This window comes from Stenotrophomonas sp. STEN008 (assembly GCF_056760435.1).
Window position 1 is genome coordinate 1 of the sequence record NZ_JBRRET010000030.1, and the last position, 47,829, is coordinate 47,829.

The 47,829-nt window shown below is 68.2% G+C and carries 43 protein-coding genes; 22 read left to right on the top strand and 21 right to left on the bottom strand.

All coding sequences use genetic code 11. From position 1 onward, the window contains the following. The first annotated feature begins 147 nt into the window (after positions 1–147). Positions 148–546, top strand: a complete 399-nt coding sequence (locus ACVOME_RS13765) for a hypothetical protein (RefSeq protein ID WP_481505189.1) — start codon at positions 148–150, stop codon at positions 544–546. A gap of 47 nt (positions 547–593) precedes the next feature. On the opposite strand, the gene recD is transcribed toward ACVOME_RS13765, so the two are convergent. Genes recD through recC form a run of 3 tightly spaced genes read right to left on the bottom strand, consistent with a single transcriptional unit; the run spans position 594 to position 9,492 of the window. Continuing rightward, the gene (gene recD / locus ACVOME_RS13770; protein WP_065182150.1) at positions 594–2,474 is read right to left on the bottom strand and encodes an exodeoxyribonuclease V subunit alpha; all 1,881 of its coding nucleotides are present in this window, start codon (positions 2,472–2,474) and stop codon (positions 594–596) included. Next, positions 2,471–6,145 (bottom strand): exodeoxyribonuclease V subunit beta, encoded by a 3,675-nt coding sequence (gene recB / locus ACVOME_RS13775; RefSeq protein WP_476342974.1) that lies wholly within the window; start codon positions 6,143–6,145, stop codon positions 2,471–2,473. Before recB ends, recD begins: the two co-directional genes overlap by 4 nt. Further along, entirely contained in the window at positions 6,142–9,492 is a 3,351-nt protein-coding gene (gene recC / locus ACVOME_RS13780; protein ID WP_481505190.1) for an exodeoxyribonuclease V subunit gamma, read from the bottom strand. Before recC ends, recB begins: the two co-directional genes overlap by 4 nt. A 190-nt stretch (positions 9,493–9,682) precedes the next feature. Between recC and ACVOME_RS13785 the strand changes: the two genes are divergently transcribed. Genes ACVOME_RS13785 through ACVOME_RS13810 form a run of 6 tightly spaced genes read left to right on the top strand, consistent with a single transcriptional unit; the run spans position 9,683 to position 13,769 of the window. Beyond that, on the top strand, positions 9,683–10,471 hold the full coding sequence (locus ACVOME_RS13785) for an ABC transporter ATP-binding protein (RefSeq protein WP_065174056.1): 789 nt from the start codon (positions 9,683–9,685) through the stop codon (positions 10,469–10,471). Further along, positions 10,471–11,220, top strand: coding sequence for an MlaE family lipid ABC transporter permease subunit (locus tag ACVOME_RS13790; protein ID WP_053517248.1), 750 nt, complete (start codon positions 10,471–10,473; stop codon positions 11,218–11,220). Before ACVOME_RS13785 ends, ACVOME_RS13790 begins: the two co-directional genes overlap by 1 nt. A 58-nt stretch (positions 11,221–11,278) precedes the next feature. Continuing rightward, the gene (gene mlaD / locus ACVOME_RS13795; RefSeq protein ID WP_053517247.1) at positions 11,279–11,803 is read left to right on the top strand and encodes an outer membrane lipid asymmetry maintenance protein MlaD; all 525 of its coding nucleotides are present in this window, start codon (positions 11,279–11,281) and stop codon (positions 11,801–11,803) included. After that, a complete protein-coding gene (locus ACVOME_RS13800) occupies positions 11,800–12,462 on the top strand; it encodes an MlaC/ttg2D family ABC transporter substrate-binding protein (protein WP_065174058.1) in 663 nt (220 codons plus the stop codon). The genes mlaD and ACVOME_RS13800 overlap by 4 nt, the downstream gene beginning before the upstream one ends. Continuing rightward, on the top strand, positions 12,452–12,763 hold the full coding sequence (locus ACVOME_RS13805) for an STAS domain-containing protein (RefSeq protein ID WP_053517244.1): 312 nt from the start codon (positions 12,452–12,454) through the stop codon (positions 12,761–12,763). The genes ACVOME_RS13800 and ACVOME_RS13805 overlap by 11 nt, the downstream gene beginning before the upstream one ends. Before the next feature lies 1 nt (position 12,764). Further along, positions 12,765–13,769: an MlaA family lipoprotein gene (locus ACVOME_RS13810; protein ID WP_065174059.1), complete on the top strand. Its 1,005-nt coding sequence runs from the start codon at positions 12,765–12,767 to the stop codon at positions 13,767–13,769. Between the two features lie 57 nt (positions 13,770–13,826). Here the strand turns inward: ACVOME_RS13810 and ACVOME_RS13815 are convergent, their stop codons facing one another. The 3 genes from ACVOME_RS13815 to ACVOME_RS13825 all read right to left on the bottom strand — a co-directional run bounded on the left by ACVOME_RS13815 (position 13,827) and on the right by ACVOME_RS13825 (position 16,464). Further along, positions 13,827–14,372, bottom strand: coding sequence for a glutathione peroxidase (locus tag ACVOME_RS13815; protein WP_065174060.1), 546 nt, complete (start codon positions 14,370–14,372; stop codon positions 13,827–13,829). Positions 14,373–14,440: 68 nt separating this feature from the next. Next, positions 14,441–14,830: a hypothetical protein gene (locus ACVOME_RS13820; RefSeq protein ID WP_065174061.1), complete on the bottom strand. Its 390-nt coding sequence runs from the start codon at positions 14,828–14,830 to the stop codon at positions 14,441–14,443. Between the two features lie 71 nt (positions 14,831–14,901). Continuing rightward, positions 14,902–16,464 carry a DNA recombination protein RmuC gene (locus ACVOME_RS13825; protein WP_065174062.1) on the bottom strand — a complete coding sequence of 521 codons (1,563 nt, stop codon included), beginning with the start codon at positions 16,462–16,464 and terminating at the stop codon, positions 14,902–14,904. 50 nt (positions 16,465–16,514) lie between these two features. On the opposite strand from ACVOME_RS13825, the gene ACVOME_RS13830 reads away from it, so the two are divergent. Continuing rightward, positions 16,515–17,120 (top strand): glutathione S-transferase family protein, encoded by a 606-nt coding sequence (locus ACVOME_RS13830; RefSeq protein WP_065174063.1) that lies wholly within the window; start codon positions 16,515–16,517, stop codon positions 17,118–17,120. A gap of 72 nt (positions 17,121–17,192) precedes the next feature. On the opposite strand, the gene ACVOME_RS13835 is transcribed toward ACVOME_RS13830, so the two are convergent. Then, complete coding sequence (locus tag ACVOME_RS13835) at positions 17,193–18,200, bottom strand: zinc-binding alcohol dehydrogenase family protein (protein WP_065174064.1); 1,008 nt, start codon at positions 18,198–18,200, stop codon at positions 17,193–17,195. A 91-nt stretch (positions 18,201–18,291) separates the two neighbouring features. Between ACVOME_RS13835 and ACVOME_RS13840 the strand changes: the two genes are divergently transcribed. The 3 genes from ACVOME_RS13840 (at position 18,292) to ACVOME_RS13850 (ending at position 21,509) form a co-directional block, all read left to right on the top strand. After that, positions 18,292–19,263 carry a LysR family transcriptional regulator gene (locus ACVOME_RS13840; RefSeq protein ID WP_053517236.1) on the top strand — a complete coding sequence of 324 codons (972 nt, stop codon included), beginning with the start codon at positions 18,292–18,294 and terminating at the stop codon, positions 19,261–19,263. Between the two features lie 15 nt (positions 19,264–19,278). Beyond that, the gene (leuE, locus tag ACVOME_RS13845; protein ID WP_053517234.1) at positions 19,279–19,908 is read left to right on the top strand and encodes a leucine efflux protein LeuE; all 630 of its coding nucleotides are present in this window, start codon (positions 19,279–19,281) and stop codon (positions 19,906–19,908) included. A gap of 173 nt (positions 19,909–20,081) precedes the next feature. After that, complete coding sequence (locus ACVOME_RS13850; RefSeq protein ID WP_053517233.1) at positions 20,082–21,509, top strand: amino acid permease; 1,428 nt, start codon at positions 20,082–20,084, stop codon at positions 21,507–21,509. Positions 21,510–21,560: 51 nt separating this feature from the next. Here the strand turns inward: ACVOME_RS13850 and ACVOME_RS13855 are convergent, their stop codons facing one another. Both ACVOME_RS13855 and ACVOME_RS13860 read right to left on the bottom strand, forming a co-directional pair. Continuing rightward, a complete protein-coding gene (locus ACVOME_RS13855; protein WP_111187099.1) occupies positions 21,561–22,802 on the bottom strand; it encodes a dipeptidase in 1,242 nt (413 codons plus the stop codon). A gap of 128 nt (positions 22,803–22,930) precedes the next feature. After that, positions 22,931–24,100, bottom strand: a complete 1,170-nt coding sequence (locus tag ACVOME_RS13860; protein WP_053517230.1) for a class I SAM-dependent rRNA methyltransferase — start codon at positions 24,098–24,100, stop codon at positions 22,931–22,933. Between the two features lie 350 nt (positions 24,101–24,450). On the opposite strand from ACVOME_RS13860, the gene ACVOME_RS13865 reads away from it, so the two are divergent. The 3 genes from ACVOME_RS13865 to ACVOME_RS13875 all read left to right on the top strand — a co-directional run bounded on the left by ACVOME_RS13865 (position 24,451) and on the right by ACVOME_RS13875 (position 27,002). Beyond that, positions 24,451–25,413: a TerC family protein gene (locus ACVOME_RS13865; protein ID WP_053517229.1), complete on the top strand. Its 963-nt coding sequence runs from the start codon at positions 24,451–24,453 to the stop codon at positions 25,411–25,413. Positions 25,414–25,516: 103 nt separating this feature from the next. After that, positions 25,517–26,287 carry a rhomboid family intramembrane serine protease gene (locus ACVOME_RS13870; RefSeq protein WP_197600196.1) on the top strand — a complete coding sequence of 257 codons (771 nt, stop codon included), beginning with the start codon at positions 25,517–25,519 and terminating at the stop codon, positions 26,285–26,287. Between the two features lie 127 nt (positions 26,288–26,414). Beyond that, positions 26,415–27,002: an alpha-ketoglutarate-dependent dioxygenase AlkB family protein gene (locus tag ACVOME_RS13875; protein WP_481505191.1), complete on the top strand. Its 588-nt coding sequence runs from the start codon at positions 26,415–26,417 to the stop codon at positions 27,000–27,002. Between the two features lie 8 nt (positions 27,003–27,010). On the opposite strand, the gene ACVOME_RS13880 is transcribed toward ACVOME_RS13875, so the two are convergent. From ACVOME_RS13880 to ACVOME_RS13895, 4 genes are read right to left on the bottom strand one after another with little or no spacing between them, the layout of a single operon-like run. Next, positions 27,011–27,652: an ABC-type transport auxiliary lipoprotein family protein gene (locus ACVOME_RS13880; RefSeq protein ID WP_053516961.1), complete on the bottom strand. Its 642-nt coding sequence runs from the start codon at positions 27,650–27,652 to the stop codon at positions 27,011–27,013. Further along, on the bottom strand, positions 27,649–28,575 hold the full coding sequence (locus ACVOME_RS13885) for an MlaD family protein (RefSeq protein WP_053516959.1): 927 nt from the start codon (positions 28,573–28,575) through the stop codon (positions 27,649–27,651). Before ACVOME_RS13885 ends, ACVOME_RS13880 begins: the two co-directional genes overlap by 4 nt. Positions 28,576–28,578: 3 nt before the next feature. Further along, a complete protein-coding gene (locus ACVOME_RS13890) occupies positions 28,579–29,406 on the bottom strand; it encodes an ABC transporter ATP-binding protein (RefSeq protein WP_053516958.1) in 828 nt (275 codons plus the stop codon). Between the two features lies 1 nt (position 29,407). Continuing rightward, the gene (locus ACVOME_RS13895; RefSeq protein ID WP_053516957.1) at positions 29,408–30,529 is read right to left on the bottom strand and encodes an ABC transporter permease; all 1,122 of its coding nucleotides are present in this window, start codon (positions 30,527–30,529) and stop codon (positions 29,408–29,410) included. Positions 30,530–30,621: 92 nt separating this feature from the next. On the opposite strand from ACVOME_RS13895, the gene ACVOME_RS13900 reads away from it, so the two are divergent. Then, positions 30,622–31,881 carry a threonine/serine exporter family protein gene (locus tag ACVOME_RS13900; RefSeq protein WP_065182498.1) on the top strand — a complete coding sequence of 420 codons (1,260 nt, stop codon included), beginning with the start codon at positions 30,622–30,624 and terminating at the stop codon, positions 31,879–31,881. 54 nt (positions 31,882–31,935) lie between these two features. Here the strand turns inward: ACVOME_RS13900 and ACVOME_RS13905 are convergent, their stop codons facing one another. The 3 genes from ACVOME_RS13905 to ACVOME_RS13915 all read right to left on the bottom strand — a co-directional run bounded on the left by ACVOME_RS13905 (position 31,936) and on the right by ACVOME_RS13915 (position 35,203). Further along, the gene (locus ACVOME_RS13905) at positions 31,936–32,316 is read right to left on the bottom strand and encodes an H-NS histone family protein (RefSeq protein WP_053516955.1); all 381 of its coding nucleotides are present in this window, start codon (positions 32,314–32,316) and stop codon (positions 31,936–31,938) included. 222 nt (positions 32,317–32,538) lie between these two features. Next, the gene (locus tag ACVOME_RS13910; protein WP_053516953.1) at positions 32,539–34,230 is read right to left on the bottom strand and encodes a proline--tRNA ligase; all 1,692 of its coding nucleotides are present in this window, start codon (positions 34,228–34,230) and stop codon (positions 32,539–32,541) included. 595 nt (positions 34,231–34,825) lie between these two features. Next, a complete protein-coding gene (locus ACVOME_RS13915; RefSeq protein ID WP_481505192.1) occupies positions 34,826–35,203 on the bottom strand; it encodes a DUF4124 domain-containing protein in 378 nt (125 codons plus the stop codon). A gap of 80 nt (positions 35,204–35,283) precedes the next feature. On the opposite strand from ACVOME_RS13915, the gene pssA reads away from it, so the two are divergent. From pssA to rimI, 3 genes are read left to right on the top strand one after another with little or no spacing between them, the layout of a single operon-like run. Further along, positions 35,284–36,060, top strand: a complete 777-nt coding sequence (gene pssA, locus ACVOME_RS13920; RefSeq protein ID WP_053516952.1) for a CDP-diacylglycerol--serine O-phosphatidyltransferase — start codon at positions 35,284–35,286, stop codon at positions 36,058–36,060. Then, positions 36,057–36,554, top strand: a complete 498-nt coding sequence (locus tag ACVOME_RS13925) for a hypothetical protein (RefSeq protein ID WP_053516951.1) — start codon at positions 36,057–36,059, stop codon at positions 36,552–36,554. The genes pssA and ACVOME_RS13925 overlap by 4 nt, the downstream gene beginning before the upstream one ends. Beyond that, positions 36,551–37,048, top strand: a complete 498-nt coding sequence (gene rimI / locus ACVOME_RS13930; RefSeq protein ID WP_481505193.1) for a ribosomal protein S18-alanine N-acetyltransferase — start codon at positions 36,551–36,553, stop codon at positions 37,046–37,048. Before ACVOME_RS13925 ends, rimI begins: the two co-directional genes overlap by 4 nt. A 75-nt stretch (positions 37,049–37,123) precedes the next feature. Here rimI and ACVOME_RS13935 read toward each other — a convergent pair whose 3' ends face one another. The 4 genes from ACVOME_RS13935 to ACVOME_RS13950 form a co-directional block, all read right to left on the bottom strand. Continuing rightward, positions 37,124–37,945, bottom strand: coding sequence for an EamA family transporter (locus ACVOME_RS13935; protein ID WP_481505194.1), 822 nt, complete (start codon positions 37,943–37,945; stop codon positions 37,124–37,126). Between the two features lie 63 nt (positions 37,946–38,008). Then, on the bottom strand, positions 38,009–40,852 hold the full coding sequence (locus ACVOME_RS13940) for a valine--tRNA ligase (RefSeq protein WP_197600669.1): 2,844 nt from the start codon (positions 40,850–40,852) through the stop codon (positions 38,009–38,011). A 72-nt stretch (positions 40,853–40,924) separates the two neighbouring features. Further along, positions 40,925–41,350, bottom strand: a complete 426-nt coding sequence (locus tag ACVOME_RS13945) for a DNA polymerase III subunit chi (protein ID WP_004154132.1) — start codon at positions 41,348–41,350, stop codon at positions 40,925–40,927. 82 nt (positions 41,351–41,432) lie between these two features. Then, positions 41,433–42,911 carry a leucyl aminopeptidase gene (locus ACVOME_RS13950; RefSeq protein WP_053516946.1) on the bottom strand — a complete coding sequence of 493 codons (1,479 nt, stop codon included), beginning with the start codon at positions 42,909–42,911 and terminating at the stop codon, positions 41,433–41,435. A 104-nt stretch (positions 42,912–43,015) separates the two neighbouring features. Here ACVOME_RS13950 and lptF point away from each other — a divergent pair, with 104 nt between their 5' ends. Together lptF and lptG are read left to right on the top strand one after the other, a co-directional pair. Further along, entirely contained in the window at positions 43,016–44,098 is a 1,083-nt protein-coding gene (gene lptF, locus ACVOME_RS13955) for an LPS export ABC transporter permease LptF (RefSeq protein ID WP_053516945.1), read from the top strand. Continuing rightward, positions 44,095–45,201 (top strand): LPS export ABC transporter permease LptG, encoded by a 1,107-nt coding sequence (gene lptG / locus ACVOME_RS13960; protein WP_053516943.1) that lies wholly within the window; start codon positions 44,095–44,097, stop codon positions 45,199–45,201. Before lptF ends, lptG begins: the two co-directional genes overlap by 4 nt. Positions 45,202–45,242: 41 nt before the next feature. Here the strand turns inward: lptG and ACVOME_RS13965 are convergent, their stop codons facing one another. Continuing rightward, positions 45,243–45,734 carry an RDD family protein gene (locus ACVOME_RS13965; protein ID WP_065175339.1) on the bottom strand — a complete coding sequence of 164 codons (492 nt, stop codon included), beginning with the start codon at positions 45,732–45,734 and terminating at the stop codon, positions 45,243–45,245. Positions 45,735–45,790: 56 nt separating this feature from the next. On the opposite strand from ACVOME_RS13965, the gene xerD reads away from it, so the two are divergent. Further along, complete coding sequence (gene xerD / locus ACVOME_RS13970; RefSeq protein ID WP_053516940.1) at positions 45,791–46,768, top strand: site-specific tyrosine recombinase XerD; 978 nt, start codon at positions 45,791–45,793, stop codon at positions 46,766–46,768. 101 nt (positions 46,769–46,869) lie between these two features. Continuing rightward, a complete protein-coding gene (locus ACVOME_RS13975; RefSeq protein ID WP_481505195.1) occupies positions 46,870–47,661 on the top strand; it encodes a DsbC family protein in 792 nt (263 codons plus the stop codon). The last annotated feature ends 168 nt before the right edge of the window (positions 47,662–47,829 follow it).

Sequence of the window (47,829 nt, forward strand, 5' to 3'; positions counted from 1 at the left end):
GCTCGGGCTGGGGCTGCCTGTGCGCAGGTGCGTGCGTTTTTCCGTGTCGCGGCCGTCGGCTGCCCGATCGTGCGAAAATACCCCCCCCCCCCCCCGCGGGGGGGCCCCCCCCCGGGCGGCCTTTCGCCCCGACAACAGGACGGTTCAATGAGTTACGACATGATGGTGTTCGAGGCCAGCGTCGCCCCGCGTGAGGCGGCAGCGTTCATCGCCTGGTTCGAGAAGCAGACCGCCTGGGGCGAGAACCACGAGTACGACGATCCGGTGGTCAGCAGTCCGGCACTGCAGGGCTGGTTCGCCGCGATGGCACGGGAGTTCCCGCCCTTGAATGGTCCGCTGAGCAACGATGGGGACGATCGCGCCGAGGTCACCGACTACAGCATCGGCCGGCACGTCATCTACGGTGCGTTTGCCTACTCCGTGGCCGAGCGTGCGCACGGCCGGGTACAGGACCTTGCGGAGGAGCACGGGGTGGGCTTCTTTGATGTCAGCGCGGATGAAGCGGCCATCGTCTTCCCCGATGGCCTGGTGCTGATCGCGGAATGACGCCGGGGCGGATCCCGTTCCCGTTGGGAAGGGGGTCCGACCCCGGTTCAGAACAACTGGCCCTGCACCGTGGGCTGTTCCATGCGCGCTGGTTGTTCGGCCACCTCTTCTGCACCCAGCCGCCAGGCCAGGCCGCCGATTCGACTGGCATGGCGCTTGAGCGCGGCCTGCAGCACGTCGGCACTGGCCGCCACATGCAGGACCTGGCGGGCACGGGTCAGCCCGGTGTAGATCAGCTCGCGCGACAGCACGCGACTGTCCTGCCGTGGCAGTTGCAGCCAGACCTCATCGAACTCCGAGCCCTGTGCCTTGTGCACGGTCATTGCGAACGCGCTCTCGTGCGCCGGCAATGCGGCCGGATGGAAGGCGCGCGGCTGATCGGCGGTGTCGCCGGGGAACCACGCCACCATCGCGCCCGTGCTGTCGCGCAGGCAGATGCCGACATCGCCGTTGAACAAGCGATGCCGATAGCTGTTCTCGGTTACCAGCAGCAGGCGCCCCTGGAAGTAGCCCGGGGTGGTGCCGGCCAGCAGCTGTTCGATCCGCTCGTTGAGGCCACGGGCTCCCTGCGGCCCTTCACGCAGCGCGGTCAGCACGCGCAGGCGGCCGGCCTGCTGCAGTGCCAGGACCGGGTCCCGGATATCGGCCAATGCACGCCAGCGGCCCAGCAGATGCTCACGCTGGTCACGCAGCGGATCCGGCTCCCCTTCGTGGAAGCGGACTCCCGACAGTTCGCCACTGCGCAGCAGTCGCAGCGTGGTGACGCTGTCGCCATCGCGGACGGCACGCGCCAACGGTGCCAGATCCAATGCGTCGCTCTGCCGGTAACCGCGCTGCAGCTGCACCCGCCGACCGGTGAATGCATGGACCGGCGCCGGCGGCTGCAATGCCGGTGCCGCCAACACCCCCTGCAACGCCAGTGCATCATCGACGCGCGTGCCCATGCCATCACCGCTGGCTCGCAGGATCGCGCCCAGCACGTCGCCGGCTTCGACCGAGGGCAGCTGGTCAGGATCGCCGAGCAGGATCAGACGGGTGCCGCTGGCGATGGCATCGACCAGCTTGGCCATCATCGGCAGATCGATCATCGACGCTTCGTCGATCACCACCACATCCAGCGGCAGCGGATTATCGGCGTGGTGGCGGAAGCGGGGCGAGTCGGGAATGACGCCCAGCAGGCGATGCAGGGTGGTACCGGTGGTAGGCAGTGCGGCGCACAGCGCCGGGTCCAGGCCCTCCTCCTGCAACCGCTGCACGGCCAGACGCAGGCTTTCAGCCATCCGCTCTGCGGCGCGGCCGGTCGGTGCGGCCAAGGCCACCTTCGGCGGTGGCTGGCCGGCATGCGCTGCCTGCGCAGCCAGCAACAGCAGCAGGCGCGCGATGGTGGTGGTCTTGCCGGTGCCGGGTCCTCCGGTCACCAGCGCCAAGGGATGACGCAGGGTCACGCCTGCCGCGCGCGCCTGATGATCCTCGGCATCCCGGGCCTGCGGGAACAGCCGTGCGAACAGAGGCGCCAACGCGGGCAGATCCGGCGCCGGCAGCGGATGGCCGCCGATGCGCTGCAGGCCTGCCGCCAGCTGCCGCTCGTACTCGCGATAGCGGCGCAGGTACAGCAGGCCATTCTCCATCACCAGCGGGGCGTCATCTGCGACAGCATCGGCGCGCCCGGGGGTCGCGACCCAGGGCGAGGCGCGCAGCTGCTCGATCCAGGATTGCGGCGCCGGCCAGGCGGATACGCCTTCCAGCAGCCGGTGCGGCTGCGCCGGATCGAAACCGGCATGCCCCAGCGATACCGCCAGCGAGGCCAGGGCCGCCGCCAGGGCCACGTCCTCCGGGGTGTCCGTGCGCAGGCGCTGCAGGCCGGTCGCCAAGGCGTGGTCGATCGTCCGCAGCTGGCCATTGCGGTACAGATCCCTGAGCAGGCTCATGCGCTGGCTCCAAGCGCGCGTGCCGCCAGCTCGGCCTGGGCCTGCCTGCCTCCGGCGAACAACGCATCGAGCGCGTCCACCAGTTCGAGCGGGAAACGATCGGTGTAGACACCATTGCCAGTGCCATCCAGGCCGCGGCAGAACAGATAGCGGATGCCGCCCATGTCGCGTTCGTAGCGGTAGGCCGCCCCCAGCCGGAAGCGCAGCCAGCGATGCAGCGCGACGGTATAGATCAGGGCCTGCAGGTCGTACTCGCTGTGGCGCATGGCGATGGCCAGCAGGTCGGGGCTGTAGCCCGGCAGCCGGTTGGATTTGTAGTCGAGCACGTACCAGCGGCCATCGCGCACGTAGGTGAGGTCGATCATGCCGGTCATCAGCCCTTCCAGCCGGCGGCGCTGGCCGAAGCCCCGGCGCGCGCTGGCGATGCCGTGGGCATGCAGTACATCCAGCAGTGCCGGCACAGCGGTCGGCTCGATGGCGAAGTGGAAGTCGATCTCGGCGCGGCGATCCTGCGCGGGCACGCTGTACAGCGCGCCGCCCTCCGGCAGCTCCGCGATGAGGGTCTGTCCGACCAGTGGCACCAGCACCGCGATGCCGTCATCCAGGTCTGCATCTGCATAGCCCTCGTCGCGCAATGCCTTGCGCAGCACGGCGGCCTGGCCTTCCGGCGCTTCCTGGCCGGGCTGCCAGGCGCCCCATGCGGTGAAGTCGACGTTCTCCATCGCTTCGTGCAGCACGTTGCCGAAGCGGCTGCCCATGAAACGCGGGTCGACCGGCGCGGCCTCTTCGGTCGCGGCAGGATCCGGCAGCGCGGGCTCCAGGGGCAGCTCCGCGCCAACCGGTTCGTCGGCCGCCGGCGCCGGAAGTTCGGTGGCGGCCGCCTCGATGTCACTGCCACTGCCGGCATCGGCATGGGCCAGCTGGGTGAAGCTGTATACCCACCAGTCGTGGGGCACGCGACGCGCCTGCGTGCGCACTGCCGGAAGTTCGCCGTCCATTTCCACCGCCAGCTGCGGCAGCTGCGCCACCGGCTCGCTGTCGTCGACCTGCACATCGGCGCACCCGCGCAGGGCCTGCAGGTCGCCCAGCAATGGCGCCAGTGCGGTCCTGGCAAGACCGGCGAGGTCACCGATGGCGATCCACAGCGCGTGCTCGGCTCGGGTCATGCCGACGTACAGCAGGCGCGCGTCCTCTGCCTGCTGTTCGTGCCGCGCCTGGCGGCTGACTGCGTCCCACACCTCGTCCCTGTCCAGCTTCCAGTGCAGCTGGCGCTCGCCGTCCAGATGCACGGTGCAGTGTGCAGCGCTGTTGTTCGCGCCGCGCTCGATGCCCACGAACGGCAGGAACACCAAGGGGTATTCCAGGCCCTTGCTCTTGTGCAGGGTGATGATCTGCACACGGCGCGCGTCCGATTCCAGGCGCAGCAGCTGCTGCTCATCGTCCTGGTCGGCGCTGGCCATCCGGCCCTGCAGCCAGTCCAGCAGGCCATGCATGCCCAGCGCCTGTGCCGACGCCTCCTGCAGCAGCTCGCCGAGCTGGAGGTAATTGGTCAGCCGGCGCTCGCCATCGATCAGCGCCAGCAGGCGTTCGCCCTGTGCGGCGCAGACGTCGGCGATCACCGCGAACGGGCCGCCGCGCTGCCATCGTTCGCGCCAGTGCAGCAGCTGCGCCTGGAATCCCCGCTGTAGGTCGCCTTCGCGTTCCATCGCTGCGATCGCACTGGCAGGCTGGCCGAGCAGCACGGTGGCCAGCGCGGTACGCAGGCGGCCTTCGTCGGCCGGTTGCAGCAGGGCCAGCAGCAGCGCGCGCAGGTCGCGGGCTTCGCTGGTGGCGAACAGGCTCTGCCTGCCGGCTGCCACCGCGGGAATTCCAACAGCCGCCAGCGCACGCTGTACAAGCGTGGCCTCGCGATGCGAACGCACCAGCACGGCGATGTCAGCCGGCTGCACCGGGCGACCACGCAGCAGGGCCCTGCCGGCGCGCGCGTCCACCAGCACCTGGTGAATGGCGGCCACACAGGCCCGCGTCGCTGCCTCGCGGGAGGCATCGGCAGCCAGCGGCCTGTCACCGCCGCTGCGCAGCACGCGCAGGGTCAGGGCTGCGGCGGCATGGCCATCACGCTGGTAATCCGCATCTACACGTACGCCGCCCGGCCGCACCGGCTCGAAGCGGATGTCACGCTCGAGGAAGGCGTCCTCACCGCCGTTGTCGTACAGCATCTGCAGCACGCGCAGCAGCGCAGGCCGCGAGCGGAAATTCTGGTCCAGTGCCGGCGCAGGCTGCGCAACCTGCCTGGCCTTGAGGTAAGTATGGATGTCGCCGCCGCGGAAGCCATAGATCGCCTGCTTCGGATCGCCGATCAGGAACAGCGCTGGCGCCAGTCCCAGTTCGCGTACCTCCGGCGAATCGCCGAACAGGGTGTGGAAGATGCCCCATTGGCGGTCATCGGTGTCCTGGAACTCATCGACCAGGGCAATGCGGTACTGCGCGCGCAGCCGTTGCACCAGCGTCAGCCGTTGCGGCCCCTGCAGGGCAAGCGCCACGCCGTCGATCAGGTCATCGTAGGTCTGCACCCGTCGCGTCTGTTTCAACAGGGCCAGTCGCTGCGCGGCTTCGGCGCGCAGGGCGTGCAGGAAGCGGATCGCGCGCTGGCGAAGCCACGACATGACCACGTCGGCGGCATCCCACCAGGCCTGCAATGCGTCGAAGAGGGGTGCATCCGGGCATGCGCCCTGCTGATCGTCCCGGCAGAGCGCCTGCATCGAAGTGGGCAGCAGCTTCTCCAGATGGAGTTTTCCATCGCGTGACCAGTCCGCGCCGGCCTGCCCGGCGACCAGGGTGGAGAATGCCTTGTCGAAGCTCGGCCGCTTGGCACGACGTCCATCGAAGACCTTCTTCTCGAACGCCGTGGCGATCTGCCCACGGGCCGCATCAAGACCGGAGTCGATGGCGGACGCGAGGACCTGCGCGGCCTGCAGCATCCGCGGCCGCGGATCGTCCGGCAGCGTCGGCAATGGCAATGGATGCAGCGGCGGTGCGGCCAGCAGCGCGCGCAGGTCGCCTGCCAGTGCGTCCGGGCTCGACCACAACAAGGTCAGCGGCTCCAGTGTGGCCGGATCGTTGGCGTGCACGCGCCACAGGTCAGCCGCCAGTTCCTCCATCAGCTCGCGGTCGCTGGTCAGCAGCTCCGGAGGATCGAAGGTGTGGCCGCTCTCCAGTGCGTGCTCGCGCAGCACGCGGGTGCAGAAGCCGTGGATGGTGAAGATCGCGGCCAGATCGATTTCGTCGGCAGCGACCTGCAGGCGACGCTTCAGCGCCGCCGCGCTCTCATTGCCGGCATCGAGATGGCGCCGCAGGATCTGCCGGGTCAACCGCATGTCGGGTGCCTCGCCGTCGCCCGGAGGCAGGTCGACCATCCGCGCGGCCAGCGCCAGTCGCTCACGGATGCGCTTGCGCAGTTCCTGGGTCGCGGCATCGGTGAAGGTCACCGCCAGGATCTGGCCGATACGCAGGCCCTGCTCGACCACGAGCCGGGTGAACAGCGTGGCCAGGGTGAAGGTCTTGCCGGTGCCGGCACTGGCTTCGATCAGGCGGACGCCATCCAGGGGCAGTGCGAGATACGGGTCGATACCGGGATGTTCGATGGGGCTGCCTGCCACGGTAGCGTTCATCCGGTGACCTCTGTATGTGAACCGGCGCCGGGCACGCGGCCTTCGCGCAGCGCGCCGAACACCACCTGGCTGTTGTGCAGCAGCTCGGCATACCGGGCATCGTCTGCGAAGGGATCGGCACCGCGCATCAGCAACTGCCAGGCGTCACTGCGGGATTCGCCCCAGCTGCGGTCGCTGCCATGCCACTGCTTCCAGCCCTCGCTGCGCTGTTTCTCGCCGCTGGTCGTGTACAGCACCCAGCCGGTGTAGGGAGCGAACCACAACGGCTCACGCAGGCCACGCCGGCGCAGCTGCAGCAGCGCGCGCAGGGCGGCCCGCGCCGCGGGCACGGACAGTGCCGGCAGGACGTGCGGACCCTGACCGGCGTCACCGCCGTCGTGGAACTGGACCAGCGGCAACGCGTCGCCTGCCGCATTGGCCAGCAGCCAGTCCAGCCCCTGGCGGATCACCGCGTTGCCGTTGAGCGTGCCCGCGCGCAGCCGCACCAGACCACCGGGATGGCGATCGGCAACCCGGCCGTGCAGGCGCACGCCGTCGATCTGGACCTCATAGCGGCGGCTTTCCGGCTGTACGCCCTGCATCCAGCCCAGCATTGCGTCGGCATAGGGGCGGGTCTTCGATTGTTCCACCTCGAACTGCCGCTCGCCCAGCGCGCCGGATGGCACCAGCGCGCGTGCGCGCAGCCTCGGGTAGAGCGGGTCGTCATCGCCGGTGAGGGTGGCACGCACCACCGCGGCCTGCACACTGCGCGTGTCCGGCCCTCGCGCGGACAGCACCAGCGGCTCCAGATCGACGACGTCCTCGACCTCATCGGCCAGTCGAAGGCCCAGAGACTGCGACAGGAACTGCCCAGCCGGATCGCACAGAAAACGGCGCAGGCTTTCCAGAGACAGCTCCTCTTCCACCGCAGCTTCGACCGGCGGCGGCAGCGCCGCCGCGTCGAACCACGGCGACAGCCCGCCACGCTGCCCGGCCAGGCGACCGGCTGCGGGATGCCATTGCCGGCGGTAGCTGAAGCGACGCGGGTCGCCATCGCCGAACGCGGCGGGGGAGAACGGCTGCAGCGCGTGGCGGACCGTGAATGCCGCGGCGGCGGCGGCTGGATCGAGGTGGTAGGCCGCCACGGCGTCGATCAGCTCGCTGACCAGCACCGACGGTTCCCGCACGCTGCCATCGCGCGGATCGGCGCCGAGATAACTGAGGTAGAACACGTCCTGTGCGGCGGCGAACAGCTGCAGGAACAGGAAGCGATCGTCCTCGCGGGTGGAACGGTCGCCCGGGCGGCGTCGGGGCGTGTCCAGTTCGGCGGTGAGCTGGTTCAGGCCGGCCGCCGGATCGCGACGCGGGAAATCGCCATCATTGAGGCCGAGTACGCAGATCACCCGGAACGGCAGCAATCGCATCGGCACCATGCGGCCGAAGCTGATGCCGCCGGTCAGCAGCGGTGCACGCGTGTCGGCTTCGGCCAGGGCGGAGGCGAAATGCGCACGTATCACTTCGGGAGGCACCCCGTCGCTGAAGCCGGCCTTGTCTGCGTCTTCGGCGAACTGGTTGAGCAGTTTGCGCAGCCGCTCCAGCGCGCGCTGGCTGTTGGGTGAGCCGGGCGGGGTCGGCAGCAGCGCATCCAGCAGCGACAGCAGGCGCTGCCGCCACTGCGCCGGAGTCAACGTCTCGCCAAGACGGCGCTGGTAGACGGCCAGTACCCGCAGCAGGCGCAGCAGGCGGTCCAGCGCATCCAGCGCGCCACCTTCCAGCCCGGTCCACGGCGCGACGCCGGCCAGGTCGGCATCGCTGCCGGTGGCATGGCCCAGCAGCAGACGATCCAGCGCGAACTGCCAGGTGTAGGCATCATCCGGCGGCGCGCCGTGCCGGGCGCGATGGTCCGCATCCAGCCCCCAGCGTGCGCCCGCCTGCTGCAGCCAGCCATGCAGGCGGTCGAAGTCGGTCGCGTCCAGTCCGGCTGCCTCGGCCAGGGGCGCGCTGGCCAGCAGGTCCAGCATTTCATTCAGCCCGAACCGCGAGACCGGCAGGCCAATCAGGTGCACGAACACATCGGCCAGCGGTTCGCCCGCCAGCGGACTGCTGTCGGCCAACGCGTAGGGAATGTGGTCGTCCTCGCCACCGCGGCCACCGAACACGGCCTCCAGGTAGGGCACGTAGGGATCGATGTCCGGCGCCAGCACGGCGATCTCGCGGGCCTGCAGCGGCGGGTCGAAGCGGTCATCCTCAAGCAGGCCACGCAGCTGGTCGTGCAGGACCTGCAGTTCGCGCAGGCGGGTGTGGCAGGCGTGCACCTGCAGGCTGGGATCATCGCCGGCCAGGCCATCACGCAGTTCGCCGGACGGCAGCGCCCGACGGTGGAACAGATCGCGCTGCAGGCGGTGCAGCAGGCTGTCGGACAGGCCGCCGTCGGCCATCGTCGGCCGCGCGTCGTCTTCCGGGTCGATGTAGGCGGCGATCTCACCGGCCGGGTGTACCACTTCATAGCTGCCCAGCACCGCCATGAAGTCGCGGCCGGCTGCGCCCCAGGCTTCCAGCAGGCGGTTTTCTCCCGCCGCTTCGCCGAAGGGATCGGGAGCGCCGCTGCGCAGCCGCTCGGCCAGGGTCTGCAGGTCGCCCCAGTACGACTGCACCGGGGTGGGCAGGTAGAAATGCAGTTCGCCCACCCGCGCCTGGGTCGCCATGACCCGCAGCACGTCCGGGGAGATGTTGAGCGTCGCGAATGCGGACATGCGCGGCGGCAACCCCTGCGGCAATGGCTGGCCGGCACCCTCGAAGCGGTCCAGGTAGGTCTGGATGCGGCGCGCGCGGTAGCCATGCCCACCGGCAACGGCGCGCCACAGGATCGCCTGGGGATCGGCCGGGTCGGCCCCGGCCTCCCAGCGCAGCAGCCAGTCGCGCCGCCAGGCCTGGTATTTCTCGAACACCGACGCCAGCTCGCCGGCCAGGGCCCAGGGTTTCAGCCCATCGCTGCCGGCAAGATAGGACTGCAGCGCGCGCATCGGTGGTTGCCCGAGCAGCGCCGGATCGCGCAGCGCCCGGTACAGCCGCCAGTGCAGGCCGGCAGCATCGAGATCGTCGGCTTCGCCATCGACGTTGGCGTTGAGCGCACGGGCGACGAACTCACCCGGGGTGAGGAATTCGAGGTTGGCGGCGACACCGTATTCGGCGGCCAATGTCGCCTGCAGCCAGCGCCGCATCGCCACCTGCGGGATCAGCACCACCTCCGGTGCGAGCAGCGGCTGCCCTGGCATCGGCGCACGGACGTTGCGTGCCAGCAGCGCGGCCAGCACATCCAGCGAGTTGGAATGGTAGAGGCGGAAGTCGCTGCCCGGGTCACTCATCATGCACAGTGTGCAGCACGGCTGGCAGTATTCAATGGTCAAACCTGTCACCGGCACGGATTGTTCCGGGTCGCCCGGCGATTGTCCCGACCTGCCCGGGGCCCTGCCGTGCCACAATACTGCACCGTCCAGTCTGCTTATGTTCAGCCGGCTGACCCGATCCTTCGATGTCGAAAAAATGTTAATGGTGCCCATGTCGGCTTCCACCTCCAGTCTGGTGCAGTTGTCCAACGTCCGCATCGACCGGAGCGGACGCACGATCCTGCGCGACGTTTCCCTGCAGGTGCCGAAGGGCAGCATCACCGCCGTGCTCGGTCCCTCCGGCAGCGGCAAGTCGACCCTGCTGGCCGCGCTGACCGGCGAACTGCGCCCGGCGGCCGGCGATATCACCCTGTTCGGCAAGCCGATCCCGCACCGCAGCGCCGAGCTGCTGGAGATGCGCAAGAGCGTCGGCGTCCTGCTGCAGGGCAATGGCCTGCTGACCGACCTCACCGTGGCCGAGAACGTCGCCCTGCCGCTGCGCACCCACACCCGCCTGCCGGCGGCGGTGCTGCGCCGGCTGGTGCAGATGAAGCTGCACGCGGTGGGATTGCTGGCCGCGGCCGATGCCTGGCCGCGCGAGCTGTCCGGCGGCATGGCGCGCCGCGTAGCGCTGGCCCGTGCGCTGGCGCTGGATCCGCCGCTGATGATCTATGACGAGCCGCTGACCGGGCTGGACCCGATCGCGTCCGGGGTGATCATGAGCCTGATCCAGCGTCTCAACCACAGCCTGGGACTGACCAGCATCATCGTCAGCCACCACGTGCACGAGACGCTGCCGATCTGCGACCAGGTGATCGCCATCGCCAACGGCGGCATCGTCTTCCAGGGCACGCCCGACGCGCTGCAGTCCAGCCAGGACCCGTTGCTGCGTCAGTTCCTGCACGGCCAGCCCGATGGCCCCATCCCGTTCGACGCCGAGCCGCGCGCGAGGGTCGCCTGATGCCCTTCATCCAAGCCACCCGCTCGCTGGGCCGCGCCGGCCTGTTCTCGCTGACCGTGCTGCGCGGTTCGCTGCCGACCCGTGATTTCCTGAGCGAACTGACCCGTGAGATCTACAAGATCGGCGCGCGCTCGCTGCCGATCATCGCTGTCGGCGGCGCCTTCGTCGGTCTGGTGTTGACCCTGCAGGGCTACCGCACGCTGACCACCTTCGGCGCGGCCGATGCCCTGTCGACCCTGCTCGGCTTGTCGCTCTACCGTGAACTGGCCCCGGTGCTGACCGCGCTGCTGTTCATCGGCCGTGCCGGCAGCTCGATCGCCGCCGAACTGGGCCTGATGCGCGCCACCGACCAGATCAAGGCACTGGAGCTGATGGCGATCGACCCGGTGGCCAAGGCCGTGGCGCCGCGCTTCTGGGCAGCCGTGCTGACCGTGCCGCTGCTGACCGGCATCTTCTGTTCGCTGGCGATCAGCGCCAGCTACTTCGAAGCGGTGCACGTGCTCGGCCTGGACAATGGCGTGTTCTGGTCGGCGCTGCGCAACAGCGTCGACTTCTGGGACGATTTCGGCGTGGCGATGCTGAAGTCGGCGATCTTCGGCGGCACTGCAGCCCTGGTCGCCGCCTATGTCGGTTTCCACGCCGAGCCGACCATCGAAGGCACTTCGGTGGCCACCACCCGTGCGGTGGTCAATGCCTCCCTGCTGGTGCTGATGTTCAACTTCGTGCTGTCGGCAATGCTGTTCACCTAACCCTTCCATCGGCGGTGCGCGGTGCGCGCGGCCACAACGACTCGATCAGGTACTCCCCATGGCCATCCGCGGTCCCAGACTCGAATTCTCCGTCGGCGCATTCCTGCTGCTGGCCCTGGCGTCGCTGCTGGTGCTGGCCGTGGCTTCCACCAACCAGCGCTGGAGCTGGGGCGGTGACGGCTACGAGCTGAAGGCGCGCTTCTCCCAGGTCGGCCAGCTGCGCAAGCAGGCGCCGGTCAAGATCGGCGGCGTTACCGTCGGCCAGGTTGCCGCGATCGACCTGGACCCGGTCAAGTTCGAATCCATCGTGACCCTGCGCATGGACAGCAAGGTCAAGGACCTGCCGGCGGATACCTCGGCCGGCATCTTCACCAGTGGTTTGCTGGGCGAGAGCTATATCGGTCTTCAGCCCGGTGGTGATCCGGAAGTGCTCAAGCCCGGTGAGGAGATCGTCTTCACCCAGCCGGCAGTGGACCTGATCCAGCTGGTCGGCAAGTACATGTTCAGTGGCGGCGCCGGCGGCGGCGCAGACCCGAAGCCCAACGATGGCGCACAGGCGCCTGCAAAGGAACCGCAACCATGAAGATGAAACTGATCCCGGCCCTGCTCGCGTCCTCGCTGCTGCTGGCGACCCCGTTGCTCGCCCAGGCGCAGGCCGCGGCCCCCGCTGCCGCCGCTCCGCAGGCCCAGGCCGGCAAAGTGGTGATCGATGCCAGCAGCCGCATCCTGTCCACCCTGCAGCAGCGCAAGAGCGAGTTCAGCAGCAATCCGTCCAGCCTGCGCTCCTACATCGACAGCGAACTGAACCGCACCTTCGACCGCGACTACGCGGCGCGCCTGGTGCTGGGCACGCATGCACGCGGCGCGTCGGATGCGGACATCAAGCTGTTCGCCGATGCGATGGCCGACAGCCTGATGCAGCGCTACGGTTCGGCCCTGCTGAACATCCAGGGCAGGCCGAGCTTCCGCCTGAAGGGTGAAAGCCCGCTGCCCGGCAACCGCGGCGTGCGCGTGAGCACCGAGCTGGTGCGTGCGGGCAACGAACCGACGCCCGTCGAGTACTGGATGCGCAACGTGAACGGCCAGTGGAAGATCTTCGACGTCAACATCGAGGGCATCTCCTACGTGCAGACCTTCCGCAACCAGTTCGACAGTCCCCTGCGCCAGAAGGGCATCCGACAGGTGGCCAACGAACTGCACAGCGGCAGCATCCAGGCCGGACCGGCCAGCAATGGCAAGTAACGCGCTGGCACTGCTGGAAGGCGGCACCCTGCGCCTGCGCGGGGCGCTGGATCGTGCCGCTGTCATTGCACTGTGGCCGCAGCTGCAGGCGTTGCCGGCGCAGCTGGCACGGCTGGAACTGGGCGAGGTCGAGCGCGTGGACAGCGCCGGCCTGGCCCTGCTGGCCGAGCTCGCCGCGCGCGCGCGCAAGGCCGGCCACCCCCTGGTGATCTCCGGCATGCCCGCCGGCTACAACGAACTGAGCGCAGCCTACCGGCTGTCGCCCGACCTGGATTTCAACGCTACTTCTGCTGCGAGCTGACATGAACGTCGTACGCGCTCTCCCCCTGATCGTCCTGGCCGCCGCGCTCAGCGCCTGTGCCGGCAAGCCCGCGCGCAGCGATGCGCCGGTTGCCGATACGCTGGTTCCGGCCAGCCCGACCGCCGCCACCGATACCGCCACCGATGCCCCCGCACCGGCAGCGGAGCCCACCCCCGTGGCCAGCGGCGAAACGGCCACGGCCAATACGCCTCCGGCCACGGACGCGTCTGCTGGAACCAGTGCCTCGGCTGCCGCTGCGCAGCCCGGCGGCGACGATGATTTCGACGCGCTGTACGGCGCCGACGGTGCGGCTGGCAACGCGGTGGCCTACGACCCGTGGGAACCGTTCAACCGCAAGGTGCACCGGTTCAACGTGGCGGTCGACAATGCCGTCGCGCGACCGCTGGCGACGGCTTACACCCACGTGGTGCCACGCTTTGCCCGCACCGGTGTGAGCAACTTCTTCAGCAACCTGCGCTCGCCGGTGACGATCGTCAACCAGCTGCTGCAGGGCCGTCCGGATGATGCCTGGGACACGCTGGGTCGCTTCCTGATGAACTCGACGCTGGGTATCGGTGGCCTGTTCGATCCGGCCAGCAAGGCGATGGTCGCCAACCGAAAGGAAGACTTCGGCCAGACGCTGGGTGCATGGGGCTGGCGTCGCTCGCGCTACGTCGAGCTGCCGTTCTTCGGTCCCCGCACCGTGCGTGATGTGTTCGGCCTGGCCGGCGACATGCCGCTCTCGCCGATCCGCAACATCGAAGAGGACAAGGTCCGCATCGGCCTGCAGGGCCTGCAGCTGGTCGACAGCCGCGCGCAGCTGCTGGCGGTGGACGATCTGCGCAGTTCGGCGGTGGACGAATACGCGCTGGTCCGCGATGCGTGGCTGCAGCGTCGCAACTACCAGATCGAGAACGATCTGCGTGGCAAGCGCAACCGCGGCCAGGACGATCCCAACTCGCCGATCCCGATCGATGCGATGCCGATGCCGCAGTGGGGCAACTGAGTCCTGCCGGCACCCGATGAAAAACCCCGCCTCGGCGGGGTTTTTCATTGCGGGCGATCAGGCGCCCAGTGCGGCGTCGACGGCCTCGCGCAGACGCGCATCATCGGCGGCGACATCCGGCGCGAAGCGGGCGATGACCGCGCCGTCGCGGCCCACCAGGAACTTCTCGAAGTTCCACAACACCGCCGGCGCCGGGTGGATCGGAATCTCCTTGCTGGACAGTCGCTCGCGCAGCGGGCCTTCGCCGATGGCCTGCGGCTGCGCGGCGATCAGCTGCTGGTAGAGCGGGTGCGTGTCATCGCCGGCCACGCTGATCTTGGCGAACATCGGGAAGGTGACATCGTAGGTCAGCTGGCAGAACTGCTGGATCTCCGCCTCGCTGCCCGGCTCCTGGCCAAGGAAATTGTTGGCCGGGAAACCGAGCACTTCCAGCCCCTGTGCCTGCTTCTGCGCATACAGCGCCTGCAGGCCCTCGTACTGCGGGGTCAGGCCGCACTTGGAGGCGACGTTGACCAGCAGCAGCACCTTGCCCTGGTAATCGGCAAGACTGGACGGCTGGCCGTCGATGGTGGTGAGGGGAATATCCTGGATCGGGGTGCTCACGCGGGGTGCTCCGGCAACAGCGGGGAATGGCCCATCAGCATAGCGCCACGTGGCTGCGCCGGAACGCCTCAATCCACGCAGAGCGTGCCCTGTGCCTTGCCGTCGTCGATGCGCTGACGACAGCCGAAGTTCTGGCTGACGTCGCGCTGGCAGGTGCCGGTGGCTGCCGTGCCGGCGGCGATGCCGTCGCTGGCCAGGCATTGGCCGGTGCAGTCACGCTTGCTGCTGCACGTCTTTCCTGCGTCGGCGTATGGAATCACGCACTGCAGGCGCTGCAGGCGTCCCAGCGGCTGCAGGGTGCCGCCGGCGGCCTGGCAGTCCACATCCCGCGCGTCCTGGTAGGCCTGGGCGGCCTCCGGGCCTGGCTGGGCATCACCGGCCTGCGTGGCAGGCGGTGTACTGCTGCATGCAGCAAGCACTGCGGCCAGGGCCGCACTGGCGGCAAGGTGGAAACGCATGGCGGTACCTGTTGGCGATGGACAGGCCGCCAGCATACGCATCGCCCCCGTCGGCAGGGTGTCTGCGTCGCTCAGCGGGCGTCGGTCCCGCCTTCACTTCCATCATCCTCGCCGCTGCCTTCCGCATCCCCTTCGCCCAGGTCGCCGAGCAGCGATTGCGCCTGCTCGGTGGCCAGCGATTCCACTCCGCGCAGCCTGCGCTCGATGGTGCGCGTCTTGCGGCTGGCGTCGCCGATGCTGCGGCCCACGGTGCTGATCTGCTTCTCGGCCTTCTCGAGGATGCCGGCGAACTTGCCGAATTCGCTCTTCACCGCCCCCAGCAGGCTCCACACCTCGCTGGACCGCTGCTCGATGGCCAGCGTGCGGAAACCCATCTGCAGGCTGTTGAGCAGAGCGGTGACCGTGGTCGGCCCGGCCACGACCACGCGGTGATCGCGCTGCAGGCCGTCGACCAGGCCCGGACGCCGGATCACTTCGGCATACAGGCCCTCGGTAGGCAGGAACATCACTGCGAAATCCGTGGTGTGCGGCGGCACGATGTACTTCTCGCAGATCGACTTGGCCTGCACCCGCACCGCGCGCTCAAGCTGGATGCCCTGCAGGCGCACGCCCTCGGCATCGCCCTGCTCCTGCGCATCGAGCAGGCGCTCATAGTCCTCACGCGGGAACTTGGAGTCGATCGGCAGCCATACCGGCGTGTCGTCGTTCCTGCGGCCCGGCAGGCGCACGGCGATGTCGACCATCTCGCCACTGTCTGGACGGACCTTGACGCCCCGCGCGTACTGCTCCTGGGTCAGGGTCTGCTCGAGAATGTTCTCCAGCTGCACTTCGCCCCAGCTGCCGCGGTTCTTGACGTTGGTCAGCACGCGCTTGAGGTCGCCGACGCCGGTGGCCAGCTGCTGCATCTCGCCCAGCCCGCGCTGCACCTGCTCCAGGCGTTCGGAGACCAGGGTGAACGACTGGCCCAGTCGTGTTTCCAGCGTCGACTGCAGCTTCTCATCGACGGTGTGGCGCATCTGCTCCAGCTTCTGGGCGTTGTCGTTCTGCAGCGCGCGCAGCTGCTCTTCCAGAGTGGCGCGCATCTCGGTGATGCGCTGTTCATTGCGCTGGGTCAGCTCCTGCAGCCGCAGGCCCAGGCTCTCGGTCAGACGCTGCTGGGACAGCGCCCCCTCCTCGCGGCCCTTGCGTGCATCGTCCACCAGGGTCTGGCGCAGCGCGCCGAGCTGGGCATCGGTGCGGCCGGTGAGTTCCTGCAGCTGCTGGCCGAAGGCATGGATGCGCGCCTCCTGCTGTTGGCCGAAGCTCTCCAGCTGGCCTCGCAGTTCCTGCAGCCGCTGCGCCAGCAGGGCGCCGCTGCGCTGCTGGCTGTCGGCGGCTTCGGCGCGTGCCTTGCGTGCATCCTCGCCCAGCGCCTCGCGCAGCAGGTCCAGGCGCTGGTCGGTGCGGGTCGACAGGTCGGTCAGCGCCCGGGCAAAGCCATCCAGCTGTTCGCGCAATTCACTGCGGCCGGCCCGCGCCTCCTCGCGTACGGCCTGCTCCAGCCGATCATGCGGTGGGCGGCGCAGCAGGGCGACCAGCTGCAGGATGAGCACGACCAACAGGAGGCCGGCGATGAGCAGGAATTCGGTTTGCATGGCACCAGTGTAGGCTGGGCCAGTCTCAACTGCTGCGTCCCGCCCCGGTCATGCTCGCGCTGTTCGGAAAGCCCACGTCGATCAACGTACGCAAGGTGCTGTGGCTGTGCGCCGAGCTCAGGCTGGCCATCGAGCACGACCCGGCACCGTCGGCACGGCGGCTGGCCGGGCTGAATCCGAACCTGCAGGTGCCGGTGCTGCGCGACGGCGGCTTCGTGCTGTGGGAATCGAACAGCATCTGCCGTTACCTGGCCTCCCGCGCCGGACGCGCTGACCTGCTGCCGGCAGATGCGCAGGCGCGTGCGAAGGTCGAGCAATGGATGGACTGGCAGGCGACCGACCTCAACACCGCCTGGCGCCACGTGTTCATGGCACGCGTGCGGCAGCATCCTGACTATCCCGACGACGACCGGGCCGAGGCCGGCCTGGCCCGCTGGAATGAGCTCATGGGTCTGCTGGATGCCCAGCTGGCCGGCACGGGAGCGTATGTCACCGGCGACCACTTCACCCTGGCTGACATCGTGCTAGGCCTGTCCACCCAGCGCTGGCGCAGCACCCCCGGCGCCAGGCCCGCGCTGCCCTGCGTTGACGCCTGGTTTGACCGCCTGCGGTCGCGACCCGGGTTCGCCGAACACGTCGACAACGGTGAACCCTGAGGCAGCGGTACGTACCGCGAGGCCTCCTGCAGGGCCGGGTCATGCTTTGCTCTGCAGGAGGCAGACAGGCCTCTACCAGCCTTCGAGAACGATCTTGCCCTTGGCGCGGTGACTCTCCAGCACGGCATGCGCGCGGCGCAGGTTCGCCGCTTCAATGCGGCCGAAATGCTCGCCCAGCGTGGTCTGCAGCACGCCGGCATCGACCAGGTCCGCGACGCGGTTCAGCAGCACGTGCTGCTGCTGCATGTCCGGCGTCCGGTACAGCGGGCGGGTGAACATCGATTCCCAATGCAGCGACAGCGCCTTGCGCTTGAGGGCCATCACATCCAGCTGGCCAGGATCGTCGATCAGCCCCAACTGGCCCTGTGGCGCCAGCACCTCCACGATCTGCGCGAAATGCTGGTCGGTGTGGGTCAGGCTGGCGACATGCTCCACCTGCGCGATGCCCAGCCGTGCCAGCCCTTCGGCCAGTGGCTGGCTGTGGTCGATCACATGATGCGCGCCCATCGCGTACACCCAGTCCTGCGTCTCCGGGCGCGAGGCGGTGCCGATCACGGTCAAGCGGGTCAGGCGACGCGCAAGCTGCACCAGGATCGAGCCGACGCCACCGGCCGCGCCGATCACCAGCAGGGTCTGGCCCTCGCCTGCGCCCTCGGCGATGCGCAGGCGATCAAACAGCAGCTCCCAGGCCGTGATCGCCGTCAGCGGCAGGGCTGCGGCGGCCGCATCATCGAGGCTGGCCGGCTTGCGGCCCACGCTGCGCTCGTCCACCAGCTGGTACTCGGCATTGCTGCCGGACCGGTCGATCACGCCTGCGTAGTAGACCGCATCGCCCGGCTGGAACAAGGTCACCTCACCGCCCACCGCATCGACGATGCCGACGGCATCCCAGCCGAGCACGCGCGGGCCATCGGTGGCCATGTTGCGGCGGACCTTGGTGTCGACCGGGTTCACCGCCACCGCGCGCACCGCCACCCGGAGGTCGCGCGGGCCCGGCTGGGGAAGCGGCAGGTCGATATCGATCAGGGCCTGTGCATCGTCGATCGGCAGGCCGGCATGGGAATAGGCAATGGCGCGCATGGCAGCGGTCCAGTGGGAAAGGAGGCCACAGCGTGCGCCGCGCACGGTCCGCCGGAAAGGCGCACAATCGGGCAGGACTTTCACTCCTGCGATGAAAATGATCCGCTTCGACGACCTGCAGCTGTTCGTCCGTACCGCCGCGCTGGGCAGCTTCTCGCAGGCCGCGCGCGAGGCCGACCTGCTGCCCGGACAGGTCGCCGCCGCCGTGGCCCGGCTCGAGCGCGAACTGGACCTGCGCCTGTTCGTGCGCACCACCCGCAGCCTGCGGCTGACCGCCGAAGGCGCGCTGTACCTGCCTTACGCGCAGGAGGTGCTGGCGACCCTGCGCGAAGGCCAGGCCCGGGTGCAGGGCGAGGATGCCGAGCTGCATGGCACGCTGCGGCTCTCTGCCCCGTCGGACTTCGGACGCAACCTGCTGCTGCCGTGGCTGACCCGGTTCCGTGCGATGCATCCGCGACTGCGGCTGCATCTGCGCCTGTCCGACGAAGTGGCTGATGTATTCCGCGATCCGGTCGATGTGGCGATCCGCATCGGGCACTTCGATGATGCCAGCTATGTCGCCCTGCCCCTGCTGGAAGGCAACCGGCGCGTGCTGGCGGCGTCGCCCGGCTACCTGCAGCGGCGCGGCACGCCGCAGCGTCTGGAGGATCTGCGCGAGCACGACTGCCTGGCCTACCAGCTCGGTGGTCGCGCCTACGACCGCTGGGCCTTCGAGGTCGACGGCCGTCGCGTGGTGATCCCGGTACAGGGCCCGCTGGTGTGCGACGACGCCGATGTGGTGCGGCGCTGGGCGGTGGCCGGTGAGGGCATCACCTACAAGTCCTGGCTGGACCTGCGCGAGGACGTGCTGGCCGGGCGCCTGCAGCTGCTGCTTGGCGGTGTGGGCAGCCACATCCCACTGCAGCTGGTCTGCCCGCACCGCAAGCAGTTCTCGCCCGCGGTGCGGCAGCTGCATGCGCAACTGCGCCAGCACCTGCAACCGCTGCTGTCAGGCATGCCCGAGGGCGGCGGCGGCCCCCTGTCGCAGCGCGCGGCACTGGCCGACAATACCGGCTCCCCGTAGCGAGAGAACACCGCCATGCCGTGGATGGGCATCCAGGACCTGTGGACGTTTCTGGTCGCCGTGCTGGTGTTCCTCGCCCTGCCCGGGCCTGGCACGTTCACCCTGTTGACCGCCACCGGCCGGGGCGGGGTGCGCGGTGGTTACACCGCACTGGCCGGCCTGCTGGTCGGCGACCAGATCCTGATGTGGCTGGCCCTGGCCGGCGTGGCGGCCCTGCTGAAGGCCAACCCGCTGGTCTTTCACGCCGTGCAGTACCTGGGCGCGGCCTATCTGGTGTGGGTGGGCATCAGCCTGCTGCGCACGCCCAGGCAGGAGGGCGGCGATGCCGGCCCGATCCGCATGCAGCCGGGCCGCTACTTCCAGCAGGCGATCCTGGTCAGCCTGCTCAATCCGAAGGCGATCCTGTTCTACATGGCCTTCCTGCCGCTGTTCATCGACCCCAGGGCGCACCAGGGCATCGCCACCTTCGTCGCGCTGGCGGGGATCATCTTCGTGGTCAGCATCGCCTACTGCTCGCTGTTGATCTGGGTGGGCAACCTGGCGCGGCGCCGGTTGATCCAGCATCCGCGCGTCAGCGACGCGCTGCGACGCGTGGCCGGAGTGTTCCTGGTCGGCTTCGGCATCCGCCTGGGACTGAACGGCTGACCGGCACGGCGACGGCTGTCGGGCCCGTTCCGCAACCTTTGTGCTGATTCCGGCAGTGTCGTCGCGGTCATGCGCGCGCTGCGCCAGGCATGACCCCCGTCAGTGGTAATGCTGCGCTGCATTCGGTCACACTCGGAGACTTGTCGTTATCAGTCACCCCTTCCGAGGCCTGCATGTCCCTGCTCCGGCGCAAGTCCCTAGATTCCGTCACCGTCCACGAAGCCGGCAGGCGACTGGTCCCGACACTCAGCTGGCCGCACCTGATCGCGCTGGGCATCGGCGCCATCGTCGGTACCGGCATCTACACGCTGATCGGCGTCGGCGCCAATCTCGCCGGCCCGGCCGTCCTGATCTCCTTCGCCATCGCCGGTGCGGTCTGCGCCTGCGCAGCCCTGTCCTACGCCGAGCTGTCGACGATGATGCCGGCCGCCGGCAGTGCCTACACCTACAGCTACAGCGCGTTGGGCGAGGTGTTCGCCTGGGTGGTGGGCTGGAGCCTGATCCTGGAGTACTCGCTGGTGGTCAGCACGGTGGCCGTGGGCTGGTCGGGGTACTTCGTCGGCTTCCTGGAGTGGGTCCACACCCAGTTCGGCTGGGACGTGACCCTGCCGGCCGCGCTGGCCGCGGGTCCGCACGTGGAAGGCGGCATGATCAATCTGCCGGCGATCGTCATCACCTGGCTGGTGGCCCTGATGCTGATGGCCGGCACCAAGGAGAGCGCGACCCTCAACGCGATCCTGGTGGTGTTCAAGCTGATCGCGCTGGCCATCTTCGTGGCAGTGGCACTGCCGGCCTTCGACAGCAGCAACCTGCAGCCGTTCATGCCGTATGGCTTCGCCAAATCACTGGGTCCGGATGGTGTCGAGCGAGGCGTGATGGCGGCCGCCGCGATCATCTTCTTCGCCTTCTACGGTTTCGACGCGATCTCCACCGCTGCCGAGGAGACCAAGAACCCGGGCCGCGACCTGTCGATCGGCATCATCGGTTCGATGATCGGCTGCACCATCGTCTACGTGCTGGTGGCGCTGGCCGCCGTGGGTGCGATGAGCTACGCGGTGTTCGGCCACAGTGCTGAGCCGCTGGCGCTGATCATGCGCCAGCTCGGCCACCCGACCGCGGCGATGGTGATCGGTGTCATCGCGATCATCGCCCTGCCGACCGTGCTGCTGGCCTTCCTGTACGGGCAGAGCCGCATCTTCTTCGTCATGAGCCGCGATGGCCTGCTGCCGCGTGGCCTGTCCAAGGTCAGCGCGCGCACCGGTACGCCGGTGGCCACCACGCTGTTCACCGCGCTGGTGGTGTCGGCCCTGGCCGGCGTGGCACGCCTGGACGAGATCGCGGCATTGGCCAATGCCGGCACCCTGGCGGCGTTCACCGCGGTGGGCATCTGCCTGGTCGTGCTGCGCGTGCGTGAACCGAACCGCGAGCGAACCTTCCGCACGCCGCTGGCCTTCATCGTCGGGCCACTGGCCGCGCTGGGCTGCATCTACCTGTTCATCAGCCTGCCGCACACCACGCAGCTGTACTTCCTGCTGTGGAATGTCGCGGGCCTGGTGCTGTACTTCCTGTACAGCCGTCGCCATGCGCTGATCGCGCGCTGATCCAGACCGCGCCGGGCACGGCCCGGCGCAGATCCGGCCCGGGCGGGGCGGTTACCCGCCCTGCCTGGCGGCGTAGTCCTGCGCCTGCCGCATCACCCGCAGCAGATTGCCGCCCCAGATGCCGGCGATCTGCTGTTCCGTGTATCCCTTGCGCAGCAGCCACGCGGTGATCTTCGGCAGCTGGCTGACATCGGGCAGGTCACTCAGGCCGCCGCCGCCGTCCCAGTCCAGGCCGATGCCCACGTGTTCGGGCCCGACCACCTGGAGGATGTGCTCGAAGTGGGCGAAGAAGTCCTCCAGGCTGGCGTGCCGGACGGGGTGTTCGTGGTCCAGTGCCTGTTCGGCCTTCAACAAGGCCACGCCCTGCTCGATGCCCATGCCTTCCCAGCCTCCCAGCTGCCGGCTGAGTGCTTCTTCGGCCTGTTTGCGCTCGGCCGTCTTGCCGGTGTCGATCAGATAGCCGCCATAGGCGTTGACCTGGATCACACCACCGGCCTTGGCCAGCTTCTTCAGCCGCGCGTCGTCGAGGTTGCGTGGATGGTCGTAGACCGCCTTGGCTGAACTGTGCGAGAGCACGAACGGCACCGGCATCATCGCCAGCAGATCGTCGAACACGGCATCGGAGGCATGCGACTGGTCGATGACGATGCCGAGCTTCACCGCCTCGCGCACCAGCGCCTTGCCGGCCGGGCTCAGGCCTTTCCACTCCGGTCCCTTCGGATCGGTCGCAGAATCAGCGAACTCGTTGTTGGCGAAATGCACCGTGCTCAGCAGGCGCAGGCCGGCACGGTGATAGAACGAAAGCAGGCTGGGGTCGGCCACCAGCGGGCTGGCGTTCTCCATGCTGATGTAGACCACGCGTTTGCCGGCGGCCTTGATCCGCGCCGCATCGTCAGCGGTCAGGGCCAGGGCGAACCGATCGCCGTTGGCCGCCACCATTTCGCGGATTTCCAGCAGGCGCTGCAGGCCGTGATCGCGCTCGGCCAGGTGGGCGGCGGCGCTGCGGTCGCCCTGGTCGGTGTAGATCGCCCAGAACCCGCCGTCCAGTGATCCCTCGACCATGCGCGGGTAGTCCACCTGTGACAGCGCATTGCGATCATGGCGCTGTTCGATATCGAAGCCGGTGCGGCCAAAGTTGGCCGGCGTATCCAGGTGGCTGTCGAGCGTCAGCAGGCGCTGCTGCAATGTCTTGGCACGCGCAAGCTCCTGCGCGCTGAACTCGATGGCATGGGCGGTCAGCGGCGCGCTCAGCGCCAGGGCAAGCAGCACGGACAGACGGCGCAACGACGGCATGGGGTTCCTACCGGCAATGGGAAGAACCCGACCATAGCGCTGCGGCCGGCCAATTTGTAGAGCCGAGCGCATGCTCGGCTGCCAGACAGATCAGCCGAGCGTGGGCTCGGCTCTACAGCGCCACGCGGTCAATCAACCACGCGGCAGAACACCGCCTTCAGGTAACGCGATTCCTGCACGTGGGCCATGAACGGATGATCCGCGCCGGCACCGGCAACCTTCAGGATCTGCAGGGTGCGGCCGGAGAAATAGGCCGCACGGCGCAGCATGTCCAGGAACTGGTCCTCGGCCACCAGGCCGGTGCAGGAGAAGGTGGCGAACAGGCCACCGGGCTTGACTACGCCCAGCGCCAGCTTGTTCATGTCCAGGTACTTCTTCAGCGCATTGATCACCTGGTCGCGGTCGCGGGTCATCTTCGCCGGGTCCAGGATCACCACGTCGTACTGCTCACCGCGGTTGGCGGCGTCGCGCAGCCACGGGAAGATATCGGACTGGATGAACTTCGGGCGCACGTTGTTCAGGCGCGAATTGCCCTTGGCGATCTGGATGACGTCTTCATCGATGTCGATGCCGACCACGTCCGAGGCCCCGCGTGCCGCTGCATAGACCGCGAAGCCGCCGGTGTTGCAGCACAGGTCGAGCACGCTCTTGCCTTCCACCTGCTGGCTCAGCCATTGCCGGTTCTCGCGCTGGTCGGCGAAGAAGCCGGTCTTGTGCGCGCCGGCCGGATCGGCGCGGAACTTGATCCCGTACTCTGTGATCACCGACGCTTCGGTGGTGGTGTTGCCGTGGAAATCGAAGCTTTCCTGCTTCTGCACGTGTTCGTCGGCGAAGCTGTGGAAGCGGCAGCCGGGGAACTGCTCACGCAGCGCATCGTAGATCCACTCGCGGTGGCGGAACATGCCGGCGGCAAAGAACTCGACCACCACCAGGTCGCCGTAGCGATCGACCACCAGGCCGGACAGGCCATCGCCCTCGCTGTGCACCACGCGCCAGGCGTCGGACACGGCGTCCAGCTTCAGCACGTCACGGCGCAGCGACACCGCCTGGGCGATCTTGCGCGAGAACCAGCCGGCATCAACCGCAACGGCCTGATGGGTTTCAAGAATGCGCACGGCGATGCGCGAGTGCCCGTTGTAGAACCCGCGCCCGATGAATTCCCCGTCCACCCCGACCACGTCGACGAGGGAACCGGGCTTGGGCCGGACGGTCGGCTTCTCGACCAGTTTCTGGAAGATCCACGGGTGGCTGGAGCGCCACGCGTTCTTGAGGCGGACAACGGGAAGGGGGGTATTCATCCACCTATTGTAAACCGGCCGCCGGGAGTCAGATCCCCGCAGGGGCTCTGACCCCTCTCTGGCGGGAACATGGGCTCGGGGCCCATGCGGGGATCTGCCCCCGGTGCCCGGGCATTTGACGGCGGACGCGGCAGGCCGCAGAATCGGCGCCAGAAGGGGAGTAGCTCCCAGACGTTGTCGCCGTCATTTCGAGCCCGCAGGCTCCGGTGCAACGGCAGTTCCAGCCGACTGGAACTGCGAGCGAGACCTTCGCCGTACTGGCGAAGCTCTGTCCCTGGATCCCCTCCCGATCCTCCGTTGCAGATCCTCGCCGTCCGGCCTGGCATTCATCTTTCCAACGGACATTCCCAATGCAGACGATCGGTAACATGTGGTTGTGGGGCGGCTTCGCAGCGGTGGTGGTCATCGCCCTGCTGGTCGACCTCGTGTTGATGCGCCATGGTGGCCCGCACAAGGTCACCTTCAAGGAGGCCCTGTGGTGGTCCATCGGCTGGGTCGCGCTGGCCCTGCTGTTCAACGCCGGCCTCTGGTACTACCTGAATGAGACGGCCGGCCAGGTCGTGGCCAACAAGGTCGGTCTCGAGTTCCTGACCGGCTACCTGGTCGAGAAGGCGCTGGCGGTGGACAACATCTTTGTCTTCCTGATGATCATGAGCTACTTCGCGGTGCCGGAGGAACAGCGCCAGAAGGTGCTGATCATCGGCATCCTGGGCGCGATCGTGCTGCGTACGATCATGATCTTCGCCGGCAGCGTGCTGATCAGCCAGTTCCATTGGCTGCTCTACGTGTTCGGCGCCTTCCTGCTGTTCACCGGCTGGAAGATGTGGTTTGCCGCCGGACAGGAGCCGGACCTGGAGAGCAACCCGGCCCTGCGCTGGATGCGCAAGCACCTTCGCCTGCTGCCGGAGTACGCCGGCAACGCCCTGAGCGTGAAGCGCGACGGCGTGCGCTGGTTCACCCCGTTGTTCGCGGTGCTGATCCTGATCGCCGTCACCGACGTGATCTTCGCGGTGGACAGCATTCCGGCGATCTTCGCGATCACCACCGATCCGTTCATCGTGCTGACCTCCAACGTGTTCGCGGTACTGGGCCTGCGTGCGATGTTCTTCCTGCTGGCCGGCATGGCCGACCGGTTCCACCTGCTGCCGTACGGCCTGGCACTGGTGCTGGGTTTCATCGGCATCAAGATGATGATCATCGACCTGTTCAAGATCCCGACCCCGGTCTCGCTGGGCGTGGTCGCGCTGATCATTGCCGCCACCGTCGTGCTGAGCCTGAAGTACCCGCCCAAGGAAGGCGAAGGCCAGGCCTGATCGCGGCTGGCAGACATGGCCAGCGGGATTGTCCCGCTGGCCGCTTCCACTCTCCCGCAGCGGTGGCCTTGGTTTCGCGCCAGCCACCGCCATTGCTTGAGGTATGAACAGCAACGCGCCCCTGCCCGCCGGCGACGTGCCGGCCCCCCGCAACGACCGCCTCCGCATCCTGCGGGCGTTCAATGTCAGCCTGGCCGCCGTGCTGGTGCTGGTGGTCGTGTTCGCCCTGCAGGGCACGTTCGACTGGCGCCCCTGGGCGGTAGCGCCGCTGGAAGCCAAGGGCCTGCTCGGCCTGCTCGGCGGCCCGCTGCTGCATGCCTCGGTCGAGCACATCGCCGCCAACAGCATCGCGATCCTGATCCTCGGCACCCTGGCCGGAAGCGTCTATCCCAGGGCCACCGTCCGCGCCCTGCCCCTGCTCTGGCTGGGATCGGGTGTGGGCGCATGGATGCTGGGCAATCCCGGCAGCGTCCATCTGGGTGCCAGTGGCGTGACCCACGGCCTGATGTTCCTGCTCGCCGGCCTCGGCCTGCTGCGCCGCGACCGCGCCGCCATCGCCACCGGCCTGATCGGCATGCTGTTCTACGGTGGCATGCTGATGACCATCCTGCCGCATGCCGACGGCGTGTCCTGGCAGTCGCACATGGGCGGCGCCTTCGCCGGCATCATCGCAGCGCTGCTGTTCCGCACCGCCGACCCGCTGCCACCGCGTCCGCGCTACAGCTGGGAGGACGAGGAAGAGAACGCAGAACCGCTGGCCGACGATGAACTGGAGCCGCCGTCGCCACACCGTGTGCCGGTCCTGTGGCAGCCGCGCGAAGGGCAGGATTACGTGGTCATCCCGTTCCGGCGGCCGGACGAACCGCGCGGCTGAGGTGGGATGGGTCCCGGGGGGGGGGCCCCGCGCGCGGGGGCCCCGGGCCCCCGGGGCGGCGCCGGGCGGCCCCCCCGGGCGGGGGGGGGGGGGGGGGGGCCCCCCCCGACACTGCCTGGCGATCCCGATGCTGTTTCCACACGAGCTGCCCGATGCCGACGTCCGTCATGTTCCGGGCTGGCTGCTGCCGGATCGGGCGGATGCGCTGCAGCGGACATTGGGCGAACAGGTGGCCTGGGATGTGCACCGCATCCGGATGTTCGGTCACTGGGTGGATTCGCCGCGGCTGAGCAGTTGGATCGGCGATCCGCAGGCACGCTACCGGTATTCCGGCGCCGAGTTCGTCCCGCGGCCCTGGCTGCCGGCTTTGCAGGCGCTGCGCGTGCGATTGCAGGAAGAGGGTATCGGCCGGTTCAACAGCGTGCTGCTCAATCGATACCGCGATGGTGGCGATTACATGGGGTGGCACAGCGACGACGAACCCGAACTGGGACCGGCGCCGGTGATCGCTTCACTGAGCCTGGGTGCGGCGCGGCGTTTCCTGCTGCGACGACGCGACGAGCCGGCACGCAAGGCGGAGTTCGTGCTGGGCCATGGCGATCTGCTGTTGATGGCCGGCAGCACCCAGCGCTTCTATCAGCACGCGTTGCCGAAGATGGCGCGGGCTCAGGGCGAGCGGATCAACCTGACATTCCGTTGGATCACGCCGCGCTGAGCGAGGGATCAGCGCGGTGCTGCGGCGCTGTCGTTCTGCCCACTGACCAGCGTCCAGCCGACCACGTCCTGCGCGATCTGCTGCAGGCCACGTTCGAACGCCGCCGCAACCGCCGGCACATCGGTACTGCCAACGGGCTGCGCCTGACGGAAGGTGCGATCAGCGACCACGCGCTGGTCGGCCACGTGGATCAGCTTGGCATTGAGTTCGATCACCACCGTCGGCGTGGTCTGGCCCTGGTAGTCCGACTCGAAACGACGGATGTCCGTGGACAGCTTGTAATCGGCGCGGATACCGGCGGCGGTGCGGGCCACGCCGTTGATGCGGCCGGAGTCCTCGAAACCGCGCAGCAGCGTGTCCTCGATCATGTCGGTGGCCGGCTGGGCCCAGCTGGCGCCCCTGTAGATCTCCAGCTCCGATGGCGTGGGACGCACGTTGATGCGCGGGCTGTCGACCATGCGCGCCGCGCTGGGTTTGGCCAGCACCAGCTGCCAGGCGACCTGGGGCCAGCTGGGATCGACCTTCACCTGCACGGCAGGCGAGTACAGGGTGACGGGATTCTTGTCGCCGCTGCCGAGGATCGAACAGCCCGACAGCAGCGCCAGGGCCAGGCCTGGCAGCAGCAGGCGTGGGAAGAGGGTCGGGCTCATTTGGGTTCGAACTCCTTCGGGGCATCGCGGCCGAGCAGATAGCGCGCGGGGTTGTTCTCGAGGCGGTCGCTGACCCGGCGCAGGTCGCGGATCAGGCCACGCAGTTCGGTCAGGGTCGGGCCCAGCTGGCCGAGCCCGTCATTGGCGAAGCTGTTGATCGCGGCGCGGTTCTCGCCAAGGATCGAATCGGCATTGCCGGCAGCCGAATCGAGCTTGACCAGGGTAGCGTCGAGCTTGTCGATGATGCCCGGCAGCTGCTGCACCAGGTTCCTGTCGAGGCGCTCGATGGTGCCGTTGGTGGTCTTCAGCGTGGTGTCCAGGCTGCGTGCGGCATCGCGCGCGCTGAGCAGCAGCGCCTGTGTGCCCTGGTCACGGTCGGCCAGTCCGCCGCTGATGGTTTCCAGGTTGGCCAGGGTCGCGTTGATCGACGCCACGTTGCGATCGCTGAGGATCTGGTCCATGCGCTCGACGATGCGGTTGGCCACATCGGTGATGTTCTGCAGTGCCGAAGGCGTGGTCGGGATGATCGGCGCCGGGTCCTTGTTGACCGTGGTCAGTGCCGGCGACTGCGGCGTGCCGCCGCTGAGCTGGATGATCGACGGACCGGTCAGGCTGGTGATCGCCAGCTTGGCACGGGTATCGGTCTTCACCGGCGTGGTGGAGTTCAGGCGGATGCGCGCCACCACCTGGCGCGGATCGTCCGGTACCAGGTTCAGCTCGATGATCGAGCCGACCGCGATGCCGTTGTACTGCACCGGGCTGCCGACCGACAGGCCGGTCACCGCCTCGCGGAACACCACGCGGTATTCCTGCCAGGTGCGGTCGGATGAGTACTTGGCCGCCCACAGGCCGAAGGCCAGCAGGGCCAGGCCGGTGATCAGGGTGAACGCGCCGATCAGCACGTAGTTGGCTTTGGTTTCCATGGCTCAGGCACTCTCGATCTGTTCACCACGCGCGGCACGCGCACGTGGTCCGTGGAAGTATTCCTGGATCCACGGATGATCCAGTTTCTCGATTTCCGCAAGCGGTGCGTTGGCGATCACCTTGTGATCGGCCAGCACGGCGACGCGGTCGCAGATGGCGTACAGCGTGTCCAGGTCATGGGTGATCAGGAACACGGTCAGGCCCAGCGCTTCCTGCAGGGTCTTGATCAGCCGGTCGAAGGCCGCCGCGCCGATCGGGTCCAGGCCGGCGGTCGGTTCGTCCAGAAACAGCAGCGGCGGGTCCAGTGCCAGCGCGCGGGCCAGGCCGGCACGCTTGCGCATGCCGCCGGACAGCTGCGAGGGCAGCTTGTTGATCGCATCGGCGGGCAGGCCGGCCAGCTTCACCTTCAGCAGTGCCAGCTCGTAGTGCCAGCGTTCGGGAAGGTCGCGATGATGCTCCTTCAGCGGAACCTGCACGTTCTCGCCGACGGTCAGCGAGGAGAACAGCGCGCCATCCTGGAACAGCACGCCGGTGTTGCGCTCGATATGCAGCCGGCTTTCGGCATCGTCGGCACGCGCATCGCGGCCGAGCACTTCGATCTGTCCTTCATCCGGCACGCGCAGGCCCAGGATCGAGCGCATCAGCACGGACTTGCCGGTGCCCGAGCCGCCGACGACGCCGAGGATCTCGCCGCGCCGCACGTCCAGGTCGAGGTCCTCATGGACGGTCTGGCTGCCGAAGCGGTTGACCAGCCCACGCACGCGGATGGCCAGGTCATGGCCATCGTCATCACGCATCTCGAAGGTGCCGGAACCGGAGGTCGTGTTCATGTCACCAGTCCATATGCATGAACCACAACGCCGCAAAGGCGTCGATGATGATCACCAGCGAGATGGTCTGCACCACGCTGGATGTGGTGCGCTCGCCGACCGACTGTGCGGTGCCGGTGACCTTCAGGCCCTCCAGGCAGCCGATCAGGCCGATCACCACCGCGAAGACGGGCGCCTTGGACAGGCCGACCAGCATGTGCCGCACCTCCATCGTGTCGTGCATCCGCGCGATGTACATCTGCGGCGGAATGTCCAGATCGAACGCGCCGACAGTGATGCCGCCGGCCAGGCCGGCAATCATCGCGATGAAGGTCAGCAGCGGCAGGGTCACCAGCAGCGCGAACAGGCGCGGCAGTACCAGCAGGTCGATCGGGTCCAGGCCCAGCGTGCGCATCGCATCGATCTCCTCGCGGGCCTTCATCGCGCCGATCTGCGCGGTGAACGCGCTTGCCGTGCGGCCGGCCAGCACGATCGCGGTCAGCAGCACGGCGAACTCGCGCAGGAAGGCGATGTTGACCAGCTCGACCACGTAGATCTCCGCGCCGAAGTCGCGCAGGATGGTCGAGCCCAGGAACGCGATCACCGCACCGACCAGGTAGGACAGCAGCGCCACCAGCGGCACGGCGTCCAGGCCCACCTGCTCCATCTGGTGCACGGTGGCGGTGAGGCGGAAGCGCCGCGGCTGCTTGACCAGGCGAGCGGTCTTGACCATCGCCTCGCCGAGGAAGCTGGCCAGGGCCACGATGTTGTGGCCGGTGCCATGCATGCTGACGCCCAGCCGTTCCAGCGCGGCCAGCACGCCGAAGTCGCGCTTGGGCTTGGGCCGGTCGTCGGCCACTTCCTCGATGGTGCACACCAGTGCCTGGTGATCCGGCCGGAACTGCAGCGCATCCTCGCCGAGGTCGGCGCGATGGGCCACGCGCAACAGCTGCAGTACGCCGGCCGAATCGAGCTGCTCGATGCCCGTGGCGTCAATGCCGGTCAGTTTGTCGGGAACGGCGCGCAGCACCTCGGCCGCGGCCAGCGCGGTCTTCAAGGTCCAGTGGCCGGACAGGCGGATCAGCCCGGGGTCGTGGGCGTCCTGTTCGAGCTGGGGGGCGAGGTTCTGGGTCACGTGGGCCATTCGGGTCGCAGCATAACCGTTCTGTATTGTGCTTCGCGTTGAACCAGGATGAATTCCTCCGGCGGGGCCCGGCCTAGGTAATACTACGGCGCATGTCCGCAGACGCTCACACGATCCCCACGCCCCAGGCCACCTACGCGCAGCGCGTGGCCTTCGTTTCCGAGATCGCCGGCCGCCTCCACAGCTACGGCACCACGGCCCAGCGTCTGGAAACGGCCGTGGTCGCACTGGCAAAACAGCTCGATCTCGATTGTGAACCGTGGTCTAACCCCACCGGCATCATCCTCAGCTTCAGCGACCCGGCCCAGGCGATCGGCTCCAGCGACATCACCCGCGTGATCCGCCTGGCACCGGGCGAGAACGACCTGCACAAGCTCAGTGTCGCCGACCGGATCGCCGAGGAAGTGGCCAACGGGCGGATGAGCATCGCGCAGGGGCACACCGCGCTGCGTCAGCTGGACAAGGATCCCGGCCGTCGCGGCAAGCTCCGCACCATCCTCTCGTTCACGCTCGGCGCGGCCGGTGTCGCCGGCATGTGGAAGCTGCCCTGGCTGGACATCGCCACCGCCGGTGTCATCGGCCTGATGATCGGCCTGCTCGGCATGGTCACCGACCGTCGCCCGGCGACCCGCGAGGCCGCCGAGGCGCTGGCCGCGCTGCTGGCCGGCCTGGTTGCCACCCTGATCGCTTCGTTTGTCGGCGCGCTCAACCTCAACACGGTGATCATCGCCTCGCTGGTGGTGCTGCTGCCCGGCATGTCGCTGACCAATGCGGTCAACGAACTGGCCAGCCAGCACTGGGTGTCAGGCACCGCGCGGTTTGCCGGTGCGCTGACCACGATCATGAAACTGAGCGTCGGCGCGATGATCGCGGTGACCCTGGCCGATGTGCTGGGCCTGGACCCGGTGATCCGTGCCTCGCGACCGCAGGGACCGTGGGTGGAGTGGGGGTCGCTGCTGACCGCGGCCTTCGCCTTCGCGATGCTGTTCAAGGCCAGCCGTCGCGATTATCCCTGGGTGATTGCCGCGTCCGTGGCCGGCTATGCCATTTCCAAGTTTGGCGGGCACGCCTGGGGGGCACCGGCAGGCATCTTCCTGTCGGCGATGGTGCTGACCGCCGGCGGCAACCTGTTCGGTCGGCTGGCCGGGCGTCCGGGTGCGATCATCCGCCTGCCGGGCATCATCATGATGGTCCCTGGCAGCACCAGCCTGCGTGGCGTGCTGACGCTCGTCCAGCAGCAGGATGTCGGTGCCGGCCAGAGCGTGTTCCTGACCGTGCTCAACGTGGTGATGGCGCTGGTGGCGGGCCTGCTGTTCGGCAACCTCTTGATGCCGGCGCGCAAGACGTTGTGATGGAATGAAGAACGCCGACTTGCGCCGGCGTTCTTCATTCTTTCCGATCCGGCCTCAGGCCTTCTTGATCAGGAAATCTTCCGGCTTCTTGCTGCCCTTGGCGGTCAGCTCGGCCATCCAGCGCGGCTGCTTGCCACGGCCGGTCCAGGTTTCCTTCGGGTTGGCCGGGTTCCGGTACTTCGGGGCGACCTTGCCGAGCTTGCGGCCGGCGGTCTTGGACGGCGCCGCTGCCTTGCGGGCGCGTGGCTTGGCAGCCGTGGTAGCGGTACCGAACAACTCCTCGATGGTGTAACCCTCGGTCTTGGCCAGCTTGCTCAGCTGGGCCCGCACCTTGGCGATCGGGCGACGCTTGGCGACGATGGTCTGCTGCTTTTTCGCGGTGCGGATCAATGCGCCCAGCTCGCGTGCCGACAGGCCGGTCAGGTCGATGCTCATCTACGGTTACTCCGGAAACTAATAAGGGACAGGGACGAGCCGGTCCGTGGCGTCGGCGCACAGGATAATGATGAATTAAATCCAGTACAAATCATGCAGGTCAGGGTATGGCGATGGACAGACTGCATCGTGACCATTTTGACCGGATTATGTCCAGCTGCATATTCACCGGCCCACCGCCGGTACAAAGAAAAAGACCGGGGCATGCCCCGGTCCAGTCACTCAACCCTGCAGGCGTTGCAGCAGGGTAGCCTTATCCAGGCTTTCGGCTTCGCTGGCACGTCGCGAGCGGTACTCGTACGTGCCGGCCGCCAGGCCGCGCTCGCTGACCACCACGCGATGCGGGATGCCGATCAACTCCATGTCGGCAAACATCGCACCCGGGCGCAGCCCGCGATCATCCAGCGCGGCATCGAGACCGGCATCGCGCAGTTCCTGCAGCAGGCCGGCAGCGGCTTCGGCCACAGCGGCATCGCCCTTGGGGTTGATGACGCACACCACCACCTGCCACGGCGCCATCGCGTCCGGCCAGATGATGCCGGCATCGTCATGATTCTGTTCGATCGCGGCAGCGACCACGCGCGAGATGCCGATCCCGTAGCAGCCCATTGCCATCACTGCGGCCTTGCCGTTCTCGTCCAGTACGGTCGCGTCCAGCGCTTCGGCGTACTTGCGGCCAAGCTGGAACACGTGGCCGACTTCGATGCCACGGGCGATCTTCAACTCGCCGCCGTCCAGCGCACGGTCACCGGCACGCACGTTGCGGATATCGACCACTTCCGGTTCCGGCAGGTCGCGGCCCCAGTTGACTCCAGCCAGGTGGAAGCCCGCTTCATTGGCACCGACCACGAAATCGGACATCGCCGCCACTTCGCGGTCGGCCACCACGCGGATCGCCTTGGCCGGTGAAACCGGGCCGAGGAAGCCGGGCACGCTGCCCAGGTACTCGGCGATCTCCGCTTCGCTGGCAAAGCGCTGCTCTTCCAGGCCGGCAACCTTGCCCAGCTTGATCTCGTTGACCTCGTGGTCGCCACGGACCAGCACCAGCACGAACCCTTCGGCGGTCATCAGCGCCACCGACTTCACCGTGCGCTGCAGGGCGATGCCGAGCAGGGCGGCAACGTCCTCGCAGGTCTTCTGGGTGGGGGTCTCGACCTTGCGCATCGTCTCGCCGGCTGCCGCGCGCGGTGCCGGTTCCGCGGCGATCGCCGCTTCCATGTTGGCCGCGTAGTCCGAGCCGGTGGAGAACACCAGCGCGTCCTCGCCCGAATCGGCGATCACATGGAATTCCTGCGACGCGTCGCCACCGATCGCGCCGGAATCGGCCTGCACCATGCGGAAGTCCAGGCCCAGCCGGGTGAAGATGCGGCTGTAGGCGGCCTTCATGTTCTCGTACTCGCGCACCAGGCACTCATCGTGCAGGTGGAACGAATAGGCGTCCTTCATCAGGAATTCGCGTGCACGCATCACGCCGAAGCGCGGGCGGATCTCATCGCGGAACTTGGTCTGGATCTGATAGAAGTTCACCGGCAGCTGCTTGTAGCTGGACAGTTCGCTGCGCGCGAAGTCGCAGGCCGCTTCCTCGGCGGTCGGGCTGTAGCAGAACACCTGGTCCTTGCGATCCTTGATCTTCAGCAGCTGCGGCCCGAACTTCTGCCAGCGGCCGGTCTGCTCCCACAGCTCCTTGGGCTGGATGGTCGGAATCTGGAACTCCACGGCACCGGCGCGATCCATTTCCTCCCGCACGATGCGTTCGACCTTGCGCAGCACGCGCAGTCCCAGCGGCGACCAGGTGTACAGGCCGGAGGCGAGCTTGCGGATCATGCCCGCACGCAGCATCAGGCGGTGGCTGGTCAGCTCCGCGTCGCTGGGGGTTTCCTTGGTGGTGTGCAGGTGGAACTGGGAGAGGCGCATCGTCGGCTTCGGTCTACGGCAGAGATCCCTATTCTGCCAGCCCGGGCGGGGGGAGGGTATCGGCAGGGCTGCGCCCTGCACCCGTCTCAGGCAACTTCAACTGCCACAGCAACAGCGGGCTTCGCGTGGGATGGCGGGGTGGATCCGGTGGCAGGGGACGCCGTAAACCCGTCCATGGGGGCTTGGTCGCGGCATCCATGCCGCTCACACCCCTGCCACCGGACCCACCCCGCCTTCGACGGATCTCTGCGACCTGCCCGCATTTCGGTAGAGCCGAGCCATGCTCGGCTGCTGTTCGATCCATTCTCGAACTATTCGATTTCAAGGGATTTCATCCACGCACGGCGTGGATGGCCCGCCGTCACCAGGAACCTGTCGGGGGTGGGGTGGGGGGGGGGGGGGGGGGGCGGTGGGGGGGGGGGGGTGGCGGCGGGGTGGGCTTTGGGTGGGCCCCCTCCCCCCCCTTTTGTTTTTTTTGGGGGGGGCCCCCCCCCCCCCCCCCCGCCCCGCCAAACCAGCAGAAGACCAGAGCCGCTTTGGCATTTGATGTTGCGGTTGCTTGAAGCAGGTGCAGGGCGCAGCCCTGCCGACCCCCTCAACCGGCTGCTGGGCAGTAGGCCTTGATGCTGGCTTCAGCCAGTCCCTTCTGCGCGGTGCGCTGCTCCGCGGTCAGTACGGTGTCGCCCTTGCCGTCGCCGTCGGTGTCCTGCATCACCTGGCCGGAGCCTTCCAGCAGGGCCAGGTTGGCACGGGCGGTGCTGCACTGCTCCGGTACGGGTGCGGCCGGGCGTTCGGAGCTGTCAGCCGATGGCGCCGAGCGCGCCTGCGCCCGGGTCTCGTAGGTCCTGCCTGCTGGCGGGGTTTCCGAATACTGGGTGACGCCGTTGGCGTCCTTCCACTTGTAGACGGGGCCGGCCATGGCACTGGTACTGGCCAACAGCAGCAGGCATCCCAGGCAGGACAGGGCACGCATGGCAAACTCCGCAGAATGGGCGTAGAACGCCGATTGCAGCATTGGCACCGACCGCTGGCAAGTCGATTAAACTGGATTCCATGGACCCGATCACACCGCCGCCGCGTTCGCGCACGATTTACCTGCTGCCCAACCTGTTCACCACTGCGGGCCTGTTCGCGGGCTTCTACGCGATCATCGCCGCTGCCAACGGGGATTTCGTCAATGCCAGCATCGCGGTGTTCGTGGCGGCGGTGATGGACGGCCTGGATGGCCGTGTCGCGCGCCTGACCGGCACCAGCAGCGAGTTCGGCGTGCAGTACGACTCGCTGGCCGACCTGGTCAGCTTCGGCATGGCGCCGGCACTGGTGATGTACCACTGGTCGCTGTCCTGGCTGAAATTCGATGATCCCCTGCTGGGCCGTGTCGGCTGGGCCGTGGCCTTCCTGTACGCCGCATGCGCGGCGCTGCGTCTGGCCCGCTTCAATACCCAGGTCGCGGTGGTGGACAAGCGCTGGTTCGTCGGCCTGGCCAGCCCGGCCGCTGCCGGGCTGATGATGTCGTTCGTCTGGGCCTTCGCCGATGGCAACCTGGGCTGGGATGGCAATCAGCTGCGCTATGTGGCGCTGGCGGTGACGCTGGTCGCTGCGCTGCTGATGGTCAGCCGCATCCGCTTCTGGAGCTTCAAGGGCGGTGCCGCCAAGGATTCCCGTTCCGACCGGGTGCCGTTCCTGGTCCTGGCACTGGTACCGATGGCCATCGCGATCGCGGTGATCGACCTGCCGCGCGTCCTGTTCGCCGTGGGCATCCTGTATGCCCTGTCCGGCCCGGTGATGTGGGCGGTGCAGCGCCTGCGCAAGAAGTCCGAGGCCGCGTGAGCCAGGATCTGCCCGTGCTGTGGTCACCGGCCCAGCAGGCCTGGCTGCAGGCGATGGGCTATACCGTCTATCACGACGGCCAGCTCGCCGCGGAGCTGGACGCTGCATTGCAGCTGAGCGTGGCCGACGCCGATGCGGCCAACCCCCCGGCAGCGCAGTCTCCGTCACGCCAGCCCGAACCGTCAGCGGTGGAGCCGGCACCGCGCCAGCCGCGGAGTCCGTCGCCGCCGCCTCGCACCGCGCCCGCCGTGGTGCCGGCAACCGAACCGCAGGCGGCACGCGCAGCCTCGGCGGGCACCACCCGGCAGCCGGCGGTACGTCTGCCTGATCGCCTGCAGATCGCGCTGCTGCGCGCGTCCGGCTGCAATCCGAACGATGCCGCGACGCAGGCGCTGATGGACAGCTGGCCGTTGGAGCAGCTGCGCCGTGATCCAGCCGCCAAGCGCGCGCTGTGGCCGCAGCTGCGCGCCCTGCGCAAGCGGGGCGCGCCGTGAGTGCGGTCAGCCAGCCCGGTCCGGTGCGCCTGCGGGCGCTGCGCGAGAGCGATCTTGCCGAGGTGATGGCGATCGAGGTGCGTGGCTATCCCTTCCCGTGGACCCGCGGCATTTTCATTGATTGCCTGCGTGCGGGTTATCCCGGTCTGGCAATGGAGCGCGATGGCCAGCTGCTCGGCTACGGCGTGCTGAGCATCGCTGCCGACGAGGCGCATGTGCTGAACATCTGCATCGATCCGCTGGTGCAGTCACGCGGGCTGGGGCGGCAGCTGCTGCGTGCGCTGGTGCAGCTGGCTGGTGATCGCGGTGCCCAGCGTGTGTTCCTGGAAGTGCGCCCGTCCAATGTGCCGGCGCTGGCGCTGTATCACAGCGAAGGGTTCAACGAAATCGGCCGGCGTCCGCGCTATTACCCGGCCGCGCAGGGGCGCGAGGACGCGGTGGTGATGGCGATCGAGCTGGTCGATGGCGACCTGCAGACGATGCCGCCGCTGTAACCGGGATGCGCCGCGTTGCCCGCCGGTACGGCCGGGCGCTGGCGGCAGGTGCCAACCTTGGCGGGCACGTGTGGCTCACGCCAGCCGCAGGGCCAGCACTCCGCTGACGATCAGCGACGCCGCCAGCCAGCGCACGCGCGGTATCCGTTCACGCAGCAGGAATGCCGAGATCAGCAGGGCGAACAGGATCGATGACTCGCGCAGGGCCGACACCATCGCGACCGGTACCTGGGTCATCGCCCACAGTGCCATCGCATAGGACGCGGTGGTGCCCACGCCGCCGGCCAGGCCCAGCGGCCAATGCTGGCGCGCATAGGTCAGCACCGCGCTGCGGCGGGTGTACAGCGCCCACAGCGGCAGCGGGATGCCCGACAGCAGGAACAGCCACAACGTGTAGGCCAGCGGGCTGCCCGACAGGCGCGCGCCGTGCGCATCGACCAGGGTGTAGCTTGCGATCATCGTCGCCGTCAGCAGCGGCAGGCCGAGCTGGCCTGCGCGCGCGCCCAGTGCCATGGCCAGGATGCCGCTGCTGACCAGCGCCACGCCCAGCCACGCCGCTGCGGGCAGTGATTCGCCGAGCACGGTGCCGGCCAGCGCGACCAGGATCGGTGCGCAACCGCGCATGAGCGGATACGCCAGGCTCATGTCCACCTGCTGATAGCAGCGCGCGACCAGCGCGTAATAGACCACCTGCAGCAGTACCGAGGCCGCCAGCCACGGCCAGCTGGTTACGTCCGGCAGAGGAAGGAGAGGCAGCAGCGCGGCGGACAGCAGTGCGGCGCTGCCGGTGACGAGCACGGTGCCGAGGAGCTTGTCGGCGCCACGCTTGACGATGGCGTTCCAGCTGGCATGCAGCGCGGCAGCGGCGAGAACCAGCAGGAAGATCGAAAGCGGCATCCTCTGATGATGCCAAAAGACCTGGGCGGGTGCGGACCTGGATCCGCACCCGCCGGTCGGCTGTTACAGCTTCGCGCGTTGTTCGCGCAGGCCGGCCAGCTGGGTGTTCCAGTCGGCCAGGCGCACGCGCTCCTGCTCGACCACCGCAGCCGGCACCTTGTCGGTGAACCGGGCCAGCTTGGTTTCGCTCTTCTCCTGCTCGCCTTCCACGCGCTTGATCTCCTTGTCCAGGCGTGCACGTTCGGCATCCAGATCGACCAGGCCTTCCAGCGGCACCAGCAGCTTCAACTCACCGACGATGGCGGCGGCCGCAGGCGGAGCGCTTTCGCCTTCGCCCAGCCACTGCACGCTGTCCAGCTTCAGCAGGAACGATAGCGACGCACTGAAGCGTTCGACGCGGGCACGATCCTGCTGCTGGCCGGCCTGCAGGCGCAGGGGCACCAGCCTGGACGGTGCGACGTTCAGTTCGCTGCGCACGCGGCGCACCGCGCTGATCACCGCCTTGAGCCATTCGACGTCGGCCTCGGCCTGGGCGAAATCGCCCTGGAACTCGGCTGCGGTCGGGTAGGGGCGCAGCGACAGCGTGGTTTCGGCCAGGCCCAGGCGCGGGGCGAGCTGCTGCCACAGCTGTTCGGTGATGAACGGCGTCAACGGGTGCAGCAGGCGCAGCAGGGCTTCCAGCACATACAGCAGGGTGTGGCGGGTGCTTTCGGCATCCGCTGCGTCGCTGCCGCTCAGCGCCGGCTTGCTCAGTTCGAGGAACCAGTCGCAGAACGCATTCCACGCGAACTCGTACAGGCACTGCGCCAGCAGGTCGAAGCGGTAGGCGGCGAAGTGGCCCTGCGCTTCAGCGGTGGTGGCCGCCAGGCGTGCAAGGATCCAGCGCTCGGCATCGGTGCGCGGTGTCGGCACGCCGCTGAACGCCGCACCTTCGGTGTTCATCAGCGCGAAGCGGCTGGCATTCCACAGCTTGTTGCAGAAGTTCTTGTAGCCTTCGGCACGGTTCATGTCGAACTTGATGTCGCGGCCGTGGGTGGCCAGCGCCGCGATGGTGAAGCGCAGCGCGTCGGCGCCGTGGGCGGCGATGCCGTCCGGGAACTCCCTGCGCGTGGCTTTCTCGATCTTCTCCACCATCTTCGGCTGCATCAGGCCGCCGGTGCGCTTGGCGACCAGGTCATCGATGCTGATGCCATCGATGATGTCCAGCGGGTCGAGCACGTTGCCCTTGCTCTTGGACATCTTCTGGCCTTGTCCGTCGCGGATCAGGCCGGTGAAGTAGACGTCCTTGAACGGAATCTTTCCGGTCAGGTTGTCGGTGGCCATGATCATGCGGGCCACCCAGAAGAAGATGATGTCGAAGCCGGTGACCAGCACCGACGACGGCAGGTAGCGGTCGAAGCCACGCTCGGCCATGGCCTGTTCGTTCGGCCAGCCCAGGGTGGAGAACGGCCACAGCTGGGAGGAGAACCACGTTTCCAGCACGTCGCTTTCCTGGTTCAGCACGACATCGCTGCCGAGCTCGTGCTTTGCCCGCACCTCATCCTCGCTGCGACCGACGTAGCAGGTGCCGGTGGCAGCGTCGAACCACGCCGGAATGCGGTGGCCCCACCACAGCTGGCGGCTGATGCACCAATCCTGGATGTTGGCCATCCAGTGACGGTAGGTGTTGATCCAGTTCGGCGGCACGAAGGAGATGCTGCCCGGCTTCCCATCGGTACCTTCGACCAGCTCCAGGCCGCGCTTGGCCAGCTCGTCCATCTTCACGAACCACTGGTCGGTCAGGTACGGCTCGATCACCTGGCCGGTGCGGTCGCCGCGCGGCACCTGCAGCTTGTGCGCCTTGGTCTCGACCAGGATGCCCAGGTCTTCCAGCTCGGACAGCACGGCCTTGCGTGCTTCATAGCGGTCCAGGCCCTGGAAGCGTTCCGGGGCGTTCTCATTCAGCGCCGCCACCGGAGTGAACAGGTTGATCATCGGCAGGCTGTGGCGCACCCCGACCTGGTAATCGTTGAAGTCATGCGCGGGCGTGACCTTGACCACGCCGGTACCGAACGCACGGTCCACGTAATCATCGGCGATCACCGGCACGCGGCGGCCGGTCAGCGGCAGCACCACGGTCTTGCCGATCAGGTGCGCGTACCGCTCGTCTTCCGGATGCACCATCACGGCGGTGTCGCCCAGCAGGGTCTCCGGGCGGGTGGTGGCCACCACCAGGTAATCGCGGGTCTCGCGCAGGGTTTCGTTACCGTCGGCGTCGCGCTCGACGTGCTCGTAGCTGAGGCCGTCATCGAGCTGATAGGCGATCGACCACAGGAAACCGTCTTCTTCGGCGCTCTCCACTTCCAGGTCGGAGATGGCGGTTTTCAGCACTGGATCCCAGTTGACCAGACGCTGGCCGCGGTAGATCAGGCCCTGCTCGTGCCAGCGCACGAAGGCCTCGATCACCGCCGCCGAGGGCTGCGGGTCCATGGTGAAGGTGCTGCGCGACCAGTCGGCCGACGTGCCGAGGCGGCGCATCTGTCGTTCGATGGTGTCGCCGGACTGCTGCTTCCACTCCCAGACCTTGCCGATGAAGCCTTCGCGGCCCAGCGAGTCACGGGTTTCGCCCTTGCCTTCCAGCGCCAGGTTGCGGCTGACCACCATCTCGGTGGCGATGCCGGCGTGGTCGGTGCCGACCTGCCACAGCGTGTCGTAGCCGCGCATGCGGTGGTAACGCACCAGCGCATCCATCAGGGTCTGCTGGAAGGCGTGTCCCATGTGCAGCGTGCCCGTCACATTCGGCGGTGGCAGCAGGATGGTGTACGGCTCGCCCTGGCCGGACGGCTTGAAGTGGCCGGCCTTCTCCCAGGCCTCGTAGAGGTCGGTCTCGAAGGACTTCGGGTCGTAGCTGGAGGCGAGTTGGGTCATGCGGGGGAACCAGGAGGTAATCGTTGAAGGATCAGGGCGCAGGGGTGGCCCATCAAGGGGGCCGCGGGGCGCTCACATGTCGTGCTTGTTCAGGTCGTAACCGGCGGCCTTGTACTGGCGCCAGCGTTCGCGCAGCGGTTCGCGCGCTTCAGGGTCGGCCGGGACCACTTCCAGCACGCGCTCGCACTGGCCCAGCCAGGGGTCGTCGCGCAGGTTGATCACCAGCGGGCGGGCCGGCGCCTCGGTGCCGGGCACGGCGATCAGCACCAGCGCTTCTTCCTCGTCCATGTCCTCGCCGGCAATCTGATGCGGGATGTAGGCGTCGTCATCGAACGCCCACAGCAGTTCGTCCAGTTCCTCGGCCTGGGCCTGGTCGCGCGCCAGCACCAGGGTGAACAGGCCGGCATCGTTGGCCTTGCGTGCCAGCTCGCAGACCAGGCGCAACGGCTCGGTCAGGAAACGGGGCTTGGCGATCAGGTAGAAGTCGGCGCGGGGCATGGCAGGGTCCGGAACAGGCGGGGGCCCGGTCTGGCCGGGCGAGGCCCTGGCCGGCGGTGCCCGGCCAGGGTCTGGTACAGCATCAGGCGCGGGCGGCCTGGTCCAGCAGCCACTGGCTCAGCAGGCCGACCGGGCGGCCGGTGGCCATGCCACGCTTGCCCTCGTCGCTGGCGACGCCGGCGATGTCCAGGTGAGCCCAGCGCTGGCCTTCGGCGAAGCGCGACAGGAAGCAGCCGGCGGTGATGGCGCCGGCCCAGCGGCCGCCGATGTTGTAGACGTCGGCGAAGGTCGAATCCAGCATCGGCTGGTACTCATCCCACAGCGGCAGGCGCCAGGCGCGGTCGAACACGTGCTCGCCGGCGGCCAGCAGCTCGTTGGCCAGGTCGTCGTGCTTGCTCATCAGGCCCGCGGTCTGGTGGCCGAGGGCGACCATGCAGGCGCCGGTCAGGGTGGCGACGTCGACCAGCGCGGCCGGCTCGAAGCGCTGCGCGTAGGTCAGCGCATCGCACAGGATCAGGCGGCCTTCGGCGTCGGTGTTGCCGACTTCGATGGTCTTGCCCGACATCGAGGTGATGACGTCGGACGGGCGGTAGGCGTTGCCGTCGATGGCGTTCTCCACGGCCGGCACCACCACCACCAGGTTCAACGGCAGCCTGGCCTTGACCGCAGCGACGAAGGTGCCGATGACGTTGGCGCCGCCGCACATGTCGTACTTCATTTCCTCGATGCCGCCCTGGGTCTTCAGATTGACGCCACCGGTATCGAAGGTGATGCCCTTGCCGACCAGCACATAGGGCTTGGCATCGCCGGCACCGGTCCACTTCAGCACGACCAGGCGCGGGCGATTGGCCGAACCACGGGCCACGGCCAGCAGCGAGCCCATGCCCAGGGCTTCCATCTGGGTCTCGTCGAGGATCTCGGCCTCGGCGCCGTCATGCTCGCTGGCGAACTTCACGCCGACTTCGGCCAGGTAGGCCGGGGTGCAGTAGTTCGGCGGCAGGTTGCCCAGCTCGCGGGCGAACTCGACACCGGCAGCGATGGCCTGGCCTTGGGCCAGGGCCTGCGCGTCGTCACCGGCGATGGCCAGCTGGGCCAGCCCGGCATCATCGGCCTTCTTCTTGCCCAGCGTGGCGGTGTAGCGGTACGCCGCGTGATCGGCGGCGATCACTGCCTGGCGGATCGCCCAAGCCGCATCGCGCTCCTTCACAGCCACTTCAGACAGGGTGAACAGCGCGCTGCGGGTGGCGCCTGCCTTCAGCGCGCGAACGGCGTCGCCTACGGCCTTCAGGTACTGCGGCACGCCGAAGCGGGCGGCTTCACCCAGCCCGACCACCAGCACGCGCGGCGCTGCCACGCCCGGCAGGTCGTGCAGCAGGCTGGTGGCACCGGTCTTGCCGGACAGGTCGCCGCGCTGGGCGAGGGCCGACAGGCGGCCGCCGCTGGCGGCATCCAGCGCCTGTGCGGCCGGAGTCAGGGTATGGTCGGCGTATGCGCCGACCACCAGGCAGTCAACGGGGGCGGCGGCCGGGGCGAGGTGGTTCAGGGTGAATTCGAGAGCCATTGAGCAGATTCCATTGGCAAGTCCGTACAATCGCGGACCGTTTACGCCCAGACGCTAGACTGGGCGGCACCGCGAACGAACCCCAGAGTTTAAACCACCGCCCCATGTTGAAGCTCGACCGCTACCTGCTGGGCGATTTCGTCCAGAGTTTCCTGGCCACCCTGATCGTCCTGCTGGTGGTCAGCGTGGGCGGCGTGCTGGTGGACATCCTCGGCAACATCGCCGACGGGCGCCTGCCGGCCAGGCTGCTGTTCTCGCAGCTGGCGCTGCAGTTCATCGTCTACATGCCGCTGATCCTGCCGCTGGCGTTGATGCTGGGCCTGCTGCTGGCGATCGCCCGCCTCTACCGCGACTCGGAAATGGCGGTGATCACCGCCATCGGCGTAGGCCCCAGGCGCCTGCTGCGGCCGCTGCTGATGCTGGTGGTGCCGGTGGTGGCGGTGGTGGGCGCCTGTTCGCTGTGGCTGGGGCCGTGGGCCTCACGCACCGCCGAGCAGATGATCCAGGACGCCAACCGCAGCGTACTGATGGCCGGCCTGGAACCCGGGCGCTTCACCCCGCTGCCCAACGGCGGCGTGGTCTACCTGTCCTCGATTTCGCCCGATGGCACCCAACTGGGCAAGGTGTTCCTGCAGCGTGCCAAGGACGACCGGCTGGAAGTGGTCTCTGCCGCCAGCGGCCGCATGTACTTCGAGGGCGAGCGGCAGCGCTTCCTGGAACTGGACAAGGGCCACCAGGTCGAGGGTCCGCTGGCCGGTGCGCTGGATTACCGGCTGGCCACCTTCGCCCGCAACGATGTGGCCCTGCCTGACGGTGCGCAGACCCGCAAGGATGACGATCCGGAACTGATGTCGACCCTGCAGCTGCTGGGCGACGGCCGCACCCAGGCCCAGGCCGAACTGCATCGCCGGCTGGCCCCGCCGCTGATCGCCCTGGCGTTCGCCCTGCTGACCGTGCCGCTAGGGCGCAGCTCGCCGCGCCAGCAGCGCTACGGGCGCATGATGCTGGCCCTGCTGGCCTACATGGTCGGCACCAACCTGACGTTCATCGGCGCCGGCTGGATCGCCAGTGGCAAGCTGCCGGCGATGCTGGGCCTGTGGTGGCTGACCCTGCCACTGCTGGCGTTCGCGGTCTGGATGTATGCGCGTGATGGACGCATGAGCCTGCCCAAGGGGGCCCGCGCATGATGCTGCGACCGATGCGGTTCGATTTCTACCTCGGGCGGGCGGTGTTCGGCACCGTGCTGTTGACCTGGGCGGTGCTGACCGGCCTGGACGTGGTGATGGCCTTCTCCGGCGAGTTCAAGGACATTGGCAAGAACGGCTACACCCTGGGACACGCCGCGGCGTGGGTGCTGTATACGGTGCCACGCCGCGCCTACACCTTCTTCCCGACTGCGGCGGTGATCGGCGCGCTGATGGGGCTGGGCCAGCTGGCGGCGACCTCCGAACTGACCGCGCTGCGTGCGCTGGGCCTGTCCCGCAAACGCCTGAGCGTGTCGGTGGCGATTGCCCTGTCGCTGCTGACCGCAGTGATGGTGTTCAGCGCCGAGACGCTGGGCCCGTGGGGGCAGAACCGTGCCGATTCGCTGAAGATGAGTGCCAAATGGGGCCAGGACATGGCCGTGGCCCGTTATTCCGGCATGTGGGCACGCGAGGGCGATACCTTCCTCAACGCGCAGAGCGGTGAGGAACAGCTGGTCGGCAACACGGGAACGCGATTGATCCTGCGTGACGTCCGCCTGTACCGGATCGCCGAAGACGGGCGGATCGCATCCCTGACCCACGCCGCCACTGCCGAACATGACAAGGACGGCTGGGTATTGACCGGCGTGCGCCGCGATACCTTCGGCGAGCGCTCGGCAACGCGCGAGGAAGTGGCGCGCGAGCCCTGGAATTCCAAGCTGGACGCGGCGGCACTGGCGACCGGTATCGCCAAGCCGCGCAACCTGAGCGTGTCCGAACTGAGCACGAGCATCGCCTATCGCGAGCGCAACGGCCTGGATGCGCGTGACTTCGAGGATGTGTACTGGAGCCGCTGGTTCTATCCGGTGAACGTACTGGCGCTGTGCCTGGCCGCCGTGCCGTTCGCGTTTGGTTCGCTGCGCAGTGGTGGCATGGGCAAGCGCCTGTTCCTCGGCATCCTGTTCGCGTTGGGCTTCTGGCTGCTGCAGCTGTTCTTCGGGCGCATGGCCGGCGCACTGAAGTTTGATTACCGCATCGCCTACGCGCTGCCGCCGATCGTGATGCTGGTGGTGTCAGGCCTGCTGTTCCGGCGGAAATCGGGCTGATTCCGGCAACGCCGGGCCATGCCCGGCGCCAGCAGGACACTTCAGCGCTTGGGCATCCGCACCAGACGCGTGCCACTGGCACGGTCGTGCCACGCCAAGCGTTGGCGATCCAGCAGGGCCCACCAGAAGCCCAGCCCGCCCAGCAGCAGCGACAGCGTTGCCACGGCGAACCGCAGCCACAGCTGCGCGCGCCGCAGCGCGGTGCCGTCGGCCGACACCAGTTTCAGCCGCCACGGCCGCATGCCAAGGGTCTGCCCACCCCGGCGCCAGCTGGCGGTTGCATAGGCCCCGGTTACGACCCAGCACACCGCCCACAACAGCCATTGCCAGGCACTGAAGGGCGCGATGTTCTCGCGCTGTGCATGGCCACTGAAGGTGTAGGCCAGGGTGAACGCCGTGCCGGCCAGCATCCACAGCGCGAGCACGGGCAGCGCGTCGTAGACCATCGCCAGCACGCGCCACGGCAGCAGCGCACGGGGGCGCTGCGCCTCGGGCGTGGCAGTGGAAGACACGTCGGTGGCAGGGCTGGACATGCGCCGAGCATACGCAAAGCTGGCCGCGTCCGCAGTCACCCTCGTATCCTCCACGCATGGCCGTCATTTCCACCCCCGCCGAGCGCCGTCAGCTGGTCCAGCAACTGCCTGCACTGCGTGCCGACGACAGCATGCGCATCCAGCGCTTCCTTGATGCCATCTGGGCGGAGAACGGTCTGGCCAGGGCCACCCTGGACAGCTACCGTCGCGATCTGGAAGGGTTGGCACGCTGGCTGGACGGCCGCGAAGGGGGCCTGGCCGGCGTCGAACGCGCCGGGTTGTTCGACTACCTGGCCTGGCGCACGCGCCATGGCTGGTCGCCACGCAGCAATGCGCGCCTGCTGTCGGCGCTGCGTGCGTTCTTCGCCGATGGCGTGCGTCGCGGCGAGCGCAGCGAGGACCCCGGCGCTCTGCTGGATCCGCCGAAGCTGCCACGCCTGCTGCCCAAGGCGCTGGCCGAAAGCCAGATCGATGCGTTGCTGGCCGCGCCGGATGTCGGCAGTCCGCTGGGGCTGCGCGATCGGGCCATGCTGGAGCTCATGTACGCCGCGGGCCTGCGCGTGAGCGAACTGGTACTGCTGCCGGCAACGGCGGTGAACCTGCGGCAGGGCGTGCTGCGGGTGACCGGCAAGGGCAGCAAGGAGCGGCTGGTGCCGCTGGGCGAGGAGTCACAGCACTGGCTGGAGCGTTACCTGCAGCATTCGCGGCCGCAGCTGGTGGGAAAGGGCAGGGTGCAGGCACTCGCCGATGGGCAGACGCCGCTGTTCATCGAGCCCCGGCTGCACGCGCTCACGCGGCAGGCGTTCTGGCATCTGGTCAAGCGCCACGCGCAGGTCGCCGGCATCGATCCGGCCCGCATCAGCCCGCATGGCCTGCGGCACAGCTTCGCCACCCATCTGCTCAACCGTGGCGCGGACCTGCGCGCGCTGCAGATGCTGCTTGGCCACAGCTCGCTGTCGACCACCCAGATCTACACGCTGGTGGCGCGTGAACACCTGCAGAAGCTGCACGCCCGCCACCATCCCCGTGGTTGAGCGACCTGGATGAACCCCGTCCGGCTTCCGTCAGCGGGCCACGGCGCCGCCCCGGGCGGCTGTGTCAGAATCGGTGGTCCTCTTCTGCTGCGGAATGCTCCATGCTCCGATTCGCCATCGCCGCCGTGTTCGGCGCGCTCAGCCTGACGGCCTGCGCCCAGCCGGCTCCGCCGGCCCCTGCGGCCAAGGCGTCTGCCGCCGCCTCCCCCCGGGCCACCCCGGCTGCCCATGGTCCGGCAGAGCAGGCAGTGCGCGCCGCGCTGACCGCGCTCAACCCCGGTTTCGAAGTGGATTACATCGGCGCCGCGCCCTTCCCCGGTTTCCGCGAGGTGGTGGTCTCCGGTCAGCTGCTGTATGTCTCCGACGACGGCCGCTACCTGTTCCAGTCGCAGCCTTATGACACCCGGGCCAAGGGGCCGGCCAACAGCGAGGGCCTGCTCGGTTACCGTCGCGCGCTGCTGGGCAAGGCCAACCACGGCGACCGCATCGTGTTCGCCGCGCCCAACGCCAAGTACACGGTCAGCGTGTTCACCGACATCGAGTGCGGCTATTGCCGCAAGCTGCACCAGGACATCGCCGAACTCAACCGCAACGGCATCAGCGTCGAGTACCTGGCCTTCCCGCGCATGGGGCTGGGCAGCAAGGATTACACCGACATGATTTCGGTCTGGTGCGCAGCCGATCGCCGCCAGGCGCTGACCAATGCCAAGCGCGGTGGAACCGTGCCGGCGAAGAACTGCACCAATCCGGTGGCGATGCAGTACGCGCTCGGCCAGCAGCTGGGGGTGAACGGCACGCCGGCGATCTTCGCGCCCGATGGCACCCAGCTGGGCGGCTACCTGCCGCCGGCGCAGCTGCGTGCGGCGCTGGAGAAACTGTCGGCCCAGCACTGACCGGGATATCGCCGGGGGGGGGGCGGGGGGGGCCCCCCGCCCCCCCGGGGGGGGGGGGCGGCGCGCCGGGGGGGGGGGGGGAGCCCCCCCACCCCCCCCCCCCCCCCCCCCCCCGCGCCCCCCACAGGGCCCGCCAGAAAAAAAAAAAAAAAAAAAAAATAAAAAAAT

Coding starts and splice junctions, on each gene's coding strand:
- xerD (WP_053516940.1), top strand. CDS start 45,791: ATGGCCGTCATTTCCACCCCCGCCGAGCGCCGTCAGCTGGTCCAGCAA.
- ACVOME_RS13940 (WP_197600669.1), bottom strand. CDS start 40,852: ATGACCCAACTCGCCTCCAGCTACGACCCGAAGTCCTTCGAGACCGAC.
- ACVOME_RS13810 (WP_065174059.1), top strand. CDS start 12,765: ATGAACGTCGTACGCGCTCTCCCCCTGATCGTCCTGGCCGCCGCGCTC.
- ACVOME_RS13950 (WP_053516946.1), bottom strand. CDS start 42,911: ATGGCTCTCGAATTCACCCTGAACCACCTCGCCCCGGCCGCCGCCCCC.
- ACVOME_RS13915 (WP_481505192.1), bottom strand. CDS start 35,203: ATGCGTGCCCTGTCCTGCCTGGGATGCCTGCTGCTGTTGGCCAGTACC.
- ACVOME_RS13900 (WP_065182498.1), top strand. CDS start 30,622: ATGTCCGCAGACGCTCACACGATCCCCACGCCCCAGGCCACCTACGCG.
- ACVOME_RS13935 (WP_481505194.1), bottom strand. CDS start 37,945: ATGCCGCTTTCGATCTTCCTGCTGGTTCTCGCCGCTGCCGCGCTGCAT.
- ACVOME_RS13975 (WP_481505195.1), top strand. CDS start 46,870: ATGCTCCGATTCGCCATCGCCGCCGTGTTCGGCGCGCTCAGCCTGACG.
- ACVOME_RS13805 (WP_053517244.1), top strand. CDS start 12,452: ATGGCAAGTAACGCGCTGGCACTGCTGGAAGGCGGCACCCTGCGCCTG.
- recC (WP_481505190.1), bottom strand. CDS start 9,492: ATGATGAGTGACCCGGGCAGCGACTTCCGCCTCTACCATTCCAACTCG.
- ACVOME_RS13965 (WP_065175339.1), bottom strand. CDS start 45,734: ATGTCCAGCCCTGCCACCGACGTGTCTTCCACTGCCACGCCCGAGGCG.
- recB (WP_476342974.1), bottom strand. CDS start 6,145: ATGAACGCTACCGTGGCAGGCAGCCCCATCGAACATCCCGGTATCGAC.
- ACVOME_RS13885 (WP_053516959.1), bottom strand. CDS start 28,575: ATGGAAACCAAAGCCAACTACGTGCTGATCGGCGCGTTCACCCTGATC.
- ACVOME_RS13765 (WP_481505189.1), top strand. CDS start 148: ATGAGTTACGACATGATGGTGTTCGAGGCCAGCGTCGCCCCGCGTGAG.
- ACVOME_RS13830 (WP_065174063.1), top strand. CDS start 16,515: ATGCTCGCGCTGTTCGGAAAGCCCACGTCGATCAACGTACGCAAGGTG.
- ACVOME_RS13835 (WP_065174064.1), bottom strand. CDS start 18,200: ATGCGCGCCATTGCCTATTCCCATGCCGGCCTGCCGATCGACGATGCA.
- ACVOME_RS13785 (WP_065174056.1), top strand. CDS start 9,683: ATGTCGGCTTCCACCTCCAGTCTGGTGCAGTTGTCCAACGTCCGCATC.
- lptG (WP_053516943.1), top strand. CDS start 44,095: ATGATGCTGCGACCGATGCGGTTCGATTTCTACCTCGGGCGGGCGGTG.
- ACVOME_RS13945 (WP_004154132.1), bottom strand. CDS start 41,350: ATGCCCCGCGCCGACTTCTACCTGATCGCCAAGCCCCGTTTCCTGACC.
- pssA (WP_053516952.1), top strand. CDS start 35,284: ATGGACCCGATCACACCGCCGCCGCGTTCGCGCACGATTTACCTGCTG.
- ACVOME_RS13905 (WP_053516955.1), bottom strand. CDS start 32,316: ATGAGCATCGACCTGACCGGCCTGTCGGCACGCGAGCTGGGCGCATTG.
- ACVOME_RS13865 (WP_053517229.1), top strand. CDS start 24,451: ATGCAGACGATCGGTAACATGTGGTTGTGGGGCGGCTTCGCAGCGGTG.
- ACVOME_RS13820 (WP_065174061.1), bottom strand. CDS start 14,830: ATGCGTTTCCACCTTGCCGCCAGTGCGGCCCTGGCCGCAGTGCTTGCT.
- ACVOME_RS13895 (WP_053516957.1), bottom strand. CDS start 30,529: ATGGCCCACGTGACCCAGAACCTCGCCCCCCAGCTCGAACAGGACGCC.
- ACVOME_RS13850 (WP_053517233.1), top strand. CDS start 20,082: ATGTCCCTGCTCCGGCGCAAGTCCCTAGATTCCGTCACCGTCCACGAA.
- ACVOME_RS13790 (WP_053517248.1), top strand. CDS start 10,471: ATGCCCTTCATCCAAGCCACCCGCTCGCTGGGCCGCGCCGGCCTGTTC.
- ACVOME_RS13880 (WP_053516961.1), bottom strand. CDS start 27,652: ATGAGCCCGACCCTCTTCCCACGCCTGCTGCTGCCAGGCCTGGCCCTG.
- ACVOME_RS13825 (WP_065174062.1), bottom strand. CDS start 16,464: ATGCAAACCGAATTCCTGCTCATCGCCGGCCTCCTGTTGGTCGTGCTC.
- ACVOME_RS13890 (WP_053516958.1), bottom strand. CDS start 29,406: ATGAACACGACCTCCGGTTCCGGCACCTTCGAGATGCGTGATGACGAT.
- mlaD (WP_053517247.1), top strand. CDS start 11,279: ATGGCCATCCGCGGTCCCAGACTCGAATTCTCCGTCGGCGCATTCCTG.
- leuE (WP_053517234.1), top strand. CDS start 19,279: ATGCCGTGGATGGGCATCCAGGACCTGTGGACGTTTCTGGTCGCCGTG.
- ACVOME_RS13860 (WP_053517230.1), bottom strand. CDS start 24,100: ATGAATACCCCCCTTCCCGTTGTCCGCCTCAAGAACGCGTGGCGCTCC.
- ACVOME_RS13875 (WP_481505191.1), top strand. CDS start 26,415: ATGCTGTTTCCACACGAGCTGCCCGATGCCGACGTCCGTCATGTTCCG.
- ACVOME_RS13910 (WP_053516953.1), bottom strand. CDS start 34,230: ATGCGCCTCTCCCAGTTCCACCTGCACACCACCAAGGAAACCCCCAGC.
- recD (WP_065182150.1), bottom strand. CDS start 2,474: ATGAGCCTGCTCAGGGATCTGTACCGCAATGGCCAGCTGCGGACGATC.
- ACVOME_RS13840 (WP_053517236.1), top strand. CDS start 18,292: ATGAAAATGATCCGCTTCGACGACCTGCAGCTGTTCGTCCGTACCGCC.
- lptF (WP_053516945.1), top strand. CDS start 43,016: ATGTTGAAGCTCGACCGCTACCTGCTGGGCGATTTCGTCCAGAGTTTC.
- ACVOME_RS13855 (WP_111187099.1), bottom strand. CDS start 22,802: ATGCCGTCGTTGCGCCGTCTGTCCGTGCTGCTTGCCCTGGCGCTGAGC.
- ACVOME_RS13870 (WP_197600196.1), top strand. CDS start 25,517: ATGAACAGCAACGCGCCCCTGCCCGCCGGCGACGTGCCGGCCCCCCGC.
- ACVOME_RS13800 (WP_065174058.1), top strand. CDS start 11,800: ATGAAGATGAAACTGATCCCGGCCCTGCTCGCGTCCTCGCTGCTGCTG.